Here is a 57,671-nt window from a genome sequence, read left to right on the forward strand (position 1 = left end):
TTTTGGGAGAAGTGGCGGTGGTAATGACTTCCACAATAGCATAGGCTATAACTTCAAATTCACAGAGTTACAAGCATGTGTGGGTATAGAGCAAATGAAGAAGCTAGAATCTAGAATTGCAAGAAAAAAAGAAATATATACTTTGTATAAAAACGGCTTAGAGAGTATAGAGGGTATAAGGCTTATAGAACAAGATATAGAGCATACAACGCCTTGGTTTTATGAAGTGCTACTAGATAAACGCGATGAGTTACAAAATTATCTTAAGGGAGAGAATATCGGCACAAGATTGATGTATGGACCCATTAACAAACAAGTTGCTTATGGAGTTTTGGGAGAACATAAGGTATCAAATATGATAGGCAAAAAGGGGCTTTGGCTTCCTTCATTTACGCAACTTACAAATGAGGAGATAGCCTATGTTTGCGAGAGGATTCAGCGATTTTTCAGATAAAACTAGAGGGGTTTAGTTTTATTATTTTTTTAGTAGCTCTTAAGGTATAATAAGCCATTTATTTTTGGATTAGAGTAAATGATTGATTTAAAATTGCTTATAAATAACTTTGATGAGACGATACAAAAGCTCTCAAAACGTAATATTGATGAAAATTTTTTAAAGTATCTTAAAGAAGTGAGTTTGCAATATAAGCAAAAAAAGATCGCTTTAGAATCGCTTCAAGCAACACAAAATGCAAAGTCTAAGCTTTTTGCGCAATATAAACAAGAGGGCAAAGATATTAAGGATTTGAAGAAAGAATGTGATTTGCTAAAATCTAAGATTACTCTTGAGATTCAAGAGGTAGAATTATGGGAGCATAAGCTACAAGAACTCTCCACTAATATCCCCAATATCCCTGATGAAAAAACACCTTTGGGTAAAGACGAGAAAGAAAATATAGAGATTAAGAAAGTATTAGAGCCTAAAATTTTTTCTTTTAAGCCTAAAGAGCATTGGGAATTAGCAGCACAAAATGGTTGGATTGACTTTGAAAGGGGCGTGAAATTAGCAAAGAGTCGTTTTAGTGTTTTTATGGGAATGGGGGCAAAATTAGAGAGAGCTTTAATTAATTATATGTTAGATTTTAACGCTAAAAGGGGCTTTAGTGAGGTGGCGACACCAGTAATTGTGAATAAGGAAGCATTATTTGGCACAGGACAACTACCAAAGTTTGAAAATGATCTTTTTAAAATTTCTGATTTTGAAGATGAAGAGAACACTAAAGGGCATCAACTCTACCTTATCCCTACTGCTGAAGTGCCATTGACAAATCTTTATAGTGATGAAATATTAAGTGAGGAAGATTTGCCTTTGATGATGAGTGCTTATACTCCTTGTTTTAGAAAAGAAGCAGGAAGTGCAGGTCGTGATACAAGAGGTATTATAAGACAACACCAATTTGATAAGGTGGAATTAGTGGCTATCACCACTCCTAATGATAGTGAGATGATGCAAGAGCGAATGGTAGCTTGTGCATCGGATTTGCTAACTTCTTTAAAATTACCTCACAGGCTTATGCAGCTATGTGGGGGAGATTTAGGATTTAGTGCAAGCAATACCATTGATATTGAAGTATGGCTACCTGGTCAAAATTGCTATCGTGAGATTAGCTCTATTTCTAATACAAGGGATTTTCAAGCAAGGAGAGCAAAAATCCGCTATAAAGATTCTAAGAAAAAGAATATCCTTGTGCATACCTTAAATGGTTCTTCTTTAGCTGTTGGTAGGACATTAGTGGCTATTATGGAAAATTATCAACAAGAAGATGGGAGTATTCTTATCCCCTCTATGTTAGAAACTTATTTGAGGTAATATTATGCCATCAGAAGAGTTAAAAGAAAATATTATTCAGCTTGATGATGATTTTGATATTGTCCGTGATGTTTTAGACAAAGAATCCAAAGAAAAAAAGCCCCCAACAAAAATTGAAAAGATTTTACATTTTTTTAATACCCATAAAAAACTTAGTGTTATACTTGCTTTATTGCTTGGTGTTTTGATAGTAGCCTTTATCTTTATAATGGGATCTTTGTTCTCTAAAGAAGAGGCAATGCTATCACAAGAAGAAGAGTCCATAGTTTCTCCCCCGCAATTTTCTATTGAAGGTGGAGGAGAGATTATTGTTGATGAGGGAGAGTTAGAAGAACTTATTGGCAAGGCAAATTTTCTTTATATGAATGGCAACAAAGAAGAAGCTCTTGATTTATATGGTAGGATTGCTAGTTATTCTGAAGGGTTATCAAGTTATAATTTAGGTGTGGCACAAATGCAACAAGAGGCTTATAAAGGAGCTTTAAAATCTTTTCAAACTGCTATTGATGTAGGAGAATATAGAGTCATTAGTGCCTTAAATGCTGCTGTTTCTTCCTTGTATTTAAAGGAGTCTTTGCAATACCAGTATTATTTACAACTTGCTCAAACCTATCTTCCTTACGCTGCGAATTTACCCATTCACTCTTATTTATACGGACTTATTCATTATTATCAGGGTAATTATATCGAAGCAATATCTCCTTTAACACACCAAAACACACCTTATTATAAGCAACAAAATGATCGTTTATTAGCGGCTTTGTATAGTTATTTTAATAGTAATAGAAAAGCTATTGCTTATTTAGATAATGATTCTTTAGAGTCTAAAGAATGGTTTAATCTTGCTTTGCTCTATGCAAGAATTGGTGAATATCGGCAAGCGGATAAATTTTTAGCACGGATTATTGATGAATCGGGTAATACTTTAGAAGTGGATATGGCTTCTGCATTAGTGAAGTTAAAGTTAGCTAGATTTAATCAAGCAGTGAGTTTTCTAAAACCTTATGCGGATAACCAAGAGATGATAGATAAAAACCCTTATCCTATTAAGGTTGTTCTAAGGGATGACTTTTTTGATGTGAATATTGCACAAAAACGTTTTTGGAATGAGTTTGGAGGCTCTAAACTTAATGCTTATGAAATTTTATTTTATTACGCTCCTTATAGGGTATTTGACGCTAAAGAGGCATTATATGTTATTCAAGAAGGAGGAATTAATATCTCTATTGAAAACTTGCAAGAAGCTAAAGAAGTGCTTTTAAGAGGGCAAACTATTTCTAAAGTTAATCGCAATATTGCCAGTGCCATTTTAGAAATATTAAGCGGGGATATAAGAATCGCTAATGGTATTTTACAAGGTGCTGTAACACAATACCCAAATCACGCAATTTTGCATTATAATTTAGGTTTAAATTACGCACAAATGGGAGATTATGATAAATCTTACCAGCATTTTATCCGCTCTTTTCACCTTAACCCTAAAGATGTTCAGGCGGGGATTTTTGCACTTGCAAGTGCAAAACTTACGCATAGAGATTTTTCGAGACTTGAAAGTGATGTAGGAAAAGAAGTCGTGAATTTTCAAGGCAGTAAGGAAGAAATGCAGTTTTTGCAAGTGCTTTTAAATTTTGTTCGTGATGGCTCTCCTGCATCTTTAGGATTTTTAGAACAAAGCTCTAGTAATATATTGATTTATTATGCTTTAAATTTTGTCCAAGGGGTATTATTAGGAGATCAAAGCTTACTTATAAATTCCTCTCATCATCTAAAGAATCTTCAGCCAAGAGATCCTCTAAGCAATCTTTTAGAGCTCTTAGCACTTAATTATTATGATGACCCAAAGACACTTTCTTTGAAGCTTCAAAGTTATTACCAAGATAAAAATCTTAATAAGGATTTAATTTACTATGGACCCTCTATTGTCCGAGAGATGTATATTAAAGTAGGGCATATTGTGGGGACATTGCATTATGTGCAACAAGATTTAGATTATCGTTTAATTTCAGAGAGAAAAGATGTGCGTGGAGTTACCCAGGCTTTAGCATTGACTTATATTTATCTCCAAGAGTTTGAAAAGGCTTTTACGCTTTATAATAACCTCATTGATGATTTGAAAGAAAATGATACGCAAACCTTATTTTTAGCAGCTGTTGCGGCTATTGGTGCGGGGCATACAGAAAATGCCGCTGCTTTATTGCAGCTTTCTAAATTAGAAGCACCAACTAATTATGAAACGCGTGTGGCTAATGGACTTTTATATTTGCAAGAGAAAAATTTTAATGCGGCTAATTCACAATTTACAGTTATTGGTGATAGTGAGCAAAAATCTGACTATTTTGATTTTAAGATAGATACGAGCTATCTTTTACGCAGAATTAATATGGATTAAAACCCCCTCTAAGATTTCATCAATATCCCCATTAAGGATAGAATCTACATTGTTATAGGCAATTTGAGAGCGTAAATCCTTAACTTGTTGGTAGGGAGCTAAGACATAGCTTCTAATTTGATGCCCCCAGCCAATTTCGCTTTTTTCTTGATTAGCACTTACTTCATTGCGTTTTTGACGCTCTAACTCATAGAGCTTTGATTTTAGCATTTTTAAGGCTATGGCTTTATTTTTGTGCTGACTTCTATCATTTTGGCATTGCACGACTATTCCTGTGGGGATATGGGTTATACGAATAGCAGATTCTGTTTTATTGATATGTTGTCCCCCAGCCCCTGAAGCACGATAGGTATCAATGCGTAGGTCTTTTTCCTCTATAATAATATCAATAGTATCATCAATCTCGGGGCTAACAGAGACAGAAGCGAAGCTTGTATGCCGTTTAGCATTAGAATCAAAAGGAGAGATTCTAACAAGCCGATGAATGCCATTTTCTACTTTTGCATAACCATAGGCATTCTCACCTTTGATAAGAAAACTTACATCTTTAATCCCTGCTTCATCGCCCTCTTGATAGTCTAAAAGCTCAATTCTAAATCCTCTACGCTCTCCCCAATGCAAATACATCCTATAAAGCATACTTGCCCAATCTTGCGATTCTGTCCCACCCGCTCCAGGAGTGATAGTAAAAATCGCATTATTGCCATCTAGCTCATCATTTAGCATAACTTCAATTTCTGCATTTTTAATTTGTTGTTCTAACTCTTTAGATTCCCCAAAGAGTAATTGTAGGGTTTCCTCATCATTTTGTGAGATTTCAAAAAGTTCCTTAGAATCTGCTAAAGCATTTGAGGCGGTGTGGTATTTTTCTAATTGTCTTTGTAATCGTTTCTTTTCTTTTTGCAACTCTCCAGCTCTTTTGGCATCTTCCCAAAATTCTTTTTGTTGTTCTAGTTTTTCTATTTCTTTAATTCTTGTTTCCAGTTTATTAGGTTGCAAAATCTTTTGGATATTTTGCACTTTAATTTCTAGGTTTTTGAGTAATTCTCCATATTCGTAAGTATCCAAAACATTCTCCATTTTTTTCAAATTCTATCATATTTTAAGGATAATAGAGTTTAGCAATTTCGCAAATCTCTTGTAGGGTATCGTGCGTATTTTTAAAAGCTAAGCTGTGATTATAAGATTCTTTTTTATAGACTTTATCATAATATTGTAATAGTAAAATCTCTGCAACTTTTGGTAAATCGCCTTTTGCAAAAGCTTCTTTAGCGTCTTCCCAAAATTCTTTTTTCATAAAAGGTGCAATTTTTTGCATAGCTTGATAAAAGAGGGTTTCAGAAATATTACCATATTGTTTTAAAATCCGTTCAATTCTCTCTTGAAGTGGAGAGATAATAAGAATCTTAGGCGATTTTTGGTAGGCTTCATAGAGTTTAGAGGGCAAAATAAGACTGCCAAGTCTTTTACTCTCACCCTCTACTAACACAAAGGGAGCGTTTTCTAGCTCTTTTAATCTTGTAAAAAGAGCGTTTTGGAAGCTTTTAGTATTGGGTTGAATCCCATAAATATGACCAAAGCTAGAACCTAAATGTTTCGCGAGTTTTTCGATATTTAAAGAATTTGTAAAAGCCTCTATAAGCTCACTTTTACCGCTTCCTGTTTGTCCTATTAAGGTTAGGAAGTGGTGCTTTGGGGTTGCATCTAAAGATTGCGTAACGACTTTTCTATAGCCTTTATAACCACTTTGTAACAAACAAACTTGGTAACCAATATTGTCTAAAACAAGCCCAAAGGAGCGACTTCGCATTCCACCCCTTGCACAATAGATGCCAAAGGGCTTAGAGGGAGTGATAAGCTCTTTTAACCTTAAAAGATGTTTAGCAATGTTTTCACATATCATACTAGCACCTAGTATTTTTGCATTAAAGGGATTTTGTTTGTAGAGAGTGCCAATTTGTTGGTATTGTGAATCTTCTAAAACAGGAAAGTTTAAAGCATTAGAAATATGGGAGTTATGGTATTCATTAGGAGACCTTACATCAAGGATAAGCGATAGAGACAAAAATTCTTGTGTAGAAACTATTTGAAGCATATCATCCCTTAATAAAATTTGTTATTGTAGCTATTTTATTTATAATTAAAAACTTAAATTTATAAAATAGTTTTTTATTTTAAGTTAAGTTTTAATTTTTTATAATTTTGCATTCAAAAAAAGGAGATTTTATGGAAAAAATTTTTAAGGTTGAAATTATTACGCGTCCTGAAAAACTCAATGCTTTAAAAGAATCTTTGGCACAAAGAGGGATTAAAGGGATGACTGTAAGTAATGTTATGGGTGCAGGGAATCAAAAGGGTAAAACCGAAGTTTATCGAGGGAGTGAGATGACTATTGATTTACTCCCTAAGATTCGTATAGAGATTATCGCTAAAGAGATTCTTGTAAAGGATATTATAGAAGTCGCTAAAAAAACCCTCAATACAGGGAATACAGGAGATGGAAAAATTCTTCTTTCTACTTTAGAAAATGTTATTAGGATACGCACAGGACAAGAAGGGATTGATGCTATATAAGGAGAATAGATGAAAAGTTTATGGATATTGTTATTAAGTGGTGGTTTTGTTTTTGGGGTAGAAGAGGAAATTTCTGCAGTAGATACTCTTTTTGTAATTGCCTCATCCGCATTAGTTTTGTTAATGACACCAGCTTTGGGGTTGTTTTATGCAGGAATGGTAAATCGTAATAATACCTTAAGCACGATATTAAATAGCACAATGCTTTATGCCTTGATTGCTTTGCAATGGATTATATTAGGTTATACCCTAGCTTTTGGTGAGGATAAAGGAGGGATATTAGGGGGTTTCAATCATATCTTTTTAATTGATACGAATTATTCTTATGTAGGAAATATACCCGAAAAACTCTTTGTCTTTTTTCAAATGCTTTTTGCAGTGATTGGAGCGGCAATTATTACAGGTTCCTTAGTGGAGCGTATGCGATTTGGTGTGCTTTTGATTTTTATCTTATGTTGGAGTGCTTTAGCCTATGATATTTTAGCCCATTGGGTATGGGGTGAAGGTTGGCTTATGAAAATTGGCTCTTTAGACTTTGCTGGGGGAGGGGTAGTCCATATTGCAGCTGGGGTTGCTGGGCTTGTAGGCTGTATAATGTTAGGAAAGAGGAAATTTAAAAGAGGGCTTTTGCCCCATAGTTTGCCCCTTTCATTTATCGGAGCAATCTTGCTTTGGATGGGTTGGTTAGGATTTAATACTGGAAGTGCTTTAAGTGTTAATTCTGTCGCTGTTAATGCCTTTATCACCACAAATTTTTCAGTGGTAGGGGCAATGCTATCGTGGATGATTATAGAATGGACAAAATATGGCAAACCAACACTTTTAGGAAGTATTACAGGGATTGTAGCAGGACTTGTTGCTATCACTCCTGCAGCAGGATTTGTAACACCTTTTGCAAGCATTGTTATAGGGTTTTTAGCTTCACCTATTTGCTTTTTTGCGATTAGTTTTTTGAAAAGCAAATTAGGCTATGATGATACCTTAGATGCTTTTGGTTTGCACGGAATAGGGGGCATTTGGGGAGGTATTGCTACTGGGCTTTTTGCTACAAGTTCTGTTAATGCTATTGTTAGCGAAGAAGCTGCAGGAGAAGGATTATTTTATAGTGGGGATTTTAACCTGCTCTTTGTGCAAATAATAGCGATTTTAGCGTGTTTTCTGCTTTCTGCAGTTGTGAGTTATGTTATTTTAAAGATAATGGGATATTTTGTTACTTTACGCGTAGAAGAAAACCAAGAAGAAAATGGACTAGACCAATCTTTACACGGAGAGATCGCTTACCGATGATTTAAACTCTACTAATAACCCCCTCTTTAAGGGGAAAACCCTTAAACTCTTAAATAAGTTACTAAACCTAATGATTGTAAAGCATTAATAAAAGGTTTATTCTATATTGGTAGTAATGCAAGAGGCTAAAAATCGCACAAGATATTATTTGAAATTATTACTTTATTTGAATTATTATTAAGCAAAGAGATTCTATCCCTAATTTTAAAGTTATCTTTTGGTGTAAGCATTAATGATGGAAATATGTATTGTTGGGCTTGATAAATAATATATGAAATATTTAAAAACGCACAAAATTGAAGCTTTTTAGCGACACAAGATTTATAAAACCATAGAATTTAGAGGGCAAAACTTTGAAATTACAGGGTTCGTGATAGAGTAGCTTTAAATTAGAGTATTTTAAAACTCAAACTATTATTTTAATGAAGCTAAGATAGAATGAATTATACAAATGTATAAATTATATGTTTGCGTATAATATATATATACGCATTTTATGCTATTTATTGATCATACAAATTATACGCCTTTGGTATAGGCAGAAAGAAATTAAATAAAGGTTAGGTTTCAATGTTTCACACAAAGAGATTTTTAACCTTTCAAATGAATAGGAATTAATATATTAAAATACGCTCCCTATCTCCCTATATAGTATTTTAAAAACACTAAATCCTTTAATAGCAAGTATTATTGGCTAAGTATGGTTTAAGATCAAATTTATTAAATGTTAGAATAATGACTAACTCTAATGGATTATCCTAAAGATTTACTAGCTCCATAGGGAGTAGCCCCTACTTTAAAGTAGGGGCGATTATTCAAACGTTCTAAAAGGGGTTTGCCCTGCTTGGTAGAAGTTATTACCTTGGGAGTCAATAGCCACAATAGCGGGGAAATCCTCTACTTGAAGTCTAGCCACTGCTTCAGGACCTAATTCAGGATAGGCTAAAACCTCATATTTTTTGATACTTCTTGAGATAAGTGCTCCAGCTCCACCAATAGCTACCATATAAACGGCTCCATTTTTGATAATGCTTTCAATAACTTCTTTAGATCGGTAACCTTTGCCAATCATTCCGCTAATGCCTAATTCTAACATAGTAGGCGTGTATTTATCCATTCTGCCACTTGTTGTAGGACCAGCAGCCCCAACCGCTTGATTTTTATCAGGATTAGCAGGGCTTGGACCTAAATAATAGATGATTTCATTATGGAATTCAACAGGAAGTTTCTCTCCCTTAGCTAGTGTTTCTGTAAGCACCTTATGGGCAGCATCTCTTGCAGCGATGATACTTCCACTAATAAGGACATTATCTCCTGCCTTTAGCTCTTTAACCTTTTCTTTGGTAAGGGGGGTAGTGAGTTTAATAGTTGCCATAAATATCCTTTATAATTCTATATCCGCGTGCCTTGCAGCGTGGCAGTTGATATTGATACACACAGGGAGACCCGCAATATGTGTAGGATAGACTTCTATATTAACTTTAAGGGCGGTGGTGTTGCCTCCAAGCCCTTGAGGACCTACTCCAGTTTTATTAGCTAATTCTACTAGCTCCTCTTCAAGTTTGGCATATTCAGGATTAGGATTCTTGCTATCTGCAGCTCTAATGGCTGCTTCTTTGGCTAAAATTGCACATTTTTCCATAGTCCCTCCAACACCTACTCCTACAACCAAAGGAGGACAGGCATTAGGACCTGCGTTTTCTACTGCCTCTAAAAATACTTTTTTAACACCTTCTAATCCATCAGCAGGGACAAGCATTTTTAAGATTCCTTTATTTTCACTCCCAAATCCTTTGGGAGCAACTTTGATTTTGAGCTTATCTCCGGGAACTATTTTAGTATGAATCACAGCAGGAGTGTTATTTTGCGTATTATCCCTATGATAGATAGGATCTTTAACGACAGATTTACGCAAAAAGCCTTGCGTGTAGCCTTGTGCTATTCCCTCATTAATAGCATCCTCTAAATACCCATTGATAATATGCACTTCTTGCCCGATTTCTACAAAGACTACCGTCATTCCTGTATCTTGACAAATAGGCATCATTTCTTTTTTAGCAATATCCGCATTTTCTAGGATTTTCCCTAATATATCTTTGCCAAGTGGGGATTGCTCTTTTTCCTTTGCTTTACTAAAAGCCTCATACATATCTTTAGTAACCACACAACAAGCTTGAATACATAACTCTTTAACCGCTTGTGTGATGGTATCACAAGAAATATCACGCATAATTTCTCCTTAATGTTTTTGCTTTATATTGTATAGTTTTGAATTTGAAATTGTGTTTAAAAAATTTTTAAATTTTTAAAGCCTCTATATTTTAAGTATCGAAATTTTAAGTAACTTTTTAGCCCATAAAATTGATAGGATTTTAAGAATTTTAAGATATTGTAGCAATGCAGGGCAAAATAACTTGATTTTTTGTCCTTAAATTTGCTACAATCAAGCTTGTAATTTCAAAAAATACAAGGAGATCTAATGAAATTCTTAAAATTAAGTTTAGCAGCAAGTGTTGCACTTGGTGCTTTATCAACTTCAAGTTTCGCACAGCCTTTAGAGGAGGCTATTAAAGGTGTGGATGTTAGCGGTTATTTAAGATACCGCTATACGGATAATAGATATAATGCTAGCGACAAGAATCCATATATAGGTGTTCCTGGTAGGGGGAATGCAGCACATCAATGGAGAGCAGTAGCGGATTTTAAAACACCTACTATGAATAATGTTGCTCTTAATTTAGGGATATGGTATAACAACTCTAATACTGTTAATCACGGGAAAGGTATTGTAGATGCTAATAATGCAAACGGCACTGTTTATAGCAATAGTTTTGCAGGGACTGGTTTAGGTGCTGGTGCTGATGGGCAATTTGGTGTTAGAAGTTTCTACGCAACCATCACTCCTGATAACACAGCTACAACAGTAAAGATTGGTAAGCAACCTCTTGATACTCCTATTACTTATGCTCCTGATGGCGATAGAGGAACAGGTATCTTAGTGCTTAATAATGATGTGCCTAATCTTACTTTAGTAGCAGCAGCTTTTGATAGCTGGATAGTTAATGAAGCAACAATTCAAGCAAGGGATAATGATCCAGTAGGAAATGGTATTGCTCAAACCAATTTAGCAACTAATAATTCTATTGATAAAAATCTCTATGCGGTTGCAGGTATTTATAATCTTGATACCGATTATGGTAACTTTGGAGGACAACTTTGGGGATTTTATATCAATAGCGCAGTAGATGCCCTTGTCTTTGGGGAGCTTTCTTGGAAAAATAGTCTTTTAAGAGCCAAAGCACAATATACTTATGCAGCTATTAATAATGATAAAGATTCTATTTTTGCTACTTACTATGGTCACCCACTATTAGCAAGAGATACACAATTAAATAATGAAAAAGCTGATATTAAAGAATCTAATGATATTTTAGCCCTAGAAGTAGGAGCAAATCTTACACAAGATTATCAGCTTCCTCTTGATGTGCGCTTAGGCTATATTACAAACTTCGCAGATGGCACCGCAGTAGCACTTGAAAATGAAGGAAGTAATGTCTCAAGAGCAGGAAAAGTTTGGTGGGATAATGTTGCAACAGGTATTAGTACTTCAGCATTACAAACCTATGGGGTTCATGGGCTTAACCGGAAACAAGATATTAATGTTTTCTATGCGGCTGGAAATTATGGATTTATTGATAATCGTTTAAATCTAGGCTTAGAGTTCGCTTATGGTCAAAATAAAATTTCTGAGAACAAGGCTAATGGAGGACTTCCCGGACAAAAAATCAAATTTACAGAAATCACTCCAACCATTAGCTGGAAACATAGTAAAAACTTAACACTCTCTAGCTACTATGCTTACCTACAAACTGATGTTGATCTGAAGAAAGTCAAAGCCAATGGTGGAGATGTAGAAGACCAAAAAAGAGGTAAATTCCGCGTAGAAGCTAAATATACCTTCTAATTTCTCTCTCCCCTTTGGGGATTCTTATATTCTCCCTAATTTTCTTTATTTATAATCTACTCACCTACTTAATAATAGCTTGTATCGTTTTGAAAGGTTTGTTATTGTGTTTTTGTGTTATTTGATAAAGTTAATCCCCTTACCTTGAGAATTGGGGTAAATATAACACTAGAATTTTTAGTTTATGCAAATTTATAAGGTTTTATGGATTTTTTGTGTGTTTTAAGTAAATAGTATTTTGGGACGTTGCTCTTAATCTCTCTGTGGTAATCTTAAGCCTCTTTTGAAGCTTTAAGATGAAAACCATAAAATGGATTTGATTATCCACTCTGTATAGTTTTCATTGATCTTCACTTGATTGGGATTTAAGATAAATTTAACCTGTGTTTTATTTTAGGTTTAAATGAGTCTTAGGATTCAATATTTTAAATATCCCTACTTTATTGTAGTTATTTTAACTCTCCCCAATTTTTTCCACTATTGATACTGCATTTTAGTGGGACTTTTAAGGTTGTTATGTTTTCCATAATTTCTTTAATCATAGCCCCTTGAGAATCCACTAAATGTTCTGGGCATTCAAAGATTAATTCATCATGCACTTGCAAAAGCAGTTTTGCTTCAAGTTTTGCTTGGGTTAGGGCATTCATAGACATTTTGATAATATCTGCGGCACTTCCTTGAAAAATAGCATTAATTCCCTCGCGTAAAAAGGCAGCTTTTTGGTATTCTTGTGCATCTTTAAAATCAAATTTTCTTACTCTTCCTAATAAGGTTTTGGAATAACCCTTTTCTAAAATGAAATTTTCTTGGTTTTTGAGGAAGTCCTTAACGGTTGGAAAAGATTCAAAATAATTTTGTATATAAGTTTTGGCATCGGAGAAGCTAATGTTAAGGGTTTCAGAGAGCTTTTTAGGACCCATTCCATAAATAAGACCAAAATTAATACTTTTAGCAATTGATCGTTTATGATAGGCTTGTTCTTCGCCAAAGATTTTTTTAGCGGTTTCTAAATGAATATCCGCATCTTTTAAAAATGCTTCTAGCATTGCCTTATCTTCAGAAAAATGCGCTAAAAGTCGTAATTCAATTTGTGAATAATCTAAACTTAATAATAGATGATGTTCTTTAGCGATAAAGCCTTGCCTTATGCGTCTGCCTTGAGTGGTTTTTACAGGGATATTTTGTAAATTGGGGTTTTTTGAGCTTAATCTGCCTGTGCTAGTGCCTGTTTGCATAAAAGAAGTATAGATTCTGTGTTCTTTATCAAGTTTTGCGTGTTGTATGAGGGGTTCTATATAAGTGCTGTAAAGTTTGAAAAGTTCGCGGTATTCTAAAATTTTTGGGATAATTGGGTGGGCATTATAAAGAGAGTTTAGGACGACTTCAGAGGTGCTATATCCAGACTTTGTCTTTTTACCTGCTTGTAAGTTTAAATCTTCAAAGAGGATAATAGCGAGTTGTTGAGGGGAATTTAAATTGAAACGTTTATTGGTAATTTTGAAAATTTCTTCAGAAATTTGGTAAAGCCTCTCTTTAGATTCGTTTTTGAGGGTTTGGAAAAAGTTTAAATCAAGCTTAATCCCGCTAGTCTCCATACTAATGAGGCATTGTATAAAGGGAAATTCAATATTGTTTGCCACTTCTAAAATGCTTTCTTCTAAGCAATGGTAAATTTTAAAATAGAGTTGATAACAAGCTGCTGCATCCTCACTTGCGTATTGCACCGCATTTTGGATAAGGATTTGGGAGAAATTTTCATTTTTATGTACGATGTCTTTATAATGAATCATTTCGTGATTGAAATATTTTTTCATTAAAAAGTCTAAATTACAAAGTGAATCGCTATGTAAAAGCCACGCAAGAAGCATACTATCTTTAATGTTTGAAAAGCCTTTAGGGGTAAAATCAAAATTTGTTTGTAATATTTCTAAGTCGTATTTTAAGTTATGCCCGATAACATAGCGGCATTCAAAAACCTTATGGACAAAAGCTTTAGCACACTGCAAACTTACCTGGTCGCCAACGCCTAAGTAATTATGCCCTATAGGGACATAATAGGCATTTATGCCATCAATGCTAAAGGAAAAACCGACAATTTTAGATTCTTTAATATCTAAGGAAGTGGTTTCTGTATCAAAGGCGATAATGGTTTGCTCTGTGAGGTTTTGCATTATCTTTTGTAATTTTTCATCGGTATCGATTAAATGGGATTGGTAATTAAAATGTTTTGGAATATCCCCTTGATTCTTTTGCCTTTGTATGATTTTTTTCTTATTAATGGGATTTTTATTGAGTTTTTTTAAAATACTATTTAAATCATATTGTTTAAGAGAATCAACAATATTTAACAAAGGGGATTCTTCGGGCATTTCACATTCGCTTAAATCAAAGCTTTCTAATAAATCATCCCTTAAGGTTACGAGTTTTTTGCTGCGGTATGCGTCTTCTTTGCTTTGTGATAAAAGCTCTCTTGTGCGTTTAGATTCTATGCTTTCAAGATTATTATAAATAGAATCTAAATCTTGGAATTGGTTAAGCAAGGCAGCAGCACCTTTGGTGCCAATTCCCTTAACTCCGGGAACATTATCAGAACTATCCCCTACAATACTTTGATAATCAATGAATTGTTTAGGGGAGATTCCATATTTAGCGATACATTCTTCTTCTCTAATTTCTTCTTTTTTACTGGGATTAAAAAGAAAGGTATCCCCATCGATGAGCTGGTATAAATCCTTATCGTGGCTAATAATACGCACTTGGATATTGAGTTTATTAGCTTGTTTATTAATAGAAGCGATTATATCATCGGCTTCATAGCCTTCAATGCTAATGTTTTTAAAACCCATATCTTCTACCCATTTAATAGCTACTTCAAGTTGAAGTTTTAAATCATTAGGAATTTCTGGACGATTAGCTTTGTAATTTGGGTCTATGCTTTTACGGAAATTTTCGCCACCGCTATCAAGGGCAAAAACTAAATAATCCTTAGGATAATCCCTATGAAGTTGCATAATGAGTTTTGCAAAACCTGTTAGAAGCCCTGTTGGGAATCCTTCGTGGTTTTTAAGTGGAGGTAGTGCGAAATAGCTTCTAAAAAAAAATCCAAAAGTATCAATGATAGTTAAAGTTTTCATAAAGTTACCCTTCTAGGCTAGAATGTTTTTTTCGGATATAAATATTAATGGATTCAACACCAAGAGAAAATGCCATCGCAAAGTAAATATAGCCTTTGGAGATATGGAACTCTAAACCCTCTGCAACAAGCGTAACACCTACTAAGATTAAAAAGGCTAATGCTAAGATTTTAATCGTGGGATTATTTTCTACAAATTCTGAAATGCTCTTACTTGCAAGCATCATAATAATCACAGCAATAATAACAGCAAGCATCATAATTTCAATATTATTCACCATCCCAATAGCGGTAATAACAGAATCCAAAGAAAAAACAATATCTAAAATTACAATTTGGATTAAAACACTAAAAAACCCTACTTTAGCTATTTCTTTAAGGGATTGTTGGTTTTTGTCCTCTTTGTTTTCCATATCACTATGAATTTCTAATGTGGATTTAGCGATTAGGAATAATCCTCCTACAATTAAGATAATATCTCTCCCAGAAATTTCTTGTGAAAAGAGGGTAAAAAGTGGCGTGGTGAGCTTCATAATCCAAAAAAGTGAAAGCAGTAATAAAAGTCTAGTTATCATCGCTAGGCTTAAGCCGAGGATTCTAGCTTTTTGTCGGCTTTTGGACGGGAGCTTGTTAGCTAAAATGGCAATAACAATAATATTATCAATCCCTAAGACAATCTCTAATGCACTCAAAGTTGCTAAAGCTAACCACATCTCTAGGCTAAATATCCATTCAAACATTCTATTCCTTATTTGAAAAATGGTAGGATTATACATTATTCCTTTATAGACTTTTCTTAGGAATTTTGCATTTATAAGAATTGCTAAATTATTTTAATAAAGCGTATGGAGTAATTTAGCAATGTGTTTTGTAGAGGGAGTTACCATTGCGATAAAATAAGATTCTAAAAGTAGTTTATGAGCTTTTGAACCCTCTAAGTAACCTTTGGTTCCATAGGTAAGCATACAAGTTTTAGCACTCTCTAGGCAAAGATTTGCAATATCAGTTTTAAGGTTTAAGACACAAGCAAAGAAATTTTTATCAAGTTGTGTTATGTTTGCGGGTATTTTATGGCTTCCATAGGGAGTTTGGCTTAAAAATTCACAAAGATTAAGGAGTTTTTTATACTCTTTTTGGAGATTATCAAAGGGGAGATAAGTATTGATATTACCTTTAGCTTGTTGTTGGGATTGTATCATCTCTAAGGCAGCATTAATCAAACCTAATCCTATTCCTGCTTGTAAAAGCACAAATCCCGGTAATATTTTAGGCAATAATGCAGAGGCTGGATTGCTAAGAATCATAGGCTCTTCTAAAAAATAATCTTTTAAAACGACACTTTTTGTCGAAGAACCCTCTAAGGCACAAAAATTAAGCTTTTCTTTAAGTTTTATGCCCCGATTTTTATCACAAACTATAAGTCCCATTATAAAATCTTGCGAATTAGTAGAATCCATAGCGGCGATAATTCCAAAATAATGCCCCCAATCAACATTTGAAACATAGGGTAATACACCATTTAGGATAAATCCACCTTCTACTTTTTGAGCTTTAAGCTTAATAGATTCTATTTTAGCAAAAGATTTAATAGGGTTAGAAAGTCCAGTGCCACCTAAAATTTCTCCTTTGATAGCTTTATAATAAAGGGAGCGGTCAATATGGCTAGAGTGCTTTAAATACCAAATAAATATTTTATGGCACCATAAACAAAAGCCTGTATTTCCGCATATTTTAGAAATTTCCATTATGGTTTGTATGGAGGTATGGAGGCTATAATGATTCTCCATATGGGTATAAAATCCATTTTCTCCGAGTTTTTGGAGTGTTTCTTTGGGGTAAAATCCTTTATGGATTTCTAAAGTTTGCCCCTTTAAATCTTTGAGTATAGATTCTAACATTTAAGAAACCTCAAGATTAACAACGCGTAAAATGGTATTAGCTACTGGTGAATATTTTGTAGCGTGTGCGATAAGTTTCTTTTGTGTGGCTTCATCGGTATTAGATTCTAAAATTACCTTAACGCGAATATCTGTAAAACCTAAGGGTTTATTTTCTGATAGGTCTCCTGTTCCCCATACTGCGGTAATATTTAAATCCCCTTCTAATTCTAATTCTAGTTTGGTAATAACGATATTTTGTGCAATGGCATTTGCGTGAATCCCTACTGCTAAACAACTTCCAAGAGCTGCTAAAACCGCTTCACTAGGATTTGGTGCGGTATCATCACCTAAAAGTGTGGGTGGCTCATCAACAATATAGGCAGGAAGATTACGAATATAGTTTGCGTGTCTAAATCTCCCCTCCGCTACGGTTTTACATTTAAGTGTTTTAATAACATCAGGATTTGCTTTTCCAGACTTGATTAATTCTTCTAATCCAGCCCTATCAATAGGGTCTAATCTTGTGCAACTTGTTTCAACAGGTTTCATAATGTATCCTTTAAATAAAATAAATTTGGGTTAAACCCAAAAAGATTAGAAGCACCGCTAATCTTTTTGGGTTTAACAGTATTATATTTCATAATTACTCTCAAAGCGATAAGTCTTTAAATACTTACCAATCTCCCGCTTTAGTTGTAAAAAATCAAATCCATACCTATCTTTTTTGTCAATTGATATAGGAATATCAGCGACTATTTTACCCGGATTTGGAGACATAATAATAACCCTATCGCCTAAAAATATAGCTTCTTCTATATCGTGGGTTACAAAAATCATTGTTGTTTTAAGTGTTTTAGCAATATTTAAAAGCTCATTTTGTAGGGTATTTCTTGTGAAATTATCTAATGCACTAAAGGGTTCATCAAGGAGCAAGATATTAGGATTAACACTTAAGGCTCTTGCTAAGGCTATTCTTTGCTTTTGTCCTCCACTAAGGGTGTTTATAAATCTATCTTGAAACTGTTCTAAATGGACGAGCTTTAGGTAATGTAAAGCTCTTTGTTTTGCTTCTTTTTTGGGTATGTTTTTAGCTTGTAGAGCAAAGAGGATATTATCAAGGGCACTCTTCCAAGGAAGCAAAGCATAATCTTGAAAAATCTTAATGCAATCTTTGGGCTTTGTTTTGTGGGTGTAGGCAATGCCATCAATGATAATCTCTCCTTTATTAAAACTCTCAAAACCTCCAATAATGTTTAATAAAGTCGTTTTTCCGCATCCACTTGCACCAAGAAATACTATGAATTCTGCCTTATTAATCTTTAAATGGATATTTTCTAAAGCTTGATAGTTGCCAAAGGTTTTATAGCAGTCTTTAATCTGTATCATTTTTATCCTTTAGAGGCTACCTAATTTTGAACGAATATACCGCTCTAAAATGGAAAATAGATAATGGATTAAAAATCCTAAAAATCCTATTAATATCATCGCAACAAGCACTATATCTATACGCAATAAATTCCTACCATCAATAATAAGGTAGCCAAGCCCACTTTGAATCCCTAGCATTTCTGCTGCGACAAGATGTATCCAAGCAATGGAAGCGGCAAGTTTTAATCCACTGGCAATAGATACAAAGGCTCCGGGTAAGATGATATGCTTAAAAGTTATCCATTCACTAGCACCAAAATTATTAGCCATCATTAAAAGTGTGGGTTGTATTTGCCTAACGCCGCTAATACTTAGTAATAATAGAGGAAAAAATACCGCATAGGCGATGATAAAGATAGCACCTATTTCTCCAATGCCAAACCATAATACAATAATGGGTAGCCAAGCAATAGGGGAGATAGGGCGAAAGAATTGTATAAAAGGCTCTAAAGTAATTTCTAAAGGGATAAATCTACCAAGCAACAATCCTAAAATAATTCCTAAAGTTGAACCTATGGCTAATCCTAAGACGAAGCGGATTAGCGAATCAAGGATAGATTCTTGTATTACTCCATTATAGAGTAATTCTATAAAGGTTTGAAATACACTGCTAAAAGGAGGGATTTCACCCCCTTCTAAATAGCTTTCATGAGTGCTAAACTCCCAGAATAACAAAAAGCCTATAATAAGGATTAAAGATAAAATCCTAAAAATGATATTTTTTCTATACATTTTCTTTAATCCCCATAAAAAGCATTCTCAATAAAGCTAGAATCCACAAATTCTTCAAAGTTTTGGTGAAGATTCTTTATTTTATATTTTTGCATATCTAAAATTGTCCTTGTAATATCCTCTTCTTTGATAGCGAGATTTTTATACATAACCCTATCATCTTGAAGCAATAAATTTTGTATCAAAGTGGGTTTTTGCCCTAAAAATTTCGTAGAAATTTCTGCGGCTTTTTGGGGTTGTTTTTGTATAAATAAAGCGGTTTCTAAGAAATCTTTAGTGATTGTCCTAATAGTTTCTTTTTGGGCTTCTAAGACTTCTGTATGAAAGGTAAGTAAGCAGCAAATATGATTAGGGATAATATCCTTAGAGAGGATAAAAATATCCCCGATATTATAGGCTTGTGCTGTGCTTCCAAAGGGTTCTGCTACGATAAAGCCATCAATGCTTTTATGTTTTAGTGCAAAAACCATTTCTGGTGGAGGCATATCAATAAGTTTTATATCATCAGGTGTAAGATTGCCTTGCGATAGTAAATCTGCTAGGAGTAAATAATGGGTAGAAAATCTACTAGGGATAGCAATTTTTAATCCTTTTAATAGGTGAATATTAGGTTTGTCGTTTTCTTGAATTAATCCTTTTTTAACAATGAGTGCAGAGCCATTCCTATGGGCTGCTAAAATAGCTTTAATCTTGACTTTTTGGGAGGCAAGTTTAAGGGCTAAGGGTGTTAGGATAAAAGCCCCATCAATACTTTTAGCAAGTAAAGCTTCACTTAAATCACTCCAAGATGCAAATTTAATGGGTGTAAAGTTAGCATTTCTAAAAGCTTTAGCGATAATTAATAAATGGTCAGTTATAGGTAAATAGCCAATCTTAATACCTCTAAAGTCTATTTTTAGTTCTTTTGCATTGAGTATATTTAAACCGCTTAAGCTTAAGAAAAATGTGTTTGCAAGATGTAAAAATTTTCTTCTGTGCATAAAGAATCCTTATAATGTTTAGTAATGATTGGATTATACAATATAAATATAAATACATATTGTATTTATATAAAATTTAAAATTTTTAATAAGATAAAGTTACTTTTTTACCCAAAAGTCATCAAATATTTTGGTGTTTTAGTAAAAAATGTAAGCTTTATTTATGAAATAAGGGATTTTTATGGTATTAAAGAGATTTTTATTTCTTTAAATCCCAAATAACCTTAAGATTCTAGGGTATTCATATCAATAACATAACGAAATTTTGCCTTGCCATTGGTGAGGTTTTCATAGGCTTTATCAATTTCATTAGCCTTAATAATTTCTATTTCTGGATAAATTTGGTGTTGTAGTGAAAAATCAAGCATTTCTTGCGTTTCTTTAATCCCTCCTATCATAGAGCCATAAACCTTTTTTCCTGCATTAAAGATTAGCCTTGTCATATCTGTTTTGACGCTTTCATTAGTAGGGGGAAGCCCTACAATAGCCAACTCTCCACCATATTTGAGCAAATTTACATATTCCATTGGATTATAGGCAGTAGGAATAGTGGAGATGATGAGGTTAAATCGTTCTTGTATATTGGAAGTAGAATCATAAAGAGCTTTTGCCCCCATAGCTAATGCTTCCTTTTCTTTCTTTTTGTTTCTAGCAAAAATAGAAACTTCTGCTCCCATTTTTATCGCATATTTAACCGCCATCATCCCAAGCCCACCAAATCCTGCTACACCAACTTTATCACCTTTCTTCACTTGGCTAAATTTTAAGGGGGAGTAGGTTGTAATTCCTGCACAAAGTAGGGGTGCTACCTTTTCTAATGGGGCATTTTGTGGGACTTTGATAGCAAATTTTTCACTTACTACAATGTTGTTAGAATATCCCCCATAAGTAGGTTCATTATTATGAAAACAATCTTTGCAATCATAAGTTAGCACCATTTTGCCATTTTCACAAAATTGTTCTTGGGATTTTTTGCAAGATTCACATTCTCCACAGCTATTTACCATACAGCCAACCCCTGCATTATCCCCAATTTGAAATTTGCTAACCTTTTTGCCTATGGCTACAACTTTTCCCGCTATTTCGTGTCCTGGAACCATCGGATAAATCCCTTTATGCCATTCACTCCTTGCAGAATGAATATCGCTATGGCAGATTCCTGCATAATAAATTTCAATTAAAACATCATAATCCCCTAATGCGTGTCGGGTGAAGCTAAAACTTTCAAAATTTGAATCTTTGGTTTGGATAGCATAACCTTTAGCAGAGATTCTTTGACCTTCTTTGGCTTGTGTTAAATTTTCACTTAAGAGCATAAAAATTCCTTTATAAAATTAAGTGCGTATTATACTAAAATTAAGTTTATTTTGTGTGCAGGTTTTTTGGTAAATCATAAAACTCTACTCCATTAAGAGAGATTATTATAACTTCTTTAGCCTTGATGAGGTTTTGTAATAAATCTTGCGTGGAATTATTCCATAGCCACTTTACATCCTCTTTACTCATTGGACGCAAGGCAAGGGTTTTTAGGATTTGTTCTTGGCTTAAATCTATGCTTTTAGTAGCGGTGGGATTTGCTTTTGTAGGATTTATTCTTGTGGGCAGAGAAACAGGCAGGTTATAGGCATAAAAGACTTGGGCTAGTTTTTGTAATTCTTCTAAGCTAAGGGGTTTAACCGCATAGGCAGGTGGTCTATCAATGGTGCTTATATCAAGCCTTTTAAGCCGCATTGGGGCAAGGAATCTCGCCATTTTTTGTGCTTCTAAAATGGTATCATTAATGCCTTTTACAAATAAAATCTCTGCATAAAGCTCCCCGCTAAAATCGGCACTAAATTGGTAGATTCCTTGCAAGATTTTTTCTAAATCTATGTTTTTAATGGGTCTATCGATTTTTTTAAATGTTGCTTGTGTGAGCGCATCAAGTGAAAACTTGACTTTATCAAAGAGCAAACAAGCCCTTGAAACATTTATATCCCATAATAAAGAACCATTGGTTAAAAGGAGTGTTTGAGTGTGCCCTTTAATATCTTCTAGCTTTAACATAAGCTCATATAAGTGAGGATAAAGGGTTGGCTCTCCATTGGCTGTAATAGTGAGAGATTGAATATTTTTATATTTTTTTAAAGCCTCTTTTATAGCCGTTAGAATATCATCAACTTTTAAGATCTCTTGCATACTCATCTGTGCTTTTTTACCCTCTAATTCGCAATATAAGCAGTCATAATTGCATTGCTTAGTTTGGGGGGATAAATCAATGCCTAAGGATTCCCCAAAGCGTCTGGAATGTATAGGACCAAAAATAATATTCATTCTTTAATACTTTATTGTGTTTTTGGTATTTTATACTCTTATTTTTGAAAATTGTGTAAAATAATGTTTTAAAAAGCCTTTAGGATATTTTTTGAGAGTTAAAAATTTCTTGTTTCAAAGTTTCGCACAATTTTTTTTCCCTATTTTCTTAGTTTTGTTTTTTATCGCTTCTGTGATTGTATTTATTCGTATCGCAGAGGTTACTTTTATCGTTAAAATAGGATTTTTTGAATTATTCTCTCTTTATTTTTATACACTTCCTATTATGATGTTTTTTGTGATTCCTTTGAGCTTTTTTGTGGCTTGTGTGCTTTGTCTTTCGCGTCTTAGTTTTGATTATGAACTTCCTGTTTTATTTGCTTTAGGGATGAATCCTAAAGAGATTGTGAAGATATTTTTACCTATTGCGTTTTTGGCAACTTTTAGTCTCTCTATCCTTTCTTTAGTTTTGATACCTTTAAGTGATTTGTTTTATAAAAGGTTTTTAGAGGAGAGAAAAAATGATATTAATATTAATTTACAAGCTGGAGAGTTTGGGCAAAAACTTGGGAATTGGTTGGTTTATATAGAGAAAAATAGACAAGATGAAAATGTTTATGAAAATATTGTTTTGCTCTCTCTTGAAAAGGAAAGAGGGTTAATCTTTGCTAAGGAAGCAAAAATTATGAATTATCTAGGGGTTATGGAAGCAATATTAAGTAATGGGCAAGTTTATCGCTTAGAAAAAGCTAGTGAGATGATAGAGAGGATTGAATTTCAAAAGCTCATTTTACGCAATAGTGTAGGCTATATTAGTGATTTAAATCTTGGAGTTGTAGAGTATTGGAGGCAGGCTTTTTATCCTAATGATAGACAAAAAAGAGTATTACGCAATCTTGCGATGTATATTTTAATCTCTTTATTTCCTCTAATGAGCCTTTTTTATTTTCCCCTTTTGGGGATTAAAAATCCACGTTACCAAAAAAATTGGACTATCTTACAGATTATGGTAGTAGTGGCGATTTTTTATGGTTTAGTCTATTTGGTGGCAAATACATTCCCTTTGTTGGGTATAGCAGTGATTCCTGTGGTTTGGTTTATTCTGGGGTATTGGGGTTATAGGAAGTGGATAAGTAGATATTATTAATGTTTGTAGCAATGAAAATTTCTTATAATGGTTCTATGTTCTTTGGGTTTCAAAGCCAAAGCCAAAAGCATACTATTAGCAATACACTCAAAAAAGCCTTTGAGAGTGTAGGCATTTTTAGTCCTTTTGTAGGGAGTGGTAGGACAGATAAAGGAGTGCATGCAACTGCTCAAGTGATTTCTTTAGATATACCTGCTTTTCATAGTTGCTTAGAGGAGTTAAAAAATCTTTTAAACACTAAACTTTATCCGCATATTAAAATTAAGCAAATTTGGGAGGTAAGTAAAAATTTCAATGCTCGTTTTAGTGCAAAAAGAAGGGGGTATTGCTATGTATTATCTAAGCATTATTCTCCCTTTTATTCTGTTTTTTCGTATCATCATAAGATAAAAAATGAGGCTTTATTGCAAGAGGCTATGGCTTATTTGGTTGGGAGGCATAACTTTCAAGCTTTCAGCAAAAAAGGGGGTGCTGGTAGTAAGTATTGTTGGCGTGAAATTTATCGTGTAAAACTCATTCAAAGCAGGGATTTTTATATTTTATCTTTCTTAGGCAATAGTTTTTTACGCTCACAGATTCGTTTAATGGTAGGGTTTTTGTTAGAAATAGATAAGGGAAAACTTACTTTAGGGGATTTAAAGAGGCAATTAGAAGGGGAGGAGATTTTTAAAATCCCCGCACATCCTGGGGGTTTGTTTTTAAGTTCTGTTGTGTATTAGAGATTATCAAATAATTCTGTGCTTAAATACCGCTCACCGGTATCACAAAGAATCGTAACAATGTTGGTATTAGGGTATTTTTTCGCCATTTCTCTTGCCGCCCATAGATTAGCCCCTGTGGAGATTCCTACAAAAATACCCTCGCATTTAGCAACTTTTCTTGATTCTTCCATAGCCCATTGTGCATCGACTTTTAAGACTTCATCAATAAGGCTGGTGTCTAAGGTTTCAGGTATAAATCCTGCTCCAATACCTTGTATTTTATGAGGTCCGGGTTGTCCTCCGCTAATAACAGGGGAGTTAATAGGTTCTACGGCTATTACTTTAGCATTAGGGACTTTAGATTTTAAGACTTCGCCCACCCCTGTTAGTGTCCCACCTGTCCCTACAGCACTAATGAAAATATCAATTTTATTATCTAAGGCTTCTAGTATTTCTACTGCAGTGGTTCTTTTGTGAAAAGCAGGGTTAGAGGGGTTTTGGAATTGTTGTAAGATAAGGCTATTAGGGATTGTTTGTTGTAACTCTAGGGCTTTATTTACAGCCCCTTTCATCCCTAATTCTGCGGGAGTAAGTTCTAAAGTAGCCCCTAAAATGCTTAGTAATTTTCTACGCTCAATACTCATTGAGCTTGGCATTGTTAAAATAAGTTTAATCCCTTTTGAAGCACAGATACTAGCAAGGGCGATTCCTGTATTTCCGCTTGTTGGTTCGATGAGTGTTGTATCTTTAGTAATAATTCCTTTTTGGAGTGCATCTTCAATCATTCCTAGCCCAATTCTATCTTTAACAGAGCCACTAGGGTTTAAAAACTCACACTTTCCATAAATATTTGCATTGCATTCTTTGGATAAATGTTGTAATTTTAATAAAGGGGTGTTACCAATTATTTGTGTAATAGATTCTGCAACTTTCATTTATTCTCCTATTTTAGTTAGTGTAAAAGCGTAACATACTATCGTAATTTATTTTGCTTTGTCAATATTAAAGAAAAAATTCTTTGTAAAAATCTTTTTTAGCTATTATGTTGTGTTAAGAATGAAACAAATTCAAAAATATCTTAAAGTTTAAAAAATATTTATCCAAAAATTTTGTATGATTTTACCTACAAATAATAATGATTTTAATAAGGAGATGATAATGAGTTTTTTTGAAAAATACCAAGAACAAGTCAAACAAAGAGCTAAACAAAATATCCCACCTCTTCCCCTAACGCAAGAGCAGGTAAGTGAAGTGATTGATTTATTAAAAAAGGGAGAAAGGGTAGAGGAATTAGTAGAATTACTCTCACATCGTGTAGCACCCGGTGTTGATGAAGCTGCAAAGATTAAAGCTGAATTTTTAAATGAGATTGTAGAGGGAAAAATTTCTATTAAAGGGATTTCTAAAATACTTGCCATTGAATTATTGGGGAGTATGCTAGGGGGATATAATATCTATCCTTTGTTTAATGCCCTTAAAAGCGAAGATTCACAAATTGCCAAAGCAGCTGCTAATGCACTAAAGCACACCTTATTAGTTTATGATGCTTTTAATGATATTGTAACATTAAGTAAAAATAATATTTATGCTAAAGAGGTTTTACAATCTTGGGCAAATGCGGAGTGGTTTTTAAGCAAAGAGCCTTTAGCACAGAAAATTACCGCTGTTGTTTTTAAGATTGATGGAGAAACGAATACTGATGATTTAAGCCCTGCTAGTGATGCATTTACCCGTAGTGATATACCTCTTCACGCACAAGCAATGCTAAAAAATCGCACACAAAATGCGTTTGAAAGGATTAAAGAATTAAAAAAGAAAGGTTATCCTTTAGTTTATGTCGGAGATGTTGTAGGGACAGGTAGCTCCAGAAAATCTGCTTGTAATTCCTTAGTATGGCATATGGGTAGGGAGATACCTTATATACCTAATAAAAAAGCGGGTGGTTTAGTGATTGGTAGTGTTGTTGCTCCTATTTTCTTTAATACCTGTGAAGATAGTGGTTGTTTGCCTATTGTAGCCCCAGTGCTAGATTTAAAAGAGGGGGATATTATTGATATTTATCCTTTTAAAGGTGAAATCCATAAAAATAATCAAGTGGTTTCAAAGTTTGATTTAAAGCCTAATACCTTACCCGATGAGATAAGGGCAGGGGGTAGAATCAATCTTATTATTGGTAGAGGTTTAACTACTAAGGCTAGAGAGGCTTTAGGAATGCCAAAAGAGGATATTTTCACTAAACCTTTAGTTTCTAACTCTCAAGCAAAGGGTTATACTCTAGCGCAAAAAATGGTAGGTAGAGCTTGTGGGGTAGAGGGTGTGTTGCCCGGAACTTATTGTGAGCCATTAGTTACCACTGTTGGGAGTCAAGATACTACAGGGGCTATGACAAGGGATGAGATTAAAGAGCTTGCATCTTTGGGATTTAGTGCGGATTTTGTTTTACAAAGCTTTTGCCATACCGCAGCCTATCCAAAACCTGCTGATGTGAATCTTCAAGCAACTTTACCACAATTTATGAGTAGTCGCGGTGGGGTGGTTTTAAAGCCCGGTGATGGGGTTATCCATTCTTGGCTTAATCGTATGGTGTTACCTGATACTATCGGGACTGGAGGGGATTCTCATACGCGTTTTCCTATCGGTATTAGCTTTCCTGCTGGTAGTGGTTTAGTAGCCTTTGCCGCTGTTACTGGTTCTATGCCCCTTGATATGCCTGAATCGGTGCTTGTTAGATTTAGTGGAGAATTGCAACCTGGTATTACCTTGAGGGATTTAGTGAATGCTATCCCTTATTATGCCATTAAGCAGGGCTTATTAACCGTTGCTAAACAAGGTAAGAAAAATATCTTTAGTGGGAAAATTTTAGAAATAGAGGGCTTGCCTTACCTAAAAGTCGAACAAGCCTTTGAACTTAGCGATGCAAGTGCGGAGAGGAGTGCGGCAGCTTGTAGTATTGCTTTAGATAAAGAACCTATTATCGAATACCTAAAATCTAATATCACACTCATTGAGGCAATGATAAGAGCTGGTTACCAAAATGCGGAGACTTTAAAAAGAAGGGCGGAGAAAATGCAAAAATGGATTGATAATCCCGTGCTTTTAAAAGCAGATTCTAATGCAGAATATGCCGCTGTGATTGAGATTAACTTAAACGAAATTACAGAGCCTATTTTAGCTTGTCCTAATGATCCTGATGATGTCGCAACCCTAAGTGAGATACTTGCTGATTCTAATCGTCCGCATAAAATTGATGAGGTTTTTGTCGGAAGTTGTATGACAAATATCGGGCATTATCGTGCTTTAGGGGAGATTTTAAGGGATGAGGGAATGGTTCCTACCACACTTTGGGTAGCACCCCCTACCAAAATGGACGCACAGCGATTAACACAAGAGGGCTATTATTCACTCTTTGGGGCAGCTGGAGCTAGGATTGAGATGCCCGGTTGTAGCCTATGTATGGGGAATCAAGCAAGGGTTAGGGATAATGCGGTAGTGTTTTCAACCTCTACAAGAAACTTTGATAATCGTATGGGGAAAGGTGCTAAGGTGTATTTAGGAAGTGCGGAATTAGCCGCACTTTGTGCGTTAGTTGGCAGAATCCCAACTAAAGAAGAGTATTTAGAGCTAATACCTAATAAAATACAAGGCAAGAGCGATTCTATTTATAGATATTTGAACTTTAATTTAATCACTGATTTTGAATTACAATAAATGATGATATTTGCCTCCCCTTACAAATTATTAATTAATACTATGAAGTTTGGTAGATTTAAAGGTAATGAAAAGAATAGTCAAAACACGGATATTAAAAACATCACAAAGAATGCCTCCTATTTTGGTGTGATTTAGTCTTTAAATGAAGCTATTAGAGAAATTAGGAAGGATATATCTTGGTATTAGTATCCCTAAATAAAGTAGAAACCTAAGATTATTAGTTTTAGAGAAGGTGTATGTTATTTTTAGGTGAGAGTGATTTACAAGTTAGTCTTTATAGAATTATTTCAGAATGAAAAAGATATAATACTAAAGTGCTTTAAATAGAGAGTTTAGCTCTGTTTGGAGTAAAATTTATTTAGGTTTAAGCCTAATTTGGGAGGTATAATGCGTTTATTTCAAGTATTGTTAAGTGTAAGTTTAGTAAGTGTTTTGAATGCAAATTCATTAATAGAGGAGGCTAGGAATCTTGGGCTTATCCCATTGCCAAAAAACCAAAAAGGCATTGAAGAGATATTAATGGATATGAATATTAAATTCAGCCCCTTTACAGAGGAGAAAGCGGAGCTTGGTAAAAAATTATATTTTGAACCTAGACTTTCTAAGAGCGGTATTATTTCTTGTAATACCTGTCATAATTTAGGACTTGGTGGAGCTGATGGTGTATCAGCTGCTATAGGGCATAGATGGACTGTTAATCCTCATTATTTAAATTCACCTACTGTTTATAATTCCATACTTAATGCTAGTCAATTTTGGGATGGGAGAGCTACTACTTTGGTAGAGCAAGCAAAGGGTCCTATTGAAGCAGAACCAGAAATGGCAACTCCAGCAAAATTAGCCGTAGAGAAAATCTCTTCTTTACCAGAATATGTTAATGAATTTAAGAAAATATATGGCAAAAGTGGAGTTACCTTTGATAATATAGCTGATGCTATTGCTAACTTTGAGAGGACGCTTATTACGCCTTCAAGATTTGATAAATTCTTAGAAGGAGATGAGAATGCTTTAAGTAAAAAAGAGCAAGAGGGGTTAAAATTGTTTATAGATAAGGGTTGTGTTGCTTGTCATAGCGGAGTTAATCTTGGTGGAAATATGCAACCATTCCAAGTTGCTAATCAATATAAATTTGCAAGTTTAGGCGATTTTAAAGGTGATGAAAATGGTTTGGTGAAAACACCTACATTGAGAAACATTGCAGAGACTGCCCCTTATTTTCATAATGGTGCGATTTGGTCTTTAAATGAAGCTATTAGAGAAATGGGAAGCACACAGCTTGGTATTAGTATCTCTAGCAAAGAAGCAGAAACCATTGCGGTATTTTTGAAATCTTTAACTGGTGAGAAACCTAAGATTATTTATCCACAACTTCCAGCTTCTACAGAGAAAACTCCAAAACCCCAATTATAAAGTTATCCGCATACCCAATATGGGTATGGCTTTATCATACATTTGATAATTGGGTAAATTATCCTTTATCTTTTTGGATTGTTTGATTAAAAAGCTTTTATTGTTGTCTCAAGTAGATTGTAGAGATTTTATCTATATGTGTAGAATCTTCTTAGTGTATTTGCTGAAATGAGATGAAGTATAATGCTATAGAGTGATTACCACCGCAGGCTCTCTATCTTGTGGTGAAATCTATCCCCAAAAAGAAGCTTGTGTATAATTCTTTCAACTGCGAGTTTAAGCCTAACTTCTTTATAAAGGGAACTAAGATGAATTTATCCTATAGTTTTAAATAATGTTAATTGTTCTTTTATAGAGTTTTTTTTCTTTTAATATTCTATATGTTTAATTTTTACAAGGACTTTAGCATTTATTCTTTTGTGTGGGATAAAAGGCTTCTATATTTAAGCCCCTAAGGACTTAAATATAATTTACTAATGAGAGCTGGGAGATTTTTCCTATAGTTGAGAGCATAGCTTGGTAATTAAGGCTTAATTGAGAGAATTGAAGAAGGGCTTCTGCGTGATCTACATTAATAGTTTCTGAACGTGCGGTTTTTGCTTGAACAATTAAAGCTTCTGTTCTTTGGATAGAGTATTTAAATGCACTCCCTTGCGAACCATTTTTGGTATGGGATTTATTGATATGATTAGCTAGATGATCAAAGGTGGTAATTGCATTTTGGATTCCGGGATTTCTCATAGAATCTCCATAGTTTGAATTTCCTCCGGGTCGATAGATACCCTCTTCTAGAGATTTGATAATCGTATCAATTTGCTGAAAGAAGTTGATATGGGGATCATCGGCAATAACTGCACCATTGGCTTGAAAAGTTAATGAGGAGTGGCTTGCTATTCTGCCATTAGCATCAAGTCTAAACATATTAGCTTGATTATCATAGAGCATAAAGTCCATTCTTGTAGCGGAATAATTTAAATCTTTTATTTCTAGTTGTCCATTGGCATTTAAAGTAATAGAAGCATAATTTTTAGAATCCCCGATGAGCTTTTCATAAGAAGCCTTAATAGTTGCATTGGTATAATCTGCATTAGCATTAAAGACATTTTGCAAATCTGCTGTATTGGAGTTAGAGAGATTCATCACAATCCCTAAGGTATCGGCTAATTGCTGATAAGTAACTTCATTACCTGGTGTTGGGGTGTTATTCACTTGTGGGGGATTCCCATTGGGGTTTAAAATCGGGATTTGTATATTATTAATCGTGTGATTATTGATTTGAGTAGGGGAGGTGATAGTCATATAGCTCCTTGTTTCTTCTAGGGTTATTGTCCCTTCAATAGGGGTTCCATTGACATCTTTAACCTTGAAATTAAAAATATTTGTTTCAAACCTTCTGCCTGCTACTTCAGAGAGCTTTGTATCCATCGTGGCGTATTTATTAGAATCCCGGATTATTTGGGAGACATTGGAGGTGAGTTTTGCCCCATCTTTGCTAAAATTTACCTTATCATATTCTGTGGCATAATCATACCTAAAGCCATTTACTGTAGCACCATTTGCATTTTGGCTAGTGACAAATAATCTTAAAGAGCTATTGCCTGTGAAAGGCAAATCTTTGTCATCTTGCGTAGCTGGAGATTTTTTAGAGACATTATTATCTACCACGATAATTTTCCCATCGGAGAATTGCACATCAATATTTCCTCCACCAGCACTATAGGTGGTTCTAATGCTATCCATTAGATCTTGTATAGTAGTCGTATCAGTAATTGGTAAAATTACTGGAGGATCGATATTGGCTCCTGCTGTATCTAAAGCCGTATTTGCTGCTTGTCCTGTTAGTTCAATCCTTGTAGCAGTAGGCGGTAAAACATCTTTAAGGAGTGTGGCGGTAGTGGCGATTTTATTATCTTCTGTCCTAAAAGTCGTGGGAAAAGTGTGGATTCTATGATCATTATCATCTCTTACGGCAATTGTTCGAAAATAGTTAAAATCATTTAAAAATGGGCTTTGCACATAGGTATTAATCTTCACCCCCGCAACTCCAGCCCTATCTAAATTAGAAAACCCCACACCATCTCCGCCATTAGCTACACTATTTCGGGGATCTTGCCATTTAGATGAAATCATAGAAAATTCAATATTTGAGCGTCCGCTTGTTAAGTCTTTAATCTCAATCTGTCCCCATTTATTGAGTGTTACATCCACGACCTTACTGACTTCGGTGTTCCCAAACTCTCTGCCTATTCTATCTAGGAGGTCTTGGACTTTGGAGGTTGTATCCATAGGGAATTTTGCTTTAAAGGCGGTTCCATCAGCTTTTCTTCCTGTGATATAAAAGACTTCTTGGGGGTCGTTATTTGGGTTTGAATCATCATCTCCCACTAAATCCCTAATTGTATCTTCTGCAGTGATATAGACTTCTCTACCTTGTCCTGTAGGGTGGTTTGGGTCCATAATCTCTGGGTGCAACTCCCTTTGGTTGAATTTAGGGATATTCGTTGAGATGATACGATGGGTATCATTATCTGCACCAAAGAATAGCTCTTCCCCTGTTATATTATAAGGCAGGGCATTATTAGAGCCTAGTAGAGCATTTAAAGTTGCATTGTTGCCATTATAGGTTCCATTTGGGTTAAAGGGTGGATTAGTGGTCGCACTTCCCCCAAAGATAAATTCCCCCCCAATAGAGGTATTAGCAATAGATAAGAAATGATCTCTAATGGCTTTTAAGTCTTTAGCGATAGCTAATCTTGAAGTTTCGCTATGGATATCATTCCCCCCTTGGATAAGCTTGGTTTTAAAATTTGTCATATTTGCAACAAGGTCTTTTAGGGCGGTATCGGTGTTGTTGGTATAAGTTAGGGCGTTATTAGCGACACTTTTGCTTTGCTCTAGAGTGGTAATATCATAATCAAGAGAGAGGGTTTTATTGAATATGGTAGTATCTTGATAGCCAGATTGGATTTTTAAACCCGATTGTATTTGTCCTAACGCATCATCTAAGCCACTTTTTGAGGTTCTTTGGTGGTATTGATACATTGTATAAGTTGAAGCTAAACCTATTCGCATAGCGTATCCTTGAAAAAAATATAGAGAATATCAAGCAAATATTATGCCAAATTTTAGATTAGTGTTTTTAAAGGGGAGATAAATCCTAATGAAAACTTGTAGGTTTTTTTGCTACAATCCCAAAATTATTTTTGTAAATTTTAGGAGCGGATATTGTGAGAAGCCATTATTGTGCAGAGATAGGTGAGCAAAATATTGGAGAGGAGTTAAGTGTTTGTGGTTGGTGTAATACCTATAGAGACCACGGCGGAATTGTATTTATTGATTTACGCGATAGAAGCGGGATTGTGCAACTTGTCTTTGACCCAAAAGATTCTGCAAAAGCCCATAAAATTGCTAGTGAAGTGCGTGATGAGTTTGTTTTATTAGCCAAAGGAATCGTAAGAAAGAGGGGGGAGGGGCTAGAAAATCCTAAGCTTAAGACAGGAAGCATTGAAATCTTGGTGCATTCTTTGGTGATTGAAAATAGAAGTCTTACCCCCCCTATTAGCATAGGGGATGAAAATGTGGGTGAGGAAGTGCGTTTAAAATACCGCTATTTAGATTTAAGAAACCCACGAATGCAAGAGATTTTTGTTATGCGTAGCAAAATAGCTCAAGCTGTAAGGAATACCCTAAGTGATTTGGGGTTTTTAGAGATAGAAACCCCTGTTTTAACCAAAGCTACTCCCGAGGGAGCAAGGGATTATCTTGTGCCTAGTCGGGTGCATCGTGGTGAATTTTATGCACTTCCTCAAAGTCCCCAACTATTTAAGCAACTTTTAATGGTGAGTGGTTTTGATAGGTATTTTCAAATCGCTAAATGTTTTAGGGATGAGGATTTAAGGCTTGATAGGCAGCCAGAATTTACGCAAATTGACTTAGAGATGAGCTTTTGTAATCAAGAGGATGTGATAGAGGTGGCGGAGCAGGTTTTAAAATCTATTTTTGGGGTGTGTGGAATTTGTATTGATACACCTTTTGAGCGGTATTCTTATGCAGAAGTTATGGAAAAATATGGGAGTGATAAGCCAGATTTACGCTATGGGTTGCCTTTAGTAGAAGTGGCGGATTTGTTTGTAGAATCTAGTAATACAATTTTTGCTTCTGTTGCAAATGATACTTTGCGTAATCGCTTCAAAGCTTTGTGTGTAAAAGGTGGAGATAGCTTTTTTAGTCGTAAAGCTTTAGCAGAGACTGAAGAGTTTGTCCGAAAGTTTGGTGCTAAAGGTTTAGCTTATATTCAGATTAAAGAAGAGGGTGCTAAGGGTCCTTTGGTGAAATTTATCTCAAAGAGTGCTTTAGAGGAGCTTTTAAGGAGAGTTGGGGCAGAGGTTGGGGACATTGTGTTCTTTGGTGCGGGAGAGAAAAAGTTAGTATGGGATACTATGGGGAGATTGCGGCAAAAAGTTGCCAATGATATGGGATTAATTGATGAGAAAGCCTATAAATTCCTATGGGTTGTGGATTTTCCTATGTTTGAAAAAAATGATGATGGTTCTATTTCTGCCTTGCACCATCCTTTTACAATGCCAAAGGATTTAGAGAATGAGGATATTTTATCTATCAAATCTGTGGCTTATGATGTTGTTTTAAATGGTTTTGAAATTGGTGGAGGAAGCATTAGAATCCACAAAAAAGAGATTCAAAATCAGATTTTTGAATTATTGGGGATAAGCCAACAGGAGGCTAGAGAGAAATTTAGCTTTCTTTTAGACGCCTTAGAGTTTGGAGCTCCACCGCATGGGGGATTAGCTTTTGGCTTAGATCGAATTATTATGCTAATCTCTAAAGCGAAATCTATACGCGATGTTATTGCATTTCCTAAAACTCAAAAAGCGACTTGTCCTTTAACTAATGCACCAAGTGCAGCTAATGAGGAGCAATTAAGAGAATTACATATTAGGGTAAGAGAAACCAAAAAATAAGGAGTTAAATTGAAAAAATTATTTTTAGTCATTGGCGCACCAGGAAGTGGGAAAACAACAGATGCAGAAATCATTAGTAAAAATAACGCTCAAGTAATGGTGCATTATTCTACAGGAGAGCTTTTAAGGGCAGAAGTGGCAAGTGGTAGTGAGAAAGGTAGACTTATTGAAGATTTTACAAGTAAAGGGAATCTCGTGCCTTTAGAGATTGTTGTAGAAACTATTGTAGAAGCTATTGCTAATGCACCTAAAGAGGTCGTGTTAATTGATGGATACCCTAGAAGTAGCGAACAAATGGTAGCACTTGATAGAATTTTAAAGGATAAAAAGAGTATTGCACTTGTTAGTGTTATTGAAGTAGAAGTTAGTGAAAAAATAGCTTGTGAGAGGGTCTTAGGACGCGCAAGGGGTGCTGATGATAATGCGGAGGTTTTTAAAAATAGGATGAAAGTGTATTTGGAGCCTTTAGCGGAGATTCAAGACTTTTATACCCAAAAGGGTCTTTTGCATAAGATTAATGGAGAGAGAAGCATTGAAGCAATTGTAGCGGATATGGAATCTTATATCAAAAGCAAAATTTAAGGAGAAAAAATGGATTTGAATAAAATTGAAGTAGGGAGCAATCCTGATAAGCTTAATGTGGTGATTGAAATTCCTTATGGCTCTAATATCAAATATGAGATTGATAAAGAGAGTGGGGCGGTAGTGGTTGATAGGGTAATGTATGGTGCGATGTTTTATCCTGCTAATTATGGCTTTGTGCCTAATACTTTAAGCGATGATGGAGATCCAGCTGATGTTTTGGTGCTTAATGAATATCCTCTTCAAGCAGGAAGTGTGATTAAAGCTAGGCTCATTGGGGTTTTGATTATGGAGGATGAAAGTGGGGTTGATGAGAAGCTTATTGCTGTGCCTATTTCTAAGATTGACCCAAGATATGACAGAATCCAAAGCTTAGAGGATTTGCCGCAAATCACACTAGATAGAATCAAAAATTTCTTTGAAACTTATAAGACTTTAGAGCCTAATAAGTGGGTGAAAGTTAAAGAATTTCAAGATTTGCAAAGTGCAAAGAGAATTTTAGATAAGGCAATTTCAAATTATCAATAAAGAGTTTAGAGGGTTTCAAAAAGTAATAATGTATAAAATTTTGAAAAACTAAGGAAAATTTGAGCCTTTTAAAAGAAGTTGTGTGGAATTATAGAGTTTTTACTTAAATAAGGAGTTGTTATGAAGATTAAAATATTCATTGCTATTTTAGGCATTCTTGCTTTTATTGGTTGTGGAGATAGTAACACTAGTAGTGTTAGTAAAGCAGATTCTAACAAGGTTTATGAAGTTAAGTTTTCGCATGTGGTGAATGTCAATACCCCTAAGGGCAAAGCGGCGGATTTCTTTGCTAAGAGGGCGGAAGAGTTAAGTAATGGTCGCTTGAAAGTTTATGTCTTCCCTTCTGCACAATTAGTGGATGATGATAAGATTTTTCAAGAATTAAAACGCAATAATATCCAAATGGCAGCACCAAGTTTTTCTAAATTTACACCTTTTGCTAAAGAATTTAATTTTTGGGATATTCCTTTTTTGTTTAGGGATACTGAGCATTTGCATAAGGTAATGGATGGAGAAGTAGGGGAAATACTTAAAGATGTTATCGCTAAAAAAGGCTATGTTGCATTAGATTATTGGGATACGGGATTTAAGCATTTTAGTAGCAATAAAAAACCTATTGTTATTCCAAGTGATGCGGAAGGGCAGAAAATGCGGATTATGAGTTCTAAGGTTTTAGAAGAGCAGACAAAGGCTATTAAGGCTATCCCGCAAGTCTTACCTTTTGGGGAAGTGTATTCAGCTTTGCAAACAGGGGTTGTAGATGCTGCGGAGAATCCCCTTGCGAATTTTTATAATTCTAAATTCTATGAGGTGCAAAACTCTCTTACTATTTCTAATCACGGCTATTTGGGTTCTTTAGTGGTGGCAAGTGAAAAATTTTGGCAAGAGCTACCTCAAGATTTGCAAGAAGTTATAAAAACTGCGATGAAAGAAGCGACAATGTTTAATCGGCAAGAGGCTAAGGAGGATGAAAGATTGTTGTTTGAAAAACTTAAAAGTGAGGATAAGACAAAAACTCAAATATTTGAGCTAACTCCAGAGCAAAGGAAGCAATGGGAAAAGGTGATGATTGGTATTTATCCAAAATTTTATGATTTAGTCGGTCAAGATTTGATTGAAAAGACTTTGAATATTCCCTAAAAGAGATAGTTTGAATACAATAGTATTATTTTTGCAAAAACCTCTTCTTTGGATTCATCATAACCCAAAGATTAGGAAATTTTTTAAAACACTTGATAGGATTATCATAACCATTAATAAAAATATCGCGGTTTTTGGCTTGGGCTTAGGTGTGTTTATCACTGCTTTAAATGTGTGTGTGCGGTATATTGCGGGATTTTATCCAGATATTGGTTCGCTTACTTGGGCTGAAGAGGTGGCACGATATTGCTTTTTATGGTCGGTATTTTTTGGTGCTGCTTATGGATTTAGGAAAGGGGTGCATATCTCTGTTATGATGGTTATTGAAAAACTTCCTCCCTTTTTAGCTAAGATATGCGTGATTTTTTCGCATTTATTAACCTCTGTATTTTTAGGCTTTATGTTTTATGCGAGTTTAATGGTGATTGTTTTGAATTATGAATTAGGTTATATGAGTGAGGCATTGCATAATGTTCCTTTGTGGGTGTTTTTACTTTGCTTACCTCTTGCCTTTTTGGGGGCAACTTATCGCAGTGTAGAGAAGATTTATGAAACCTCTTGGATGAGTGCAGAAAGAATTGCTAAAAATACTAAAGAGGAAATGCTACACGATAGCGTGATTAAAGATTAGTATGAGTATTACTTTTTTATTACTTAGTTTATTTGGTTTGTTGTTATTAGGGATTCCTGTTGCTATTGCTTTGGGTGTGAGTGCCACGCTTGCGATGGTGTTTTTTAGCTCTTATGATATTTTAGCGGTGCCAGAGGTTATGTTTAATGGGCTAAAGCCTACCTTTATGGCTATCCCTATGTTTATTTTGGCGGGTTCTTTGATGAGTAAAGGAAGTTCAGCACGCAGGATTATTGAGTTTGCTAAAAGCCTTGTAGGGCATTTGCCCGGTGGGCTTCCTATGAGTGCAATTTTGGCTTGTATTATCTTTGCTGCTGTGAGTGGAAGCTCGCCTGCAACGGTTGTCGCTATTGGTTCGGTGATGTTTGTTGCGTTAAAAGAAGCAGGTTATCCTAAGAGTTATTCTATAGGTGCTATTACTTCAGCGGGGAGTTTAGGGATACTCATTCCACCCTCTGTTGTGATGATTGTTTATGGCGTTACTGCAGAAGTTTCTATTGAGAAGCTATTTATGGCAGGAGTGATTCCGGGACTAATGGTTGGTGCTATGATGATGCTTTATGCTTATTTTGACGCTAGAAGGCTTGGGTTTAAGGCAATACAAGTAGCGAGTTTTAAGGAGCGATGGCAAAAGTTTAAAAATGCTTTTTGGGCATTGTTAATCATCGTTGTTATTATTGGAGGGATCTATGCAGGAATTTTCACCGCTACCGAGGCAGCAGGGATTAGTGCGGTGTATGCCCTTATTATTTCTGTATTTGTTTATAAAGATATTAAATTAAAAGAGCTTTATCCGGTATTTCTTGATGCAGCCATAACGACTGCTATGATATTTTTAATTATTGGATTTGCCGTTGTTTTCGCACATTTTCTAACCAGTGAGCGGATTCCCCATATGATTGCGGAATATCTTATTGCTATGCATATGAATTGGTGGCTATTTTTGATTTTTGTCAATCTTGTGTTGTTTGTTATGGGGCAGTTTATGGAGCCTAGCTCTGTGATTTTGATTATGACCCCTTTATTGCTACCTATTGCTACACAATTAGGCATTGATCCTATTCACTTTGGGGTTGTAATGGTTGTAAATATGGAGCTTGGTATGCTAACGCCACCTGTTGGACTTAATCTTTTTGTGGCTAGCTCTTTAAGTGGCTTAAGTTTAAAAGATGTAACGCTTTGTGTGATTCCTTGGTTATGTATTTTATTGCTTGGTTTAGGGCTTATTACTTATATACCACAGATTTCGCTTTGGTTACCAAATTTGATAGGATGAATATGGAAGAATCTTTGCTTGTATTTTTTGATAAAGCCCCTCTCATCATTAGTTTTTTAGCGGGGATTTTGACTTTTGTTAGTCCTTGTATTTTGCCTTTAGTGCCTATTTATCTCTCTTATATCTCTAAACGCTCTTTAGAGGAGCTAAAAGATAATGGGGGGCTTTCTTTTAAAGCACGATTAGGGATTTTTAAAAGTGCAGTATTTTTTGTTTGTGGAATGGGGGTTGTGTTTATTTTATTAGGTGCGGTTGCGGCTAGAATTTTATCCGGAGGGATTTTGTTAAGCCCTTATGTAGGCTATGTTACCGGAGGGATTTTAATACTTTTTGGATTGCATACTGCTAGGATTATCCAAATTCCTTTTTTGAATTATCAAAAAACCTTTTTGCAAAAAGAAACCAAAATATTATTTTTCAAAGATTTCTTTGCACCCTTTTTATTGGGGGTTAGTTTTTCTTTGGGTTGGACTCCTTGTGTGGGTCCTATTTTAGCAGGGATTATTTCTTTGGCGAGTTTAGAGACTAATGCGGGTATGACTTTGATGGCGGTTTATACTTTAGGGCTTAGTATTCCTTTCTTGCTTAGTGCAGTGCTATTAGGCTATATCTTTGGGTATTTTAATAAAATTAAAGCTTATTTTAAATGGATTGAGTGGGCTTGTGGGGGATTGTTGATACTTATTGGAATCTTAGTAGCAAGTGGGCAAATGGCTTTTATTTCTGCTTATCTTATAGAACATTTGAAGTGATAGTATTAAAAAATTTCACGCAATTACAAGCTCAAGAGAAAGCTTTGGTTTATAAGTGGAGAACGCATAAGGATATAGCTAGTTATATGAGAAATGAAAAGATTTCTTGGAAGGAGCATTTGGAGTTTTTAGAATCTTTAAAAGGGGATTTAAGTAAGAAATATTTTTTAGTTTTTTATAGGGATGAAGCCATAGGTGTTATTGATTTTGTGGATATTTGTGAGGAATCTTGTGAATTTGGAATGTATCAAAGCCCTAATTTAAAGGGTTATGGCGGAGTTTTAATGCAAACTTTATTACAATATGCTTTTGAAACCCTAAAAGTTAAAAGCCTCTATGCTAGAGCCTTTAATACTAATACTAAAGCTATTAGCCTTTATTTAGCCTATGGCTTTAACTTCTTTAAAAAGGATTGCTTAATGAGTTATTTTGTTAAATCTGCGGGGGGAGGGGGGATTATAGAAGTTTAATTGCCTCTATTTTATATCATAACTGCTCTAAAAAATTCTTTACCAAGAGTAGTATGTGCCTAAAGGCAAAAGTTGCGATTTTAACCTCCCCTAATCAGTGGTTTATCCCTTATGCTAAAGCATTACAAAGGCAGATTCCCCAATGTGATTTGTATTTTTCTTGTGAGGATTTTAAACAATCTTATACCCTCTTATACCCTTGTGTTTATTCTCTCTTATCATAAAATCCTCTCTAGTGATTTTTTGCAACAACATAAGCATAATCTTGTGATTCACGCCTCTAATCTCCCTAAAGGAAAGGGTTGATCTCCCTTGTTTTAGCAGGTTTTAGAGGGTAGTAATGAGATTGTCTTTAGTCTTTTTAGAACCGATACACGCGTTGATAGTGGGGATATTTATTTGCAAAAACTTTGTTTTTAGATGGGGTTGAGCTTTATGAATTGTGTGATAAACAAGCAAAGATGTGTCAAGATATGTGCTTAGAGTTTCTTGCTTCATATCTCCATATTATCACTAAAAAGCAGCAGGGTAAAGAGAGCTTTTATCCCAAGAGGACATCAAAAGATAGTGAGCTAGATATTACCAAGAGTTTGCAATCCCAATTTAACCTTTTAAGGATTGTGAGTAATGAGGAATTTCCTGCGTTTTTTTTACAAAGATGGTAAGAAATTTATCCTTAAAATTTATTCAGATACTTCCTCTGCGGGGGGGGGGGGATAATTAGTGTTATTTGCTTAGTGCTTGAAAATTATATAACTTTAAAGGAATGCGAGCAAAAAGAGATTTTAAAATACCGCAATAATGAGAGTGTAAAATCCCAGCTTTATAACCAACATATTATTTCACTTCAAGAGCATTTAGCTTTTTTAGAGTCTTTAAGATGTAATCCTAAGAAGCAATATTTTTTAGTAAGGTTTAACTTCCAAATAATAGGAAGCTTTAATTTTAATCTTAGGGGTGATGAGGAGGTAGAATTTGGATTCTTTGCTAATCCAAATCTTAATATCGGTGGGATTGGGAGAGTGTTAGAGCAGATTAGTTTGTTTTATGTTCTTAACATTTTGGGAGTAAAGAAGTTATGTTTAGAGGTGTTTTGTAGCAATAAAGCAGTGATTAATCTGCATAAAAAGTTTGGGTTTGTGTAAATGCTACAAAATTTGTTAAGGGTAAGGAAGTGTTAGAAATGTCCCTTAGTAGATAGCCATGAGATTATGTATTGTTAGGATTGATTAGAATTCCTATAATTTTGGGATAAGAAGTTTTAATTTTGTTTTTTATTGTTTTCAATGTTCTTTAGAGGAGCGAGATAATAGAATACTTGCTTTAAAGAGAGGTTGGGGATTTATGTAGTATTTGTTTGTGGGGGGAGGGGTGTTGTATTGTATTAGGTGTGGTTGTGGCAGATTTTATCTGGAGGGATTTTGTTAAGCCCTTAAAGTGTGTTGGTTAAGCTCTGCTAGAGGTGGGTTATTGTTTGCTTATTTGGGCTTTGGATTCTGTTTTATAAAGCCAAATGAATACTTCAACGACTGCCTGATAAAGCTTAGGTGGAATTTCCTCGTCAATTTCTAAATTTATAAGAGAATCTACTAAGGCTTGACTTTGAAAGAGTGGAATATCGTATTCTTTAGCTTTTTCAATAATTCTTTGTGCAAGTAGCCCCTCTCCTTTGGCTAAAACCTTAGGTGCTCTTTGTTTATTTTGTTCATACGCTAAAGCGACAGCTTTTTGTGTGGGTTTCATTAATAGCCTCCTAAAATGGTATCAACTTGCTCCCAAGTAAGGGGGAGGATTTTTTATGTGTTAAAAAATGGTGGAGGATTTTAGCGAATATATCGGTTTCTATATTTACACGAGTGCCTATTTGGTAGGTCTTAAAAAGTGTTGTTTGGAGAGTGTGGGGAATGAGTGTTAGACGCAGAGAATCTTTTAAAACTTCATTAATAGTAAGGCTAATACCATTAATTCCAATACTGCCTTTAGGGATACAGAGTTCTAAGGTGTTGGCTTGAGTGCTAATGAAAAAATCTGTGCCTACTTTGTGGGGTTGGATACTAATAATCTCCCCAATGCCATCAATATGCCCTTGTAGGATATGCCCATCTAATCTATCTTGTAAAGTCATTGCCGGTTCGATATGGACAAGGTTGGAGTAGTTCTCTAAGGCGAGGTTGGTTTGGGATTCTTCGCTTAGCTCTAGGTTAAAACCATCGCTAAAGGTTTCAATCACGGTTAAACAAGCACCATTAACTGCAATACTATCGCCGATTTTGGGTTTATAATGAGCTTTGAGGGTAAGGAGGTTTTTATGAAACTTTTTTACATAGGCAAGTTCTCTCACTAAGCCTGTAAACATTGATTTCCTTTAAGCTAGTTTTGATTAGAATTTTAGCATAGATAATCAGAAAGGAAACTTATGCAACTTTGTGATACACATTGTCATTTAGATGATGCGAGGTATAATGAAGATTTTGAAGTAATGCTTAAACGTTCTTATGAAGCTGGGATTACGCGTTTTATTATCCCAGCGGCTTATCCTAGTGATTTAAAAAGGGCTCAAAGCCTATCGCATCAATATGAGGGGGTTTATTTTGCAGCAGGGATTCATCCAAATTATGCACATCTTTATGATAAGGATTTTATTCAAAGCTTTGTGGGTGATGAAAAATGTGTGGCTATTGGTGAGTGTGGGTTAGATTATTATCGTGTGGAAGAATCTCTAGAAGAGATGGGTTTAGAGAGTTTTGAGGCTTTGAAGGATTTGCAAAAAAAGGTTTTTATCGAGCAGATAAAATTAGCACTTGAAGTTAGAAAGCCTCTTATAGTGCATATTAGAGACGCTTCTTTAGATTCTTTAGAGATTTTATTAACTTATGCTAAAGAATTAAAAGGAGGAGTTTTGCATTGTTTTAACGCAGATTTTCAGCTTTTAAGTTTAGCAAAATATGGTTTTTATTATGGTATTGGTGGAGTTTTGACTTTTAAAAATGCAAGAAAATTAGTAGAGGTATTACCCAAGATCCCTCTGCAATCTCTCTTATTGGAAACAGATTCCCCCTATCTTACACCTCATCCTCATAGGGGGGAGAGGAATGAGCCTTCTTATATTCCTTTGGTTTTAGAGAGGATGAGTGAGATTTTAGCCATACCTAAAGAAACCCTTGCAAAACAAATTAATCATAATACGCAAAATCTCTTTGGCGAGCATTTTAGGATTCTTTAGTATTTTTTGCATTCTTGAAACATTGATTCAAAGGTTTGTTGGGATTTTTGGATAAGTGTTTTATCCTCTAAGATTATTAAGGTTTCATAATTTGTTTCAAATGCACTTTTAGACCAATTTGCCGAACCTATGATTAAATATTTATTATCACTAATTGCCATTTTCATATGCATTAAACCTCTATATTTTTGATTAGAGGAGGGCTTACCCTCTAGTAAGCAAGTTTCTATATTTTTGAGTTTTGCTAAATAGCCAATAGTGGATTTATTAGAATCAGAATTTGAGTTTTTATCATAGATAATACGCACTTTTACTCCCTTTTTAGCAATATCGCGAATAGCTTTAGAGATTTCTCTATTAGTAAAGCTATAAATTGCAATGTTTAAGGTATTTTGCGTTTGAGAGATAATGCTAATAAGCTTATGGAGTGCTATTTCTTGTTCTTGTGGCATAAAATAGAGATTTTGGGCGTTAAGAGAAAATAGGGGGAGTAACAAAAAAAAGTAATAAAACTTTTTTAACATTGTAAATTCCTTGTAAAACTTAAGATATAACTTGTTAAAATTTTAACATATTCTAAAAACCTTATTAAAAAAATATAAGGAGTGGAGTGTTTCAATGAGAGTGTATTTAATCAATAAGAATCCTGTTGTTGCAAAACTTGTTGCCTTAAGTGTTGCAAAGGCAAATTTAGAATTGGTAGAAAGCCAAGAAATGGATGTAACTTTAGAAGCAGAAATTATATTTATTGACGATGAATGTTATGATAAGGAACTTATTGATACTTATAAGCAAAATTTCGGGAATGCAAAAATAAGCTTATTGTATGCTAAGAGTAGAGAGAGGATTGCAGGTTTTGATGAATATATCCAAAAACCTTTTTTACCTACGGATTTATTTGATGTTTTAGTAAAGCTATCTGGTATAACACCTAATGGTGTTAAGCCGTCTTTTGATGAACATCGTAACAAATCTATGGATTTGGATTCTGATGATATACACGAATTAGGGAGTTTGCAGATTTTAGATAAAGACGATATTGATGAGGTTAAAGGACTTTTCGATGAGGAAGAAGAACAAGATGATATAGCAGATTTAGAGCCTGAGGATACTTTAGAATCTCCTGAAATTAAGGATTTAGAATTAAATCTCCCAGAGGCTAATTTAGAGGATTTAGAAACCCCTGATTTAGAAACCCCACAACAAGAGGATATGAAAGAGGATTTAACCTCCGAAGATTCTTTAGATATAGCAGATTTAGAGCCTGAGGATACTTTAGAATCTCCTGAAATTAAGGATTTAGAATCTTCTATTAAAGAACCTAGTGAGGAAAAATTAGACTTAACCCAAGAAGATGACCCCACAAGTGATTTAGACGATGAAATTAAATTAGATTCTTTAACCCCAAAGGATAATGTAGAGGATTTAGAAACCCCACAACAAGAGGATATGAAAGAGGATTTAACCTCCGAAGATTCTTTAGATATAGCAGATTTAGAGCCTGAGGATACTTTAGAATCTCCTGAAATTAAGGATTTAGAATCTTCTATTAAAGAACCTAGTGAGGAAAAATTAGACTTAACCCAAGAAGATGACCCCACAAGTGATTTAGACGATGAAATTAAATTAGATTCTTTAACCCCAAAGGATAATGTAGAGGATTTAGAAACCCCACAACAAGAGGATATGAAAGAGGATTTAACCTCCGAAGATTCTTTAGATATAGCAGATTTAGAGCCTGAGGATACTTTAGAATCTCCTGAAATTAAGGATTTAGAATCTTCTATTAAAGAACCTAGTGAGGAAAAATTAGACTTAACCCAAGAAGATGACCCCACAAGTGATTTAGACGATGAAATTAAATTAGATTCTTTAACCCCAAAGGATAATGTAGAGGATTTAGAAACCCCACAACAAGAGGATATGAAAGAGGATTTAACCTCCGAAGATTCTTTAGATATAGCAGATTTAGAGCCTGAGGATACTTTAGAATCTCCTGAAATTAAGGATTTAGAATCTTCTATTAAAGAACCTAGTGAGGAAAAATTAGACTTAACCCAAGAAGATGACCCCACAAGTGATTTAGACGATGAAATTAAATTAGATTCTTTAACCCCAAAGGATAATGTAGAGGATTTAGAAACCCCACAACAAGAGGATATGAAAGAGGATTTAACCTCCGAAGATTCTTTAGATATAGCAGATTTAGAGCCTGAGGATACTTTAGAATCTCCTGAAATTAAGGATTTAGAATCTTCTATTAAAGAACCTAGTGAGGAAAAATTAGACTTAACCCAAGAAGATGACCCCACAAGTGATTTAGACGATGAAATTAAATTAGATTCTTTAACCCCAAAGGATAATGTAGAGGATTTAGAAACCCCACAACAAGAGGATATGAAAGAGGATTTAACCTCCGAAGATTCTTTAGATATAGCAGATTTAGAGCCTGAGGATACTTTAGAATCTCCTGAAATTAAGGATTTAGAATCTTCTATTAAAGAACCTAGTGAGGAAAAATTAGACTTAACCCAAGAAGATGACCCCACAAGTGATTTAGACGATGAAATTAAATTAGATTCTTTAACCCCAAAGGATAATGTAGAGGATTTAGAAACCCCACAACAAGAGGATATGAAAGAGGATTTAACCTCCGAAGATTCTTTAGATATAGCAGATTTAGAGCCTGAGGATACTTTAGAATCTCCTGAAATTAAGGATTTAGAATCTTCTATTAAAGAACCTAGTGAGGAAAAATTAGACTTAACCCAAGAAGATGACCCCACAAGTGATTTAGACGATGAAATTAAATTAGATTCTTTAACCCCAAAGGATAATGTAGAGGATTTAGAATCTAAGAATGCATTAGAGAGCAAAAAAGATAAAGCGTCTAGCAATGTAGATGCTTTAGAGGATGAATTTAGTGCTTTGAATTTAGAGGGAGTGAGTGAGGCTTTAGGGGAGCCTATTGCTAAAGAGCCTAATATAGCCCCTATTGTTTCACAACCTAAAGAAGAGGAAACTTTACCTAATATTCAAGCAAATTCTTTAGAAGGGTTGATTGCTGCTTTGCAGACTTTGCAAACACAGACTTTAAAAGATCTTTTAAGTGGGGCAGTGATTAATATTAATATCCAATTCCCTAAAAAAGATGATAATTAATGCAAGAAGCCAAATATAAGGGGGCTATTCTTGTTTTATCAGGACCAAGTGGAGCGGGAAAAAGCTCACTTTATCAAATTTTAGCTAAAGAATTTCCTAAGCATTATTTTTCAATCTCCTCTACAACGCGACCTAAGAGAGAAAATGAGATTGATGGAGTGCATTATCATTTTATCTCTAAAGAAAAATTCGAGCAAGGCATTAAGGAGGAGAGTTTTTTAGAGTGGGCAGAGGTGCATGGAAGCTATTATGGGACAAATAAAAACCAAATTTTAGAAGCTTTATGTGAGGATAAATTAATCATTCTTGATGTTGATATTCAAGGACAAATGAATATTAAACAAGCTTTTCCTAACCACACAACTTCCGTTTTTATTACAACTTTAAACCAAAAAATCTTAAGAGAACGACTTCGCAAGAGAGGAAGTGATAGTGCAGAAGTGATTGAAGAGCGTTTAGAGAATGCGACTAAGGAGATAAAAAGCCTTTATGCGTTTGATTATCTCATTATTAATGATAATTTAGAAGAATGTGCGAAAAAACTTATTTGCATTGTAAGGTCTGCTTTTTGTAGGGCAAGTTTATACCATTTGGATTTATTGTTGCAAAAATGGCAAAAATAGTTCCTTATTGTTTTAATATTTTATTGTAAGTTTTAAGCCCTAAGGAGTTACAATATAGAAATTTTGCCTAAAAAGAGAAAAGATGCCAAAAAGAAATGATATAAAGACTATTTTATTAATTGGCTCTGGTCCTATTGTGATTGGACAAGCTTGTGAGTTTGATTATTCCGGCACACAAGCAGCAAAGACACTCAAAGCACTTGGGTATAAAGTTGTCTTGATTAACTCTAATCCTGCAACCATTATGACCGATCCAGAGTTTGCACATAGAACTTACATTGAGCCTATTACCGAAGAAATTATAGAGGATATTATTAAAAAAGAAAAAGTGGATGCGATTTTACCTACAATGGGCGGACAAACTGCTTTAAATGTCGCTATGAGTATGTATGAACAAGGGAAGCTTGGGGGTATAGAGTTTTTGGGTGCGAATCCTGAAGCGATTAAAAAGGGTGAGGATAGAAAAGTCTTTAAAGAGGCGATGTTAAAAATTGGTATGGATTTGCCGAAATCCTATTATGCTTATAATTTAAAAGAAGCTTTAGAAGTTATAAAAGATATAGGTTTTCCGGCTATTATTCGTGCAAGTTATACGTTAGCAGGTGGTGGAAGTGGTGTTGCTTATAATATTGATGAGTTTAAAAATCTCGCACAAAGTGGGTTAGAGATTAGCCCCATTGGAGAGATACTCATTGAAGAATCCTTATTGGGCTGGAAAGAGTATGAAATGGAGGTTATCCGCGATAAGGAGGATAATTGTATTATTGTTTGTAGTATAGAAAATCTTGATCCTATGGGAGTGCATACAGGAGATTCTATAACCATTGCTCCAGCTTTAACCTTAACAGATAAAGAATACCAAAGAATGCGTAATAGCTCTTTTGCAATCTTGCGTGAGATTGGTGTGGATACGGGCGGAAGTAATGTGCAATTTGCCATAAACCCGCAAAATGGTAGGATGACGGTTATTGAAATGAATCCTCGCGTTTCTCGCTCCTCTGCTCTTGCTTCTAAGGCCACAGGATACCCTATTGCTAAGGTAGCCACCCTTTTAGCGGTGGGTTATACTTTAGATGAGATTAAAAACGATATTACAGGCACTCCAGCAAGTTTTGAGCCTAGCATTGATTATATTGTTACTAAGATTCCGCGATTTACCTTTGAGAAGTTTCCGCAAGCACATTCTACCCTTACAACTTCTATGAAATCTATTGGGGAAGTGATGGCAATTGGGACGACTTTTAAGGAGTCTTTGCAAAAAGCACTCAATAGTCTTGAAACAGGTATTTTTGGCTTCAATCCTCTAAGTAGTGATAAAAATGAGATTCAAAGGCAAATAAGACGCCCTAATGCTAATCGTTTATTGTATATCGCTGATGCTCTAAGGCAAGATATTGGTGTGCAAGAAATTTATGAGTGGTGCAAAATTGATAAATATTTTCTTTACCAAATAGCAGAAATTATCGCGTTTGAAAAAACGATTACCTTTGAAAGATTGCAAGATAAAGACTTTTTGCGAGAAGCAAAGATTTTAGGCTTTAGCGATAAAATGTTGAGTTTTCTTATAAATTCTAAAGAGGGCTTGGAGCTAAGGGAGGAGGATATTTATGCACTGCGGCAAAAGTATGGAATATTCTTTACTTATAATGAAGTGGATACTTGTGCAGCGGAGTTTGCAACCCAAACGAATTATTTGTATTCTACAATGCCCTTTAAAGACACTTGGCAAGTTTGTGATAATCAAAAGCTCCCAACAGATAAAAAAAAGATTCTTATTATTGGTGGGGGACCTAATAGGATAGGGCAGGGAATTGAGTTTGATTATGCTTGTGTGCATGCAAGCTTTGCTCTCTTTGATATGGGAATTAAAAGCATTATGTATAATTGCAATCCAGAAACCGTTAGCACAGATTATGATATTAGTGATACTTTATACTTTGAACCCATTACTTTTGAATGCGTTAGGAGTGTGATTGAAAGAGAGAATCCCGATGGGATTATCGTGCATTTTGGGGGGCAAACCCCTTTAAAATTAGCTAAAAAGCTCACAACTATTGGAGCAAAAATCATAGGCACTAGTGCTAAGACTATTGATATTGCCGAGGATAGGGAGAAGTTTGCAAAATTTGTTGAAGAAAATGGACTAATTCAGCCCAAAAATGGCACTGCCTTTAAAAAAGAGGAAGCTATTAGCATAGCTCAAGATATTGGTTTTCCCGTGTTGGTTCGCCCTAGCTATGTATTAGGTGGAAGGGCTATGCGTATTGTCTATAATATTACGCAATTGCAAGAGTATATGAGTGAAGCAGTTAGTGTAAGTGAGGATTCACCGGTTTTAATTGATAAATTTTTACAAAATGCTATTGAATTAGATGTAGATATTATTTGCGATGGGAGAGAGGTTTATATCGCAGGTATTATGCAGCATATTGAAGAGGCGGGAATCCATAGTGGGGATTCTGCTTGTGCTTTGCCTACTATTAATATTCCTAAAGAAAAATTACAAGAGATTGAAAAAACGACTGCAAAAATCGCTAGAAATTTGGGGGTAGTAGGGCTTATGAATACTCAATATGCTATTTTTGAAAATACGCTTTATCTCATTGAAGTTAATCCTAGGGCTAGCCGAACCATACCTTTTGTTTCTAAAAGCACAGGAATTCCATTAGCCAAGGTAGCAACTTATGTAATGATACATAAAGATTTAAAGGCGGCTTTAGAATATTATGATGGATTTAAGAAAGTAAAATTTGAAGATGGATTATATAAGCCTAAAAGCTTTAAGCATATTGCGGTAAAAGAATCGGTGTTTCCTTTTAATAAACTTCCCGGTGCGGTGATGATATTAGGACCTGAAATGCGTTCAACGGGAGAGGTTATGGGGATTAGTGAAAGTTTTGGATTAAGTTTTGCTAAATGCCAATTAGCTTGTAAGAATCCACTGCCTGTTAAAGGAAAGGCCTTTATCTCTTTGAGTGCCATCCATAAGCAATATGCTCTTGCTTTAGCTAAAGATTTGCAAAGGCTTGGCTTTGTGCTTTGTGGGACAAATGGGACAGCTGCAGTTATTTCTGCTGGAGGGATTCCTTGCGAGGTAGCCTTAAAGATTAGCGAGGGGCGTCCTAATATTAATGATATGTTAGCTAATGGGGAGATTGCTTTAGTGATTAATACAAGTGATGAATCCTCTAATCAAGAGGATACTAATAAAATTAGGACACAAGTTTTACGCAGCAATGTCCCTTACTTTACAACTATTGAAGCGGCTTTGGTGGCTATTAATGCAATAGGGGAAATAATGGATAAAAACCCTTATAATGCAACAGCAATTCAAGATTACTTGAGGGGTTAATGAAAGCCTCTAACCCAATATTTTTAGCCCAGAGTGATACAACCGCAGGATTTTTGTGTAAGGACTATAAAAAACTTAATGCATTAAAGGGTAGAAATCTTACACAAAATATCATCTTAACAACAGATAGTTTAAAAAAAATGCAATCTTTTGTGCGGATACCTAAAAAATATAAGAAAGAAGTGCGTAGATTAAAGCAAACGACTTTTATTGTGCGTAGTAAAACTCTTATAAATTCCCTAGCCACACGCATTGTAGTGGGGCAACATAGTGAGTTTTTATCCTTTTTTAATGGCTTATATTCTACTTCAGCTAATAGGCATAAACAGAGGTTTTCTTTAGAGTTTGCCCTAACTTGTGCTACATTTATTGTTTTAGATAAAAGAGGGTTAAAAGAGGATAAATCCTCAAGTATTTATAAGATTGGTAGCTATAATAAAAAAAGGATTCGGTAATATGAGAGCAGCAAATATTTTACGAGCATTTTTGTTGGGGATTTTTTTAAGCTTCCTCTTAACTTGTGTTTTTTGGGCGGCTATTTTTAGTAATTATATTAATTATTATGGAATCCCTTTGTTTTTTAATCCTTTTTTTGGAAATGTTTTTAATGGTTATTTATTTATTATTATGATGGTGGTATTTGGAATAGGATTTTTTATCCCTGTTGTTGGTTTTTTAATAAAGTTTGCTTATTGTTTATTGCTTGTTATCTCTCTTTTACTTTTTGTTCCTCCATTGGGGAAGAGTGTAGGGGAAACCTTATTGTCTAAAAAGATTGTTCTAAACATCAATGGGGAACAAAAAAATGTTGTGGCTTTATATGAGGATAAATCTTATATTGTTTATCAAAACTCTCCTGAAGTTTTAGAGACTTTAGAAGAGAGAAAGAGAAATCTTAGCTATTATAAAAAACCTTGAATTTTTTTATAAAACATAATGGATTCTTGGGTCTTTACGCAACTTAGTAAATATTTCATCCCGCTCTTGTTGATTATTGACTAAGACTTCAATATTAATGCTATGGTATTTTCCGCTTTTACTTTCTTTGCAAGGTGTGGTTATAAATTCTTTATCTAAGATCTCTAATGCCGCTTCATTTAACTCTTTTTTATCATTTCCAATAATGCGATAATGCCATTGACAAGGGTATTGTATCTTTTCTTTAAACACTTTTTTGAGCCTTTATAAAAACCTCTTTTGCCCATTGTGGAATTTTTGTAATTTTACCCTTTTGGTTAATGCAAACTAGTGTGAGTTTGGCAAAAAATATTTTTTTATGTTCTAAAAATATGGATTGCTCTAAGAGGATAGAAGCGGATTTTAATTCTAGGATTTTTGTGTGTATTTGGAGTTTATCTCCAAGCTTTGCACTTTGCAAAAAGTCAATTTGCATATTTTTAACGACAAAGCCAACTTCTTGATTGTTGGGTAAGAGATTAGCGTCAAAAAACCATTGACTCCTAGCCCTTTCGCAGTATTTAAGGTAGTTAGTATGATAGACAATACCCCCGCAATCGGTATCTTCATAATAAACTTGTATTTGCATAATTTAAGAAAGCACCTTTTATTCCAGAGTGGCTAATTTTTCTTTGAGTAAGTTATCAAGCGTTTTAATGATAGTATCACTTGCGGATTCTGCTTTTTCAAACCATTCACTAATGTCCTTTAAGCAATTTTGTGAAGAACCATTCTTTTTCATAATCTCATAACCTGCAATAATGCTACTATGGACTTGTTTATGTGGAGCCTCTATGGCGGCAAAACTAGGTAATGTAGAAAATTCTGCTCTGCCATTACCGGTATCATACCATTTACCTAAGCGACAATCGTGATGCCCAACAAAGGTTGTTTCCATATTTTCACTAAATACAGCATTATATCCATTGATTTTAAAGAGTAAATGATCAAGTTTAACAAGCCCAATAAAAGTGGTAGAGAGTATTTGGTCGGTTTCTTTTGAGATGGTTTGTGCAGATTTTCCTATTTGCTCTAAAGTTTCATTTTGATGATTGAGATCCTCCATCTCTTTGAGTATTTCTTCTGTGGATGATTGCACTTCAGAGAAATTTTGTTTTACAACTTGAATATTCATTTCAATTTCTTTTGTGGCTTTTTGTGTTCGTTCTGCAAGCTTACTTACTTCATCGGCAACTACTGCAAAACCTCTTCCGTGTTCTCCTGCTCTTGCTGCTTCAATAGCAGCATTAAGGGCTAAAAGATTAGTTTGATCGGAAATATCGCTAATAAGAGCTATAACGCTAGAGATAGTTGTAAAATCATTTTGGACTTGTCCTATCATATTGTTAAAATCTGATAATTTTGACATCATATTTGTAATACCACTAGATAAAACTTCTTGAGAGTTTTTAGTGTTACTGATATTATGTATGGCATTTTCTTTAGCCTCTCTTAGTAAATCTACAGATTTTGTAAAGTCTTCTTGTAGGACTTTAAGATTTGTTGCGCAACTTTTTGTTAATATAAGAGCCATTTCTTTAAAGGTATCCATATTTTGCGGTTGGGAAGCCTTTTTGTTATTCATCTCATTGATGGTATTTTGAAGTTCTTGATTTTTAAGCCTTTCTTCTTGGATCTGTTTTTGGAGTTGTTGGTTGATTTGTAGGGTTTTTTGTAGGTTTTCTTTGAAATGGCTACCAAACATAAAATTTCCTTATTTTTGATTAATAATTGTTTGGTGTATTATATATTCTATCTCTTAAAACTCTCTTTAAGTATCGACTATTCTAGCTTTTGGAAGTGATTTTAAAGGGTTAAGATTAGGGATTCTTGTGTTATAATATTTCCATTTTAATAAGGGAGTTTTGAAGTCTATGTTTAATGGGAGAAATATTTTAATTACTGGTGGGACAGGTAGTTTTGGTAAGCAATACACTAAAACATTATTAAAGCATTATAAACCTAATAAAATCGTTATTTTCTCGCGTGATGAATTAAAGCAATATGAAATGGCACAAGTATATAATCACTCGTGTATGCGTTATTTTTTAGGAGATGTTAGGGATGAAGCACGATTAAAAGAAGCTACTAATGGGATTGATTATATTATTCACGCAGCAGCACTTAAGCAAGTCCCAGCGGCAGAGTATAACCCTATGGAGTGTATTAAAACTAATATTTATGGGGCACAAAATGTTATTAGTGCGGCTTTAAGCAATGGGGTAGAAAAGGTTATCGCACTCTCTACAGATAAGGCGGCTAACCCTATTAATCTCTATGGAGCAACTAAGCTTGCAAGCGATAAATTATTTGTAGCGGCTAATAATATGGCAGGAAGCCGAAAAACGCGTTTTTCTGTCGTCCGCTATGGTAATGTAATAGGTTCTCGTGGCTCCGTAGTCCCCTTTTTTCAAAAATTACTTTTGGAAAATGTTAAAGAATTGCCTATTACCGATATAGAAATGACTAGGTTTATGATTACTTTAGAGCAAGGCGTTGATTTTGTTTTGAAAAACTTTACGCGTATGCTTGGTGGAGAGACTTTTGTCCCTAAAATCCCTTCTATGAAAATCACAGATGTAGCCTTAGCCTTAGCCCCAAACTTGCCGCATAAAATTATTGGCATAAGACCAGGAGAAAAAATCCACGAAGTGATGTGTCCTAAAGATGATAGCCATATTACCTATGAATTTAGTGATTATTATGTTATAGCACCTACTATTCAGTTTAATTTCATAACAGATTTTAGCAAGAATGCTTTAGGTGAGTGTGGAGGGCTAGTGACAAGAGGGTTTGAATATAATTCAGGCACTAACACTCAATGGCTTAGTAAAGAAGAGTTTTTGGAGTTGATAAAATGATACCTTATGGGAAGCAAGATATTACTTCTTGCGATATTCAAAGAGTTTTAGAGGTTTTACAATCTCCTTTTATCACTCAAGGGCCTAAGTCTGTGGAATTTGAAGTGGAGCTTGCTAAAAAGGTTGGTGCAGAATATGCTGTGAGTTTTAATAGTGCGACTTCTGCTTTACATTGTGCTTGTTTGGCTTTAGGTTTAAGGGAGGGGGATTGGGTTTGGACTTCACCTAATAGCTTTGTAGCTTCTAGTAATTGTGCGATTTATTGTGGGGCAAAGGTGGATTTTGTAGATATTTGTAAGAAAACTTATAATTTAGATGTAGATTTATTAGAAATTAAACTTAAAAAGACCAAAAAACATAAATTACCCAAAATACTCATTGCTGTGCATTTTGCAGGACAAAGCTGTGATATGCAAAAAATCTTTATGCTCTCAAAAAAATATGGGTTTAAAATAATAGAGGACGCATCCCACGCACTTGGAGGAAGTTATAGGGGATTCCCTATTGGAGGATGTGCGTTTAGTGATATTACGATTTTTTCTTTTCATCCTGTTAAAATTATTACTTCCGCTGAAGGAGGGATGGCATTAACCCAAATACCAAAATATAGTAAAAAAATGCAAATGTTAAGAAATCACGGAATTACTAAAGAAGTTGCAGATTTTGAAAATCCAAAAAAAGTAATGCCTTGGTATTATGAGCAGCAAATACTTGGTTTTAATTATCGTCTTAGTGAATTACATGCAGCACTTGGAATCTCTCAATTAGAACGTTTAGAATTTTATGTGCAAAAGAGGAATGAGATTGCAAGGTTTTATGATGAGAATTTGCAGGATTTGTGCTTGACTTTGCCCTATGTAGAAACCCATAACTATAGTGCTTTTCATCTTTATCCTATTGTTTTGCAAAAAAATAGCGGTATTAAAAGGGCGGAACTCTTTAATCGATTCTTAAAAGCGGGTATTTCTCCTCAAGTGCATTATATCCCCATACATTTGCAACCTTTTTATGCAAGATTTGGCTTTAAAAAAGGAGATTTTAAAAACGCAGAAGCCTATTACAAAAATGCTATTTCCTTACCGCTTTTTCCCACCCTTACCTTAGAGGAACAAAATAAAGTCATTGAAGTTTTAAGAAAAAGTGTGAATCTTTTATGAAAGCGGTTTGTATCATACCAGCACGTGGAGGCAGTAAAAGAATCTTTAAAAAAAATCTTAAAGATTTTTTAGGAAAACCTATCATTGCTTATAGTATTGAAAACGCAAAAAAGAGTGGAATTTTTAGTAAAATTTATGTTTCTAGTGATAATGAGGAGATATTAGAATTTGCTAAGAGTGAGGGGGTTATTGCCCTAAAGCGTCCGCAGTCTTTAAGTGGGGATTATGTAGGGACAAGGGAAGTGATTATACATTGTATTAGAGAATTAAAGTTAGAAGAAGTATGGATTTGTTGCCTCTATGCAACCGCACCGCTTCTAAGGGTAGAATCCCTACAAAATGCGTTTTTGCAATGTGATAAATCTTGTTACCTATTTAGTGCGGTAGAATATAGTTACTCTCCTTATAGAGCCTTTGTGATAAAAAATACTAAAAATACTATGTTGTTTCCAGAATTTTTTTTAAAACGTTCCCAAGATTTAGATAAAATCTATCACGATGCAGGGCAATTTTATTTTGCTAAATCCAATATATGGCAGACAAAAGAGAATATTTTTGAAGATTCTAAGAGTTTTGTATTATCCCCTTTTGAAGTTCAAGATATTGATACTTTAGAGGATTGGAAATTAGCACAGATGAAATATTTATTTAATCATCTGAATATATAGTTTGTTTTTCTAAGCCCTAAAACAAAAGTATAATAATCAATAGTTTTAAAAGTTTAATGAGATTAAATATTAAATAATAAGATTAGCTATATTTAATGATAAAGAGTAAGAGTAATTAAGTTTAAGTATAAAGATTAAAGTTTAGTTGGGCTTAAACATAGAGAGTAAATAAGTAGTAGTTATGTGGGTATAGAGTGTTGGAAGTGATTTTTTTAATCATTATCTTGTGTTGGTTAGGTTTAATCATTATCTTTGTTGTTGTGTGAGTAAGATTAAATAAAAGTAAATAACACTAAACAATCCTAAATCTTAACAAACTAACCAACCCTAACCAAACAATAACCCTACTAAAGCTTTCTTATATACAACAAAAGAAAGCTTGATTAAAACTAATTAAACCCAACAAACCTAACCAATCTTAGCTATGGCTACCTAAACATTACTACCTAAAAGAGCTAACCAATCCTAACCTAATAAACCAAACAAACTAAACCAACCAAAACTAACCAAAACTAAATAAAACTAAATAAAACCCTTAAAGGATAAAGTAAGTAATACTAACTAAGAGTAAGTAAAATAAACTAACCTAACAAACTAAACCAACCAACTCTTAAGGAATAGAGTAAGTAGGGGTAGCGTGTGGGATTGTTTTAGTTATTGTCTTTATTGTGTTGTAGTAGCTGGGTTTTTACTTTATTTTTAGTGTGTGTAGTGTATTAGCTCTAGTGGATAGGGGTTTTAGTTATTTAGTGGGGTGTAGTGGTGGCTGTTCTTTTTAGGCATTTTTATTTAGTGTAGTAGCTGGGTTTTTACTTTATTTTTATTGTGTGCTGTATGTTGGGGAGGAGGAGGGATAAGTATTATCTTTGGTGGGGGGTATGAGAGCAACTAAAGAGTCAATAAAGCTTAGTGCTTTTATTGTCTCTTAATCTTTGTCTCTTTTTGATTATTCTAAATGTTATTAACGCAAATTGTTTTCTCTTTAATATTCTCTTTAATATTCTCTTTAATATTCTCTTTAATATTCTCTTTAATATTTAATAGAGAGAGTATGGCTACCTTTCCCCTACCACATATAATTAAACTTCCCATACCCTGTATGCATAGTGGTATTCTTAGTCCCATTCATTCCATAGTTAGAATTCTTAAGTAGGGATAAGGATTAAACCCTACCACATATAATTAAACTTCCCATACCCTGTATGCATAGTGGTATTCTTAGTCCCATTCATTCCATAATTTAAAGAGAAATAAAAAGCATCATTTAAAGGAATAACTAAAGTAGTCCCTAAAGCATATTCTAAATTATCTAATTTACTCTCTCCTCCTCCATAATACCCTATATTAGAATATCTCCCTTTAGGATTATCTACATTAGGATTCATAGTCCAATCTACTCCTGCATACACTAAAGTCTTAAAATGTTTATGCCAATCACTATATAAAGAAAGAGAGGTTTTAGTTTTAAATAAATTCATCTTATGGGTATAATTGCGTCTTGTAATAGTATTGATGGCATTACTCATCGTATAAGCTTTAGAATATCCTCCATTATAACCTAAACCTATCTCTGGAGTTAAAGTATGCTTAGTATTAAGCTTAATATTTATCCCCATATTAACATTAGCATCATAAGCATAAGATTTAGGTTCTCCTTTAAATTCTGTTTGTCCTACCCTTTCAGAAATATCATTTTGTATTAAACCAAATTGTGAAGAGAATTTAGAAAAGAGTTCATAATCTTTATAATTAAAAGGATGATAATACCTAACTCCTGCATAATAGGTTCTATTATTTAAAGCTAGAATATCTGAAGGATAAGTTTTAGAACTAAAATCATCATATCCTCCATAAATCCCATAAATATCTTTA

General features: G+C 34.5%; 52 protein-coding genes and 1 pseudogene (2 of these 53 cut by a window edge). 30 read left to right on the top strand and 23 right to left on the bottom strand.

Features of this window, described 5'->3' with window-relative positions; all coding sequences use genetic code 11:
- From CDV25_RS00590 to CDV25_RS00600, 3 genes are all read left to right on the top strand, one after another.
- Positions 1 to 454: the 3' end of a DegT/DnrJ/EryC1/StrS family aminotransferase gene (locus CDV25_RS00590; protein WP_204161851.1), read on the top strand. Its footprint begins 635 nt before the window's first position; only the last 454 of its 1,089 coding nucleotides appear in the window; its start codon lies beyond the left edge, outside the window; the stop codon is at positions 452 to 454.
- A gap of 78 nt (positions 455 to 532) precedes the next feature.
- On the top strand, positions 533 to 1,810 hold the full coding sequence (serS, locus tag CDV25_RS00595) for a serine--tRNA ligase (RefSeq protein ID WP_108910321.1): 1,278 nt from the start codon (positions 533 to 535) through the stop codon (positions 1,808 to 1,810).
- A gap of 4 nt (positions 1,811 to 1,814) precedes the next feature.
- On the top strand, positions 1,815 to 4,199 hold the full coding sequence (locus CDV25_RS00600; protein WP_108910322.1) for a tetratricopeptide repeat protein: 2,385 nt from the start codon (positions 1,815 to 1,817) through the stop codon (positions 4,197 to 4,199).
- On the opposite strand, the gene prfB is transcribed toward CDV25_RS00600, so the two are convergent.
- Together prfB and mnmH are read right to left on the bottom strand one after the other, a co-directional pair.
- Positions 4,176 to 5,267, bottom strand: coding sequence for a peptide chain release factor 2 (gene prfB, locus CDV25_RS00605; RefSeq protein ID WP_108910323.1), 1,092 nt, complete (start codon positions 5,265 to 5,267; stop codon positions 4,176 to 4,178). The genes CDV25_RS00600 and prfB overlap by 24 nt on opposite strands.
- A gap of 34 nt (positions 5,268 to 5,301) precedes the next feature.
- Entirely contained in the window at positions 5,302 to 6,294 is a 993-nt protein-coding gene (mnmH, locus tag CDV25_RS00610) for a tRNA 2-selenouridine(34) synthase MnmH (RefSeq protein WP_108910324.1), read from the bottom strand.
- Between the two features lie 131 nt (positions 6,295 to 6,425).
- On the opposite strand from mnmH, the gene CDV25_RS00615 reads away from it, so the two are divergent.
- On the top strand, positions 6,426 to 6,773 hold the full coding sequence (locus CDV25_RS00615) for a P-II family nitrogen regulator (RefSeq protein ID WP_108910325.1): 348 nt from the start codon (positions 6,426 to 6,428) through the stop codon (positions 6,771 to 6,773).
- A gap of 69 nt (positions 6,774 to 6,842) precedes the next feature.
- Positions 6,843 to 8,060, top strand: coding sequence for an ammonium transporter (locus CDV25_RS00620; protein ID WP_204161869.1), 1,218 nt, complete (start codon positions 6,843 to 6,845; stop codon positions 8,058 to 8,060).
- A gap of 811 nt (positions 8,061 to 8,871) precedes the next feature.
- On the opposite strand, the gene CDV25_RS00625 is transcribed toward CDV25_RS00620, so the two are convergent.
- Positions 8,872 to 9,435, bottom strand: a complete 564-nt coding sequence (locus CDV25_RS00625; protein ID WP_108910327.1) for a Fe-S-containing hydro-lyase — start codon at positions 9,433 to 9,435, stop codon at positions 8,872 to 8,874.
- Positions 9,436 to 9,444: 9 nt separating this feature from the next.
- Positions 9,445 to 10,290, bottom strand: a complete 846-nt coding sequence (locus CDV25_RS00630; protein WP_108910328.1) for a fumarate hydratase — start codon at positions 10,288 to 10,290, stop codon at positions 9,445 to 9,447.
- Positions 10,291 to 10,539: 249 nt separating this feature from the next.
- Between CDV25_RS00630 and CDV25_RS00635 the strand changes: the two genes are divergently transcribed.
- Positions 10,540 to 12,024, top strand: coding sequence for a major outer membrane protein (locus CDV25_RS00635; RefSeq protein WP_108910329.1), 1,485 nt, complete (start codon positions 10,540 to 10,542; stop codon positions 12,022 to 12,024).
- A gap of 449 nt (positions 12,025 to 12,473) precedes the next feature.
- Here the strand turns inward: CDV25_RS00635 and polA are convergent, their stop codons facing one another.
- From polA to CDV25_RS00685, 9 genes are all read right to left on the bottom strand, one after another.
- On the bottom strand, positions 12,474 to 15,158 hold the full coding sequence (gene polA / locus CDV25_RS00640) for a DNA polymerase I (protein WP_108910330.1): 2,685 nt from the start codon (positions 15,156 to 15,158) through the stop codon (positions 12,474 to 12,476).
- Positions 15,159 to 15,162: 4 nt separating this feature from the next.
- Positions 15,163 to 15,897 (bottom strand): TerC family protein, encoded by a 735-nt coding sequence (locus CDV25_RS00645; RefSeq protein WP_108910331.1) that lies wholly within the window; start codon positions 15,895 to 15,897, stop codon positions 15,163 to 15,165.
- Between the two features lie 93 nt (positions 15,898 to 15,990).
- On the bottom strand, positions 15,991 to 17,055 hold the full coding sequence (locus CDV25_RS00650) for an acyl-CoA dehydrogenase family protein (protein WP_108910332.1): 1,065 nt from the start codon (positions 17,053 to 17,055) through the stop codon (positions 15,991 to 15,993).
- Positions 17,056 to 17,586: an OsmC family protein gene (locus CDV25_RS00655; RefSeq protein WP_108910333.1), complete on the bottom strand. Its 531-nt coding sequence runs from the start codon at positions 17,584 to 17,586 to the stop codon at positions 17,056 to 17,058.
- An 81-nt stretch (positions 17,587 to 17,667) separates the two neighbouring features.
- A complete protein-coding gene (locus CDV25_RS00660) occupies positions 17,668 to 18,423 on the bottom strand; it encodes an ABC transporter ATP-binding protein (RefSeq protein WP_108910334.1) in 756 nt (251 codons plus the stop codon).
- A 9-nt stretch (positions 18,424 to 18,432) separates the two neighbouring features.
- Positions 18,433 to 19,197 carry an ABC transporter permease gene (locus tag CDV25_RS00665; RefSeq protein WP_108910335.1) on the bottom strand — a complete coding sequence of 255 codons (765 nt, stop codon included), beginning with the start codon at positions 19,195 to 19,197 and terminating at the stop codon, positions 18,433 to 18,435.
- A gap of 5 nt (positions 19,198 to 19,202) precedes the next feature.
- The gene (locus CDV25_RS00670; RefSeq protein ID WP_108910336.1) at positions 19,203 to 20,177 is read right to left on the bottom strand and encodes an ABC transporter substrate-binding protein; all 975 of its coding nucleotides are present in this window, start codon (positions 20,175 to 20,177) and stop codon (positions 19,203 to 19,205) included.
- Between the two features lie 224 nt (positions 20,178 to 20,401).
- A complete protein-coding gene (locus CDV25_RS00680) occupies positions 20,402 to 21,493 on the bottom strand; it encodes an NAD(P)-dependent alcohol dehydrogenase (protein WP_108910338.1) in 1,092 nt (363 codons plus the stop codon).
- A gap of 46 nt (positions 21,494 to 21,539) precedes the next feature.
- A complete protein-coding gene (locus tag CDV25_RS00685) occupies positions 21,540 to 22,490 on the bottom strand; it encodes a radical SAM protein (RefSeq protein ID WP_108910339.1) in 951 nt (316 codons plus the stop codon).
- Between the two features lie 91 nt (positions 22,491 to 22,581).
- On the opposite strand from CDV25_RS00685, the gene CDV25_RS00690 reads away from it, so the two are divergent.
- The gene (locus CDV25_RS00690; protein ID WP_108910340.1) at positions 22,582 to 23,616 is read left to right on the top strand and encodes an LptF/LptG family permease; all 1,035 of its coding nucleotides are present in this window, start codon (positions 22,582 to 22,584) and stop codon (positions 23,614 to 23,616) included.
- Complete coding sequence (truA, locus tag CDV25_RS00695; protein ID WP_108910341.1) at positions 23,616 to 24,335, top strand: tRNA pseudouridine(38-40) synthase TruA; 720 nt, start codon at positions 23,616 to 23,618, stop codon at positions 24,333 to 24,335. Before CDV25_RS00690 ends, truA begins: the two co-directional genes overlap by 1 nt.
- On the opposite strand, the gene cysK is transcribed toward truA, so the two are convergent.
- Positions 24,332 to 25,252, bottom strand: coding sequence for a cysteine synthase A (cysK, locus tag CDV25_RS00700; protein WP_034553009.1), 921 nt, complete (start codon positions 25,250 to 25,252; stop codon positions 24,332 to 24,334). The two genes, truA and cysK, sit on opposite strands and share 4 nt — an antisense overlap.
- A 223-nt stretch (positions 25,253 to 25,475) precedes the next feature.
- Here cysK and acnB point away from each other — a divergent pair, with 223 nt between their 5' ends.
- Both acnB and CDV25_RS00710 read left to right on the top strand, forming a co-directional pair.
- Entirely contained in the window at positions 25,476 to 28,025 is a 2,550-nt protein-coding gene (acnB, locus tag CDV25_RS00705) for a bifunctional aconitate hydratase 2/2-methylisocitrate dehydratase (protein ID WP_108910342.1), read from the top strand.
- A gap of 390 nt (positions 28,026 to 28,415) precedes the next feature.
- Positions 28,416 to 29,438 (top strand): cytochrome-c peroxidase, encoded by a 1,023-nt coding sequence (locus CDV25_RS00710; protein ID WP_108910343.1) that lies wholly within the window; start codon positions 28,416 to 28,418, stop codon positions 29,436 to 29,438.
- A gap of 459 nt (positions 29,439 to 29,897) precedes the next feature.
- On the opposite strand, the gene flgL is transcribed toward CDV25_RS00710, so the two are convergent.
- Complete coding sequence (gene flgL / locus CDV25_RS00715) at positions 29,898 to 32,510, bottom strand: flagellar hook-associated protein FlgL (RefSeq protein WP_108910344.1); 2,613 nt, start codon at positions 32,508 to 32,510, stop codon at positions 29,898 to 29,900.
- Positions 32,511 to 32,665: 155 nt separating this feature from the next.
- On the opposite strand from flgL, the gene aspS reads away from it, so the two are divergent.
- From aspS to pseH (CDV25_RS00765), 11 genes are all read left to right on the top strand, one after another.
- Complete coding sequence (gene aspS, locus CDV25_RS00720; RefSeq protein WP_108910345.1) at positions 32,666 to 34,417, top strand: aspartate--tRNA ligase; 1,752 nt, start codon at positions 32,666 to 32,668, stop codon at positions 34,415 to 34,417.
- 9 nt (positions 34,418 to 34,426) lie between these two features.
- Positions 34,427 to 34,999 carry an adenylate kinase gene (locus CDV25_RS00725; protein ID WP_034554644.1) on the top strand — a complete coding sequence of 191 codons (573 nt, stop codon included), beginning with the start codon at positions 34,427 to 34,429 and terminating at the stop codon, positions 34,997 to 34,999.
- A gap of 9 nt (positions 35,000 to 35,008) precedes the next feature.
- A complete protein-coding gene (gene ppa / locus CDV25_RS00730) occupies positions 35,009 to 35,527 on the top strand; it encodes an inorganic diphosphatase (RefSeq protein ID WP_034554643.1) in 519 nt (172 codons plus the stop codon).
- Positions 35,528 to 35,647: 120 nt separating this feature from the next.
- Positions 35,648 to 36,667 (top strand): DctP family TRAP transporter solute-binding subunit, encoded by a 1,020-nt coding sequence (locus tag CDV25_RS00735; RefSeq protein ID WP_108910346.1) that lies wholly within the window; start codon positions 35,648 to 35,650, stop codon positions 36,665 to 36,667.
- A 10-nt stretch (positions 36,668 to 36,677) separates the two neighbouring features.
- A complete protein-coding gene (locus CDV25_RS00740; protein ID WP_239056371.1) occupies positions 36,678 to 37,298 on the top strand; it encodes a TRAP transporter small permease in 621 nt (206 codons plus the stop codon).
- Position 37,299: 1 nt separating this feature from the next.
- Entirely contained in the window at positions 37,300 to 38,574 is a 1,275-nt protein-coding gene (locus CDV25_RS00745) for a TRAP transporter large permease (RefSeq protein ID WP_108910347.1), read from the top strand.
- Positions 38,575 to 38,576: 2 nt separating this feature from the next.
- Complete coding sequence (locus CDV25_RS00750) at positions 38,577 to 39,326, top strand: cytochrome c biogenesis CcdA family protein (protein WP_108910348.1); 750 nt, start codon at positions 38,577 to 38,579, stop codon at positions 39,324 to 39,326.
- Entirely contained in the window at positions 39,323 to 39,796 is a 474-nt protein-coding gene (pseH, locus tag CDV25_RS00755; RefSeq protein ID WP_108910349.1) for a UDP-4-amino-4,6-dideoxy-N-acetyl-beta-L-altrosamine N-acetyltransferase, read from the top strand. Before CDV25_RS00750 ends, pseH (CDV25_RS00755) begins: the two co-directional genes overlap by 4 nt.
- Positions 39,797 to 39,907: 111 nt before the next feature.
- Positions 39,908 to 40,102, top strand: a complete 195-nt coding sequence (locus CDV25_RS10365) for a hypothetical protein (RefSeq protein ID WP_239056372.1) — start codon at positions 39,908 to 39,910, stop codon at positions 40,100 to 40,102.
- A gap of 104 nt (positions 40,103 to 40,206) precedes the next feature.
- A complete protein-coding gene (locus CDV25_RS10370; protein ID WP_239056373.1) occupies positions 40,207 to 40,461 on the top strand; it encodes a formyl transferase in 255 nt (84 codons plus the stop codon).
- Positions 40,462 to 40,533: 72 nt separating this feature from the next.
- Complete coding sequence (gene pseH / locus CDV25_RS00765) at positions 40,534 to 40,941, top strand: UDP-4-amino-4,6-dideoxy-N-acetyl-beta-L-altrosamine N-acetyltransferase (RefSeq protein ID WP_162550379.1); 408 nt, start codon at positions 40,534 to 40,536, stop codon at positions 40,939 to 40,941.
- Positions 40,942 to 41,263: 322 nt separating this feature from the next.
- On the opposite strand, the gene CDV25_RS00770 is transcribed toward pseH (CDV25_RS00765), so the two are convergent.
- Positions 41,264 to 41,539 (bottom strand): EscU/YscU/HrcU family type III secretion system export apparatus switch protein, encoded by a 276-nt coding sequence (locus tag CDV25_RS00770; protein ID WP_034555207.1) that lies wholly within the window; start codon positions 41,537 to 41,539, stop codon positions 41,264 to 41,266.
- 10 nt (positions 41,540 to 41,549) lie between these two features.
- On the bottom strand, positions 41,550 to 42,152 hold the full coding sequence (ribE, locus tag CDV25_RS00775; protein ID WP_108910351.1) for a riboflavin synthase: 603 nt from the start codon (positions 42,150 to 42,152) through the stop codon (positions 41,550 to 41,552).
- 60 nt (positions 42,153 to 42,212) lie between these two features.
- Here ribE and CDV25_RS00780 point away from each other — a divergent pair, with 60 nt between their 5' ends.
- Positions 42,213 to 43,019: a TatD family hydrolase gene (locus CDV25_RS00780; protein ID WP_108910352.1), complete on the top strand. Its 807-nt coding sequence runs from the start codon at positions 42,213 to 42,215 to the stop codon at positions 43,017 to 43,019.
- On the opposite strand, the gene CDV25_RS00785 is transcribed toward CDV25_RS00780, so the two are convergent.
- Positions 43,016 to 43,543, bottom strand: coding sequence for a phospholipase D-like domain-containing protein (locus CDV25_RS00785; protein WP_108910353.1), 528 nt, complete (start codon positions 43,541 to 43,543; stop codon positions 43,016 to 43,018). The genes CDV25_RS00780 and CDV25_RS00785 overlap by 4 nt on opposite strands.
- A gap of 94 nt (positions 43,544 to 43,637) precedes the next feature.
- On the opposite strand from CDV25_RS00785, the gene CDV25_RS10375 reads away from it, so the two are divergent.
- The 5 genes from CDV25_RS10375 (at position 43,638) to CDV25_RS00810 (ending at position 51,074) form a co-directional block, all read left to right on the top strand.
- On the top strand, positions 43,638 to 46,181 hold the full coding sequence (locus CDV25_RS10375) for a midas domain-containing protein (protein ID WP_239056374.1): 2,544 nt from the start codon (positions 43,638 to 43,640) through the stop codon (positions 46,179 to 46,181).
- Positions 46,181 to 46,804, top strand: a complete 624-nt coding sequence (gene gmk / locus CDV25_RS00795) for a guanylate kinase (protein WP_108910354.1) — start codon at positions 46,181 to 46,183, stop codon at positions 46,802 to 46,804. Before CDV25_RS10375 ends, gmk begins: the two co-directional genes overlap by 1 nt.
- 82 nt (positions 46,805 to 46,886) lie before the next feature.
- Complete coding sequence (gene carB / locus CDV25_RS00800; protein ID WP_108910355.1) at positions 46,887 to 50,156, top strand: carbamoyl-phosphate synthase large subunit; 3,270 nt, start codon at positions 46,887 to 46,889, stop codon at positions 50,154 to 50,156.
- Positions 50,156 to 50,611: a hypothetical protein gene (locus CDV25_RS00805; protein ID WP_108910356.1), complete on the top strand. Its 456-nt coding sequence runs from the start codon at positions 50,156 to 50,158 to the stop codon at positions 50,609 to 50,611. The genes carB and CDV25_RS00805 overlap by 1 nt, the downstream gene beginning before the upstream one ends.
- A 1-nt stretch (position 50,612) precedes the next feature.
- Positions 50,613 to 51,074 carry a hypothetical protein gene (locus CDV25_RS00810; protein ID WP_108910357.1) on the top strand — a complete coding sequence of 154 codons (462 nt, stop codon included), beginning with the start codon at positions 50,613 to 50,615 and terminating at the stop codon, positions 51,072 to 51,074.
- 6 nt (positions 51,075 to 51,080) lie between these two features.
- Here the strand turns inward: CDV25_RS00810 and CDV25_RS00815 are convergent, their stop codons facing one another.
- From CDV25_RS00815 to CDV25_RS10865, 4 genes and pseudogenes are all read right to left on the bottom strand, one after another.
- Positions 51,081 to 51,326, bottom strand: a complete 246-nt coding sequence (locus CDV25_RS00815; protein WP_108910358.1) for an HP0495 family protein — start codon at positions 51,324 to 51,326, stop codon at positions 51,081 to 51,083.
- Positions 51,319 to 51,702, bottom strand: a complete 384-nt coding sequence (locus CDV25_RS00820; protein WP_034554941.1) for a YbgC/FadM family acyl-CoA thioesterase — start codon at positions 51,700 to 51,702, stop codon at positions 51,319 to 51,321. The genes CDV25_RS00815 and CDV25_RS00820 overlap by 8 nt, the downstream gene beginning before the upstream one ends.
- 18 nt (positions 51,703 to 51,720) lie before the next feature.
- Positions 51,721 to 52,011: a CZB domain-containing protein gene (locus CDV25_RS10860; protein ID WP_238700795.1), complete on the bottom strand. Its 291-nt coding sequence runs from the start codon at positions 52,009 to 52,011 to the stop codon at positions 51,721 to 51,723.
- 135 nt (positions 52,012 to 52,146) lie between these two features.
- A pseudogene (locus CDV25_RS10865) lies at positions 52,147 to 52,422 on the bottom strand (methyl-accepting chemotaxis protein); the annotation flags it as partial.
- Between the two features lie 565 nt (positions 52,423 to 52,987).
- Between CDV25_RS10865 and pseB the strand changes: the two are divergent.
- From pseB to pseF, 3 genes are read left to right on the top strand one after another with little or no spacing between them, the layout of a single operon-like run.
- Positions 52,988 to 53,974, top strand: a complete 987-nt coding sequence (gene pseB, locus CDV25_RS00830) for a UDP-N-acetylglucosamine 4,6-dehydratase (inverting) (protein WP_108910360.1) — start codon at positions 52,988 to 52,990, stop codon at positions 53,972 to 53,974.
- Positions 53,971 to 55,131 carry a UDP-4-amino-4,6-dideoxy-N-acetyl-beta-L-altrosamine transaminase gene (pseC, locus tag CDV25_RS00835; protein WP_108910361.1) on the top strand — a complete coding sequence of 387 codons (1,161 nt, stop codon included), beginning with the start codon at positions 53,971 to 53,973 and terminating at the stop codon, positions 55,129 to 55,131. The genes pseB and pseC overlap by 4 nt, the downstream gene beginning before the upstream one ends.
- Positions 55,128 to 55,799: a pseudaminic acid cytidylyltransferase gene (gene pseF, locus CDV25_RS00840; protein WP_034555332.1), complete on the top strand. Its 672-nt coding sequence runs from the start codon at positions 55,128 to 55,130 to the stop codon at positions 55,797 to 55,799. The genes pseC and pseF overlap by 4 nt, the downstream gene beginning before the upstream one ends.
- Before the next feature lie 1,169 nt (positions 55,800 to 56,968).
- On the opposite strand, the gene CDV25_RS00845 is transcribed toward pseF, so the two are convergent.
- On the bottom strand, positions 56,969 to 57,671 hold the 3' end of the coding sequence (locus CDV25_RS00845) for an autotransporter outer membrane beta-barrel domain-containing protein (protein WP_108910362.1). The gene runs 2,990 nt beyond the window's last position; 703 of the gene's 3,693 nt are visible here — the last part of the coding sequence; its start codon lies off the right edge, out of view — the gene reads right to left on this strand; its stop codon occupies positions 56,969 to 56,971.

Origin of the sequence: Helicobacter apodemus, assembly GCF_003097575.1 — a bacterium.
In the GTDB taxonomy this organism is placed as follows: domain Bacteria; phylum Campylobacterota; class Campylobacteria; order Campylobacterales; family Helicobacteraceae; genus Helicobacter_D; species Helicobacter_D apodemus.

What these genes read in the sequence shown, in the direction of transcription:
- CDV25_RS00660 (WP_108910334.1), bottom strand. Translation starts at nt 18,423, where the DNA reads ATGATACAGATTAAAGACTGCTATAAAACCTTTGGCAACTATCAAGCT.
- CDV25_RS00645 (WP_108910331.1), bottom strand. Translation starts at nt 15,897, where the DNA reads ATGTTTGAATGGATATTTAGCCTAGAGATGTGGTTAGCTTTAGCAACT.
- CDV25_RS10375 (WP_239056374.1), top strand. Translation starts at nt 43,638, where the DNA reads ATGAGAGTGTATTTAATCAATAAGAATCCTGTTGTTGCAAAACTTGTT.
- pseB (WP_108910360.1), top strand. Translation starts at nt 52,988, where the DNA reads ATGTTTAATGGGAGAAATATTTTAATTACTGGTGGGACAGGTAGTTTT.
- ppa (WP_034554643.1), top strand. Translation starts at nt 35,009, where the DNA reads ATGGATTTGAATAAAATTGAAGTAGGGAGCAATCCTGATAAGCTTAAT.
- CDV25_RS00665 (WP_108910335.1), bottom strand. Translation starts at nt 19,197, where the DNA reads ATGTATAGAAAAAATATCATTTTTAGGATTTTATCTTTAATCCTTATT.
- CDV25_RS00710 (WP_108910343.1), top strand. Translation starts at nt 28,416, where the DNA reads ATGCGTTTATTTCAAGTATTGTTAAGTGTAAGTTTAGTAAGTGTTTTG.
- CDV25_RS00820 (WP_034554941.1), bottom strand. Translation starts at nt 51,702, where the DNA reads ATGCAAATACAAGTTTATTATGAAGATACCGATTGCGGGGGTATTGTC.
- carB (WP_108910355.1), top strand. Translation starts at nt 46,887, where the DNA reads ATGCCAAAAAGAAATGATATAAAGACTATTTTATTAATTGGCTCTGGT.
- CDV25_RS10860 (WP_238700795.1), bottom strand. Translation starts at nt 52,011, where the DNA reads ATGGAAACAACCTTTGTTGGGCATCACGATTGTCGCTTAGGTAAATGG.
- CDV25_RS00625 (WP_108910327.1), bottom strand. Translation starts at nt 9,435, where the DNA reads ATGGCAACTATTAAACTCACTACCCCCCTTACCAAAGAAAAGGTTAAA.
- CDV25_RS00805 (WP_108910356.1), top strand. Translation starts at nt 50,156, where the DNA reads ATGAAAGCCTCTAACCCAATATTTTTAGCCCAGAGTGATACAACCGCA.
- CDV25_RS00685 (WP_108910339.1), bottom strand. Translation starts at nt 22,490, where the DNA reads ATGAATATTATTTTTGGTCCTATACATTCCAGACGCTTTGGGGAATCC.
- CDV25_RS00670 (WP_108910336.1), bottom strand. Translation starts at nt 20,177, where the DNA reads ATGCACAGAAGAAAATTTTTACATCTTGCAAACACATTTTTCTTAAGC.
- CDV25_RS00615 (WP_108910325.1), top strand. Translation starts at nt 6,426, where the DNA reads ATGGAAAAAATTTTTAAGGTTGAAATTATTACGCGTCCTGAAAAACTC.
- truA (WP_108910341.1), top strand. Translation starts at nt 23,616, where the DNA reads ATGTTTGTAGCAATGAAAATTTCTTATAATGGTTCTATGTTCTTTGGG.
- CDV25_RS00650 (WP_108910332.1), bottom strand. Translation starts at nt 17,055, where the DNA reads ATGTTAGAATCTATACTCAAAGATTTAAAGGGGCAAACTTTAGAAATC.
- polA (WP_108910330.1), bottom strand. Translation starts at nt 15,158, where the DNA reads ATGAAAACTTTAACTATCATTGATACTTTTGGATTTTTTTTTAGAAGC.
- CDV25_RS00785 (WP_108910353.1), bottom strand. Translation starts at nt 43,543, where the DNA reads ATGTTAAAAAAGTTTTATTACTTTTTTTTGTTACTCCCCCTATTTTCT.
- CDV25_RS00810 (WP_108910357.1), top strand. Translation starts at nt 50,613, where the DNA reads ATGAGAGCAGCAAATATTTTACGAGCATTTTTGTTGGGGATTTTTTTA.
- CDV25_RS00630 (WP_108910328.1), bottom strand. Translation starts at nt 10,290, where the DNA reads ATGCGTGATATTTCTTGTGATACCATCACACAAGCGGTTAAAGAGTTA.
- pseF (WP_034555332.1), top strand. Translation starts at nt 55,128, where the DNA reads ATGAAAGCGGTTTGTATCATACCAGCACGTGGAGGCAGTAAAAGAATC.
- CDV25_RS10365 (WP_239056372.1), top strand. Translation starts at nt 39,908, where the DNA reads ATGCTAAAGCATTACAAAGGCAGATTCCCCAATGTGATTTGTATTTTT.
- flgL (WP_108910344.1), bottom strand. Translation starts at nt 32,510, where the DNA reads ATGCGAATAGGTTTAGCTTCAACTTATACAATGTATCAATACCACCAA.
- CDV25_RS00600 (WP_108910322.1), top strand. Translation starts at nt 1,815, where the DNA reads ATGCCATCAGAAGAGTTAAAAGAAAATATTATTCAGCTTGATGATGAT.
- CDV25_RS00745 (WP_108910347.1), top strand. Translation starts at nt 37,300, where the DNA reads ATGAGTATTACTTTTTTATTACTTAGTTTATTTGGTTTGTTGTTATTA.
- CDV25_RS00735 (WP_108910346.1), top strand. Translation starts at nt 35,648, where the DNA reads ATGAAGATTAAAATATTCATTGCTATTTTAGGCATTCTTGCTTTTATT.
- pseC (WP_108910361.1), top strand. Translation starts at nt 53,971, where the DNA reads ATGATACCTTATGGGAAGCAAGATATTACTTCTTGCGATATTCAAAGA.
- CDV25_RS00680 (WP_108910338.1), bottom strand. Translation starts at nt 21,493, where the DNA reads ATGCTCTTAAGTGAAAATTTAACACAAGCCAAAGAAGGTCAAAGAATC.
- CDV25_RS00750 (WP_108910348.1), top strand. Translation starts at nt 38,577, where the DNA reads ATGGAAGAATCTTTGCTTGTATTTTTTGATAAAGCCCCTCTCATCATT.
- gmk (WP_108910354.1), top strand. Translation starts at nt 46,181, where the DNA reads ATGCAAGAAGCCAAATATAAGGGGGCTATTCTTGTTTTATCAGGACCA.
- CDV25_RS00635 (WP_108910329.1), top strand. Translation starts at nt 10,540, where the DNA reads ATGAAATTCTTAAAATTAAGTTTAGCAGCAAGTGTTGCACTTGGTGCT.
- cysK (WP_034553009.1), bottom strand. Translation starts at nt 25,252, where the DNA reads ATGAAAGTTGCAGAATCTATTACACAAATAATTGGTAACACCCCTTTA.
- CDV25_RS00770 (WP_034555207.1), bottom strand. Translation starts at nt 41,539, where the DNA reads ATGAAACCCACACAAAAAGCTGTCGCTTTAGCGTATGAACAAAATAAA.
- CDV25_RS00655 (WP_108910333.1), bottom strand. Translation starts at nt 17,586, where the DNA reads ATGAAACCTGTTGAAACAAGTTGCACAAGATTAGACCCTATTGATAGG.
- CDV25_RS00780 (WP_108910352.1), top strand. Translation starts at nt 42,213, where the DNA reads ATGCAACTTTGTGATACACATTGTCATTTAGATGATGCGAGGTATAAT.
- serS (WP_108910321.1), top strand. Translation starts at nt 533, where the DNA reads ATGATTGATTTAAAATTGCTTATAAATAACTTTGATGAGACGATACAA.
- ribE (WP_108910351.1), bottom strand. Translation starts at nt 42,152, where the DNA reads ATGTTTACAGGCTTAGTGAGAGAACTTGCCTATGTAAAAAAGTTTCAT.
- mnmH (WP_108910324.1), bottom strand. Translation starts at nt 6,294, where the DNA reads ATGCTTCAAATAGTTTCTACACAAGAATTTTTGTCTCTATCGCTTATC.
- acnB (WP_108910342.1), top strand. Translation starts at nt 25,476, where the DNA reads ATGAGTTTTTTTGAAAAATACCAAGAACAAGTCAAACAAAGAGCTAAA.